The 55,229-nt window shown below is 62.9% G+C and carries 58 protein-coding genes (2 of these 58 only partly in view); 22 read left to right on the top strand and 36 right to left on the bottom strand.

Annotation, left to right across the window (positions count from 1 at the left end; genetic code table 11):
- From JQ558_RS18180 to JQ558_RS18135, 10 genes are all read left to right on the top strand, one after another.
- On the top strand, positions 1 to 598 hold the 3' portion of the coding sequence (locus JQ558_RS18180) for a prohibitin family protein (protein WP_212207968.1). 287 nt of this gene lie to the left of the window's left edge; the window shows 598 of its 885 coding nt (coding positions 288-885); the start codon falls outside the window, past its left edge; the stop codon is at positions 596 to 598.
- A 71-nt stretch (positions 599 to 669) separates the two neighbouring features.
- Entirely contained in the window at positions 670 to 1,074 is a 405-nt protein-coding gene (locus tag JQ558_RS18175) for a hypothetical protein (RefSeq protein ID WP_212272497.1), read from the top strand.
- A 120-nt stretch (positions 1,075 to 1,194) separates the two neighbouring features.
- Positions 1,195 to 2,619, top strand: a complete 1,425-nt coding sequence (locus tag JQ558_RS18170) for an adenylate/guanylate cyclase domain-containing protein (protein WP_212294451.1) — start codon at positions 1,195 to 1,197, stop codon at positions 2,617 to 2,619.
- A gap of 61 nt (positions 2,620 to 2,680) precedes the next feature.
- The gene (locus JQ558_RS18165; protein WP_212294450.1) at positions 2,681 to 3,826 is read left to right on the top strand and encodes a threonine synthase; all 1,146 of its coding nucleotides are present in this window, start codon (positions 2,681 to 2,683) and stop codon (positions 3,824 to 3,826) included.
- 84 nt (positions 3,827 to 3,910) lie between these two features.
- Positions 3,911 to 5,386 carry a DNA repair protein RadA gene (gene radA, locus JQ558_RS18160; RefSeq protein ID WP_212207964.1) on the top strand — a complete coding sequence of 492 codons (1,476 nt, stop codon included), beginning with the start codon at positions 3,911 to 3,913 and terminating at the stop codon, positions 5,384 to 5,386.
- Positions 5,387 to 5,554: 168 nt separating this feature from the next.
- Complete coding sequence (locus JQ558_RS18155; protein WP_192740670.1) at positions 5,555 to 6,184, top strand: CvpA family protein; 630 nt, start codon at positions 5,555 to 5,557, stop codon at positions 6,182 to 6,184.
- A 30-nt stretch (positions 6,185 to 6,214) separates the two neighbouring features.
- Positions 6,215 to 7,723, top strand: a complete 1,509-nt coding sequence (gene purF / locus JQ558_RS18150) for an amidophosphoribosyltransferase (RefSeq protein WP_212208037.1) — start codon at positions 6,215 to 6,217, stop codon at positions 7,721 to 7,723.
- A gap of 171 nt (positions 7,724 to 7,894) precedes the next feature.
- The gene (locus JQ558_RS18145; RefSeq protein ID WP_212294449.1) at positions 7,895 to 8,635 is read left to right on the top strand and encodes an SDR family NAD(P)-dependent oxidoreductase; all 741 of its coding nucleotides are present in this window, start codon (positions 7,895 to 7,897) and stop codon (positions 8,633 to 8,635) included.
- A gap of 261 nt (positions 8,636 to 8,896) precedes the next feature.
- A complete protein-coding gene (locus tag JQ558_RS18140; protein ID WP_409410538.1) occupies positions 8,897 to 9,973 on the top strand; it encodes a hypothetical protein in 1,077 nt (358 codons plus the stop codon).
- Positions 9,974 to 10,076: 103 nt separating this feature from the next.
- On the top strand, positions 10,077 to 11,303 hold the full coding sequence (locus JQ558_RS18135) for an ABC transporter substrate-binding protein (RefSeq protein ID WP_212207961.1): 1,227 nt from the start codon (positions 10,077 to 10,079) through the stop codon (positions 11,301 to 11,303).
- Between the two features lie 168 nt (positions 11,304 to 11,471).
- Here the strand turns inward: JQ558_RS18135 and poxB are convergent, their stop codons facing one another.
- From poxB to JQ558_RS18110, 5 genes are all read right to left on the bottom strand, one after another.
- Positions 11,472 to 13,208 (bottom strand): ubiquinone-dependent pyruvate dehydrogenase, encoded by a 1,737-nt coding sequence (gene poxB / locus JQ558_RS18130; RefSeq protein WP_212294447.1) that lies wholly within the window; start codon positions 13,206 to 13,208, stop codon positions 11,472 to 11,474.
- Between the two features lie 109 nt (positions 13,209 to 13,317).
- Positions 13,318 to 14,535 carry a TCR/Tet family MFS transporter gene (locus JQ558_RS18125; RefSeq protein ID WP_212208036.1) on the bottom strand — a complete coding sequence of 406 codons (1,218 nt, stop codon included), beginning with the start codon at positions 14,533 to 14,535 and terminating at the stop codon, positions 13,318 to 13,320.
- Between the two features lie 29 nt (positions 14,536 to 14,564).
- Positions 14,565 to 15,950 carry a ribosome biogenesis GTPase Der gene (der, locus tag JQ558_RS18120; protein ID WP_212272510.1) on the bottom strand — a complete coding sequence of 462 codons (1,386 nt, stop codon included), beginning with the start codon at positions 15,948 to 15,950 and terminating at the stop codon, positions 14,565 to 14,567.
- A gap of 146 nt (positions 15,951 to 16,096) precedes the next feature.
- The gene (locus JQ558_RS18115; protein ID WP_212272513.1) at positions 16,097 to 16,645 is read right to left on the bottom strand and encodes a hypothetical protein; all 549 of its coding nucleotides are present in this window, start codon (positions 16,643 to 16,645) and stop codon (positions 16,097 to 16,099) included.
- Positions 16,646 to 16,675: 30 nt separating this feature from the next.
- On the bottom strand, positions 16,676 to 17,329 hold the full coding sequence (locus JQ558_RS18110) for a tetratricopeptide repeat protein (RefSeq protein ID WP_212207957.1): 654 nt from the start codon (positions 17,327 to 17,329) through the stop codon (positions 16,676 to 16,678).
- A gap of 260 nt (positions 17,330 to 17,589) precedes the next feature.
- On the opposite strand from JQ558_RS18110, the gene JQ558_RS18105 reads away from it, so the two are divergent.
- Positions 17,590 to 18,453, top strand: coding sequence for a hypothetical protein (locus JQ558_RS18105; RefSeq protein WP_212272519.1), 864 nt, complete (start codon positions 17,590 to 17,592; stop codon positions 18,451 to 18,453).
- 40 nt (positions 18,454 to 18,493) lie between these two features.
- On the opposite strand, the gene JQ558_RS37285 is transcribed toward JQ558_RS18105, so the two are convergent.
- The 6 genes from JQ558_RS37285 to JQ558_RS18075 form a co-directional block, all read right to left on the bottom strand.
- The gene (locus JQ558_RS37285) at positions 18,494 to 21,127 is read right to left on the bottom strand and encodes a hypothetical protein (RefSeq protein WP_249142522.1); all 2,634 of its coding nucleotides are present in this window, start codon (positions 21,125 to 21,127) and stop codon (positions 18,494 to 18,496) included.
- 182 nt (positions 21,128 to 21,309) lie between these two features.
- Positions 21,310 to 22,905 carry a class I adenylate-forming enzyme family protein gene (locus JQ558_RS18095; RefSeq protein WP_212294446.1) on the bottom strand — a complete coding sequence of 532 codons (1,596 nt, stop codon included), beginning with the start codon at positions 22,903 to 22,905 and terminating at the stop codon, positions 21,310 to 21,312.
- Positions 22,906 to 22,915: 10 nt separating this feature from the next.
- Positions 22,916 to 23,740, bottom strand: a complete 825-nt coding sequence (gene panB / locus JQ558_RS18090) for a 3-methyl-2-oxobutanoate hydroxymethyltransferase (RefSeq protein ID WP_212294445.1) — start codon at positions 23,738 to 23,740, stop codon at positions 22,916 to 22,918.
- Between the two features lies 1 nt (position 23,741).
- Entirely contained in the window at positions 23,742 to 24,326 is a 585-nt protein-coding gene (locus tag JQ558_RS18085; RefSeq protein WP_212294444.1) for an NnrU family protein, read from the bottom strand.
- 85 nt (positions 24,327 to 24,411) lie between these two features.
- On the bottom strand, positions 24,412 to 25,014 hold the full coding sequence (locus JQ558_RS18080; RefSeq protein WP_212294443.1) for a hypothetical protein: 603 nt from the start codon (positions 25,012 to 25,014) through the stop codon (positions 24,412 to 24,414).
- Between the two features lie 293 nt (positions 25,015 to 25,307).
- The gene (locus JQ558_RS18075; protein WP_212294442.1) at positions 25,308 to 26,927 is read right to left on the bottom strand and encodes a peptide chain release factor 3; all 1,620 of its coding nucleotides are present in this window, start codon (positions 26,925 to 26,927) and stop codon (positions 25,308 to 25,310) included.
- A gap of 151 nt (positions 26,928 to 27,078) precedes the next feature.
- Here JQ558_RS18075 and sugE point away from each other — a divergent pair, with 151 nt between their 5' ends.
- Positions 27,079 to 27,393, top strand: a complete 315-nt coding sequence (sugE, locus tag JQ558_RS18070; RefSeq protein ID WP_212207950.1) for a quaternary ammonium compound efflux SMR transporter SugE — start codon at positions 27,079 to 27,081, stop codon at positions 27,391 to 27,393.
- Positions 27,394 to 27,415: 22 nt separating this feature from the next.
- Here sugE and JQ558_RS18065 read toward each other — a convergent pair whose 3' ends face one another.
- From JQ558_RS18065 to JQ558_RS18035, 7 genes are all read right to left on the bottom strand, one after another.
- Positions 27,416 to 28,420, bottom strand: a complete 1,005-nt coding sequence (locus JQ558_RS18065) for an inorganic phosphate transporter (RefSeq protein WP_212207949.1) — start codon at positions 28,418 to 28,420, stop codon at positions 27,416 to 27,418.
- Between the two features lie 14 nt (positions 28,421 to 28,434).
- Positions 28,435 to 29,079 (bottom strand): DUF47 domain-containing protein, encoded by a 645-nt coding sequence (locus tag JQ558_RS18060; RefSeq protein ID WP_212207948.1) that lies wholly within the window; start codon positions 29,077 to 29,079, stop codon positions 28,435 to 28,437.
- A gap of 151 nt (positions 29,080 to 29,230) precedes the next feature.
- The gene (locus JQ558_RS18055; RefSeq protein WP_192739603.1) at positions 29,231 to 30,199 is read right to left on the bottom strand and encodes a branched-chain amino acid ABC transporter permease; all 969 of its coding nucleotides are present in this window, start codon (positions 30,197 to 30,199) and stop codon (positions 29,231 to 29,233) included.
- 1 nt (position 30,200) lies between these two features.
- A complete protein-coding gene (locus tag JQ558_RS18050) occupies positions 30,201 to 31,064 on the bottom strand; it encodes a branched-chain amino acid ABC transporter permease (protein ID WP_192739604.1) in 864 nt (287 codons plus the stop codon).
- Positions 31,065 to 31,173: 109 nt separating this feature from the next.
- Entirely contained in the window at positions 31,174 to 32,391 is a 1,218-nt protein-coding gene (locus tag JQ558_RS18045) for an ABC transporter substrate-binding protein (protein WP_212207947.1), read from the bottom strand.
- Positions 32,392 to 32,428: 37 nt separating this feature from the next.
- The gene (locus tag JQ558_RS18040) at positions 32,429 to 33,172 is read right to left on the bottom strand and encodes an ABC transporter ATP-binding protein (RefSeq protein ID WP_212207946.1); all 744 of its coding nucleotides are present in this window, start codon (positions 33,170 to 33,172) and stop codon (positions 32,429 to 32,431) included.
- Positions 33,165 to 33,920, bottom strand: coding sequence for an ABC transporter ATP-binding protein (locus tag JQ558_RS18035; protein ID WP_212207945.1), 756 nt, complete (start codon positions 33,918 to 33,920; stop codon positions 33,165 to 33,167). Before JQ558_RS18035 ends, JQ558_RS18040 begins: the two co-directional genes overlap by 8 nt.
- A gap of 371 nt (positions 33,921 to 34,291) precedes the next feature.
- Between JQ558_RS18035 and JQ558_RS18030 the strand changes: the two genes are divergently transcribed.
- A complete protein-coding gene (locus JQ558_RS18030; protein WP_212294441.1) occupies positions 34,292 to 34,894 on the top strand; it encodes a hypothetical protein in 603 nt (200 codons plus the stop codon).
- Positions 34,895 to 34,898: 4 nt separating this feature from the next.
- Positions 34,899 to 35,522: a PAS domain-containing protein gene (locus tag JQ558_RS18025; RefSeq protein ID WP_212207943.1), complete on the top strand. Its 624-nt coding sequence runs from the start codon at positions 34,899 to 34,901 to the stop codon at positions 35,520 to 35,522.
- Between the two features lie 13 nt (positions 35,523 to 35,535).
- Here the strand turns inward: JQ558_RS18025 and JQ558_RS18020 are convergent, their stop codons facing one another.
- Positions 35,536 to 35,904, bottom strand: a complete 369-nt coding sequence (locus JQ558_RS18020) for an ArsC family reductase (protein WP_212294440.1) — start codon at positions 35,902 to 35,904, stop codon at positions 35,536 to 35,538.
- A 118-nt stretch (positions 35,905 to 36,022) separates the two neighbouring features.
- On the opposite strand from JQ558_RS18020, the gene JQ558_RS18015 reads away from it, so the two are divergent.
- The gene (locus tag JQ558_RS18015) at positions 36,023 to 36,181 is read left to right on the top strand and encodes a DUF5993 family protein (RefSeq protein WP_212294439.1); all 159 of its coding nucleotides are present in this window, start codon (positions 36,023 to 36,025) and stop codon (positions 36,179 to 36,181) included.
- A gap of 7 nt (positions 36,182 to 36,188) precedes the next feature.
- A complete protein-coding gene (locus JQ558_RS18010) occupies positions 36,189 to 36,746 on the top strand; it encodes a disulfide bond formation protein B (RefSeq protein WP_212294438.1) in 558 nt (185 codons plus the stop codon).
- A gap of 39 nt (positions 36,747 to 36,785) precedes the next feature.
- Here the strand turns inward: JQ558_RS18010 and JQ558_RS18005 are convergent, their stop codons facing one another.
- Positions 36,786 to 37,199, bottom strand: coding sequence for a VOC family protein (locus tag JQ558_RS18005; RefSeq protein ID WP_212207939.1), 414 nt, complete (start codon positions 37,197 to 37,199; stop codon positions 36,786 to 36,788).
- A 64-nt stretch (positions 37,200 to 37,263) separates the two neighbouring features.
- Here JQ558_RS18005 and JQ558_RS18000 point away from each other — a divergent pair, with 64 nt between their 5' ends.
- Complete coding sequence (locus JQ558_RS18000; protein WP_212272538.1) at positions 37,264 to 37,881, top strand: TetR/AcrR family transcriptional regulator; 618 nt, start codon at positions 37,264 to 37,266, stop codon at positions 37,879 to 37,881.
- 77 nt (positions 37,882 to 37,958) lie between these two features.
- Here the strand turns inward: JQ558_RS18000 and JQ558_RS17995 are convergent, their stop codons facing one another.
- A complete protein-coding gene (locus tag JQ558_RS17995) occupies positions 37,959 to 38,663 on the bottom strand; it encodes a glutathione S-transferase N-terminal domain-containing protein (RefSeq protein ID WP_212294437.1) in 705 nt (234 codons plus the stop codon).
- Positions 38,664 to 38,776: 113 nt separating this feature from the next.
- Here JQ558_RS17995 and JQ558_RS17990 point away from each other — a divergent pair, with 113 nt between their 5' ends.
- Both JQ558_RS17990 and JQ558_RS17985 read left to right on the top strand, forming a co-directional pair.
- Positions 38,777 to 39,613 (top strand): SDR family oxidoreductase, encoded by an 837-nt coding sequence (locus JQ558_RS17990; protein WP_249142521.1) that lies wholly within the window; start codon positions 38,777 to 38,779, stop codon positions 39,611 to 39,613.
- Between the two features lie 18 nt (positions 39,614 to 39,631).
- A complete protein-coding gene (locus JQ558_RS17985; RefSeq protein ID WP_212294435.1) occupies positions 39,632 to 40,264 on the top strand; it encodes an HAD hydrolase-like protein in 633 nt (210 codons plus the stop codon).
- Positions 40,265 to 40,272: 8 nt separating this feature from the next.
- Here JQ558_RS17985 and JQ558_RS17980 read toward each other — a convergent pair whose 3' ends face one another.
- The 5 genes from JQ558_RS17980 to JQ558_RS17960 form a co-directional block, all read right to left on the bottom strand.
- Positions 40,273 to 40,953 carry a GNAT family N-acetyltransferase gene (locus JQ558_RS17980; RefSeq protein WP_212207934.1) on the bottom strand — a complete coding sequence of 227 codons (681 nt, stop codon included), beginning with the start codon at positions 40,951 to 40,953 and terminating at the stop codon, positions 40,273 to 40,275.
- Positions 40,954 to 40,975: 22 nt separating this feature from the next.
- Positions 40,976 to 42,691, bottom strand: coding sequence for a dihydroxy-acid dehydratase (locus JQ558_RS17975; RefSeq protein WP_212294434.1), 1,716 nt, complete (start codon positions 42,689 to 42,691; stop codon positions 40,976 to 40,978).
- A gap of 6 nt (positions 42,692 to 42,697) precedes the next feature.
- Positions 42,698 to 44,032, bottom strand: a complete 1,335-nt coding sequence (locus JQ558_RS17970) for an amidohydrolase (RefSeq protein WP_212294433.1) — start codon at positions 44,030 to 44,032, stop codon at positions 42,698 to 42,700.
- Between the two features lie 69 nt (positions 44,033 to 44,101).
- Entirely contained in the window at positions 44,102 to 44,452 is a 351-nt protein-coding gene (locus tag JQ558_RS17965; protein ID WP_212207931.1) for a Lin0512 family protein, read from the bottom strand.
- Between the two features lie 138 nt (positions 44,453 to 44,590).
- Positions 44,591 to 45,775: an aminotransferase class V-fold PLP-dependent enzyme gene (locus tag JQ558_RS17960; protein ID WP_212272768.1), complete on the bottom strand. Its 1,185-nt coding sequence runs from the start codon at positions 45,773 to 45,775 to the stop codon at positions 44,591 to 44,593.
- A gap of 252 nt (positions 45,776 to 46,027) precedes the next feature.
- Here JQ558_RS17960 and JQ558_RS17955 point away from each other — a divergent pair, with 252 nt between their 5' ends.
- Complete coding sequence (locus JQ558_RS17955; protein WP_212207930.1) at positions 46,028 to 46,465, top strand: VOC family protein; 438 nt, start codon at positions 46,028 to 46,030, stop codon at positions 46,463 to 46,465.
- 69 nt (positions 46,466 to 46,534) lie between these two features.
- On the opposite strand, the gene JQ558_RS17950 is transcribed toward JQ558_RS17955, so the two are convergent.
- The 7 genes from JQ558_RS17950 to JQ558_RS17920 form a co-directional block, all read right to left on the bottom strand.
- Complete coding sequence (locus JQ558_RS17950; protein ID WP_212207929.1) at positions 46,535 to 47,767, bottom strand: MFS transporter; 1,233 nt, start codon at positions 47,765 to 47,767, stop codon at positions 46,535 to 46,537.
- A 110-nt stretch (positions 47,768 to 47,877) separates the two neighbouring features.
- Positions 47,878 to 48,303, bottom strand: a complete 426-nt coding sequence (locus JQ558_RS17945) for a GFA family protein (protein ID WP_212294432.1) — start codon at positions 48,301 to 48,303, stop codon at positions 47,878 to 47,880.
- A gap of 74 nt (positions 48,304 to 48,377) precedes the next feature.
- A complete protein-coding gene (locus JQ558_RS17940; protein WP_212207927.1) occupies positions 48,378 to 48,644 on the bottom strand; it encodes a hypothetical protein in 267 nt (88 codons plus the stop codon).
- A 77-nt stretch (positions 48,645 to 48,721) separates the two neighbouring features.
- Positions 48,722 to 49,468 (bottom strand): DUF899 family protein, encoded by a 747-nt coding sequence (locus tag JQ558_RS17935; protein ID WP_212294431.1) that lies wholly within the window; start codon positions 49,466 to 49,468, stop codon positions 48,722 to 48,724.
- Between the two features lie 54 nt (positions 49,469 to 49,522).
- Positions 49,523 to 50,053 (bottom strand): SRPBCC family protein, encoded by a 531-nt coding sequence (locus JQ558_RS17930; protein WP_212272560.1) that lies wholly within the window; start codon positions 50,051 to 50,053, stop codon positions 49,523 to 49,525.
- 12 nt (positions 50,054 to 50,065) lie between these two features.
- Positions 50,066 to 50,431, bottom strand: coding sequence for an ArsR/SmtB family transcription factor (locus JQ558_RS17925; protein ID WP_249127711.1), 366 nt, complete (start codon positions 50,429 to 50,431; stop codon positions 50,066 to 50,068).
- Positions 50,432 to 50,493: 62 nt separating this feature from the next.
- Positions 50,494 to 51,588, bottom strand: coding sequence for an adenylate/guanylate cyclase domain-containing protein (locus JQ558_RS17920; protein ID WP_212272562.1), 1,095 nt, complete (start codon positions 51,586 to 51,588; stop codon positions 50,494 to 50,496).
- A 118-nt stretch (positions 51,589 to 51,706) separates the two neighbouring features.
- On the opposite strand from JQ558_RS17920, the gene JQ558_RS17915 reads away from it, so the two are divergent.
- Entirely contained in the window at positions 51,707 to 52,165 is a 459-nt protein-coding gene (locus JQ558_RS17915; protein WP_212207923.1) for an SRPBCC family protein, read from the top strand.
- A 110-nt stretch (positions 52,166 to 52,275) separates the two neighbouring features.
- Here the strand turns inward: JQ558_RS17915 and JQ558_RS17910 are convergent, their stop codons facing one another.
- Positions 52,276 to 52,938: a hypothetical protein gene (locus JQ558_RS17910; RefSeq protein WP_212294430.1), complete on the bottom strand. Its 663-nt coding sequence runs from the start codon at positions 52,936 to 52,938 to the stop codon at positions 52,276 to 52,278.
- 16 nt (positions 52,939 to 52,954) lie between these two features.
- Between JQ558_RS17910 and JQ558_RS17905 the strand changes: the two genes are divergently transcribed.
- Positions 52,955 to 53,875 (top strand): TRAP transporter large permease, encoded by a 921-nt coding sequence (locus JQ558_RS17905; protein WP_212294429.1) that lies wholly within the window; start codon positions 52,955 to 52,957, stop codon positions 53,873 to 53,875.
- Positions 53,876 to 53,909: 34 nt separating this feature from the next.
- On the opposite strand, the gene JQ558_RS17900 is transcribed toward JQ558_RS17905, so the two are convergent.
- Both JQ558_RS17900 and JQ558_RS17895 read right to left on the bottom strand, forming a co-directional pair.
- Positions 53,910 to 55,067, bottom strand: coding sequence for a substrate-binding protein (locus JQ558_RS17900; RefSeq protein WP_212294428.1), 1,158 nt, complete (start codon positions 55,065 to 55,067; stop codon positions 53,910 to 53,912).
- A gap of 151 nt (positions 55,068 to 55,218) precedes the next feature.
- A protein-coding gene (locus JQ558_RS17895) for a hypothetical protein (RefSeq protein ID WP_212294427.1) crosses the window boundary here: on the bottom strand, positions 55,219 to 55,229 show its final stretch. 2,200 nt of this gene lie beyond the right edge of the window; 11 of the gene's 2,211 nt are visible here — the last part of the coding sequence; the start codon falls outside the window, past its right edge; its stop codon occupies positions 55,219 to 55,221.

Below are 55,229 nucleotides of genomic sequence, written 5' to 3'. Positions count from 1 at the left end.
AAAAGTAACGGATCTCTACGCCAAATTCGGCCGGCTGCAGGCAGCGGTCAATCAGGTGGTCAGCCCTGCCGTCAACCAGCAGGTCAAGATCGTGTTCGGCCGCTATACCGCGGTGAAAGCCATTCAGGAGCGCGGCGCCCTCAACAACGCGATCCGGGACGCCATTACCGCTTCGCTCAAGGATGATCCGATGATCATCGTCGAGAGCGTGCAGCTCGAGAACATCGAGTTCAGCTCGACCTATCTGCATTCGATCGAACAGCGCATGCTGGCCGAGGTCGAGGTGCAGAAGCTGCAGCAGAACGCCGAGCGCGAGAAGGTTCAGGCTCAGATCACAGTCACGCAAGCCAACGCCAAGGCCAACGCCGTCCGCGCCGAAGCGCAGGCCTCCGCCGACGCGCTGCGGCTGAACGGCGAAGCCCGCGCCACCAACATCAAGCTGACCGGCGAAGCCGAAGCCGCCGCGATCGAAGCCCGCGCCAAGGCGCTCGGCACCAACCCGAACCTCGTGACCCTGGTGCAGGCCGAGCGCTGGAACGGCGTGCTGCCGACCACCATGGTACCCGGCTCCGCGGTGCCGTTCGTCTCGGTCAAATAATCTTCGAAAACATCCGGAAGCGGTGATGCCTGGGATCGCGATCTCAGGGATCATCGTCTCAGGAAGGTCCCATGCGAAATGTCATCACCATGGCGGGCGTCGCGCTCGCTGCCGCCCTCGCCGCGCCGGCCTCGCACGCCGCAGAAAGTAATTTTGACGGGCTCTGGGCCAAGACGGCGAAGGACTGCCGCAACAAGGAAGGCCCGGACAGCAAGACGCTCATCGACATGAGCAAGCCGATCGGCGGCAAGCCCGCGCCGATGGTCGACCAATATGAAAATCACTGCCGGATCGACCGCAAGACCGTGGTCGGAGACGGCATCAATCTCTCGGTCACCTGTTTTGAATTCTGGGATTATTTCAACAAGGGCGTCGAGCCACGGAAAGCGACCGTCAAGCTCGCGCCCGGCCCGAACGGCACCATCAAGATCGACGGCAAGCCGTATCTGCGCTGCAAGGCCCCTAGCAGCCGTTGAGCCCGGGCATCGCGAACCGCATTTGAAAAATGCGCTCCGATGACATCATGCTGACGCCAACAATGCCCGGTATAATGGCATAGTGCATGATCCGATCAATTCGGCCTTGAGGGCGATGTCTTGAGCGCAATAGCTGATGTGGCTGCTATCACCGATCCCGGCAACCGGGTGGCGGGGAAAACCGACGTTCAGCAAGACACCCTGAAATTCGCGGAGGCCGCGCTTACCGACAGCAAGCGCGAGGGCTTGCTGCTCGCCGTTCGGGCTCGCTGGGTCGCGCTGGCGGTGACGGCCGCCACCCTGCCGATCATCAATCCGGAATGGGAAGTTCTCTATTACGTCCTGATGCTCGGCCTGTTTGCCCTGATCGGATGGGCGCAGCTCAAGGTCGGCAAGGCCGAGCGGTCGTGGCAGGAGCTTATTCTGATATTTTGCGACCTGCTGCTGATGACCTTCCTGACCGTCGTACCCAATCCCTGGAGCACGGTCGATTGGCCACTTGCGATGCAGTACCGGTTCGACAGCTTCATTTACTTCTTTGTTTTCCTGGCGACCGCGACGCTGGCCTATTCATGGCGCACCGTTGTGGCGATGGGGTTCTGGACTTCCGCGCTGTGGGCAATCGGCGTCGGCTGGGTCTACCTGCAGCCGCAAACCCACGCCGCGCTGTCGGAACGGGTGCGGGCCGCCGTCGGCGCCGACGTCAGGCTGTTCGATATCATCGACCCCTCCTCAATCGGCTTTGGCGCAAGGTTCCAGCAGATCACCGTGTTCCTAATCGTCGCCATGACGCTGGCGCTGGCGGCGCGCCGCTCGAATGCCCTCTTGATCAGCCACGCAGGCATCGAACGCGAACGCACCAATTTGGCGCGCTATTTCTCTCCCAATGTCGTCGAACAGCTGTCGAAAAACGACGATCCGCTCAAACAGGTGCGAACGCAGAATGTCGCGGTGCTGTTCGCCGACATCGTTGATTTCACCGCCTATGCCGACGGCCGCAGCCCGATGGAAGTGATCGGCACGCTGCGCCAGTTCCACGAGCGGATGGAACGGGACGTATTCCGGCACGCCGGCACGTTGGACAAATATCTCGGCGACGGACTGATGGCGACGTTCGGCACGCCCTTCACCAGCGAGTCCGACGCCGGCAACGCGCTGCGCTGCGCGCAGGCCATGATCGGATCGATCGCCGAGCTCAACCGCGAACGAAAAGCCCGCGACGAACCGCCGATTCGGGTGAGCATCGGATTGCATTACGGTCAGGTCGTGCTCGGCGATATCGGATTGAACCGGCTCGAATTTGCCGTCATCGGCACGGCAGTGAACGCCGCCAGCCGCCTTGAAGCGCTGACCCGCGAATACGGCTGCGCCCTGGTCGCCAGCGACGAACTGGTGCAGCGCGCGCGGGCAGAGACCGGCAGCTCGGATGCCGACTTCTTGCACCTTGTCAGAAAGCCACCCCGGACCGTTCGCGGTCTCGAGCAACCAGTCGGGATTTGGACGCGGGATTACGAAGTCGAAGCTAAGGGCACGGTTCGAGGTTGACCTCGCACCGTGTCAGGGCGCATAGGCCACAACAGAATTGAACCCGCGTATGGCTGATCCAATGCCCCGATCCAAACAAAATCCAAGTGACTCCTTCTACGTCGAACCGCTCAGCGGCGAGCGCTTTTCCCTGGATGTGCCGCGCTGGTGCGGCGACGGGCAAAAGCCGCTGCTGATCAGCCCGCAGCCCGGCATCACCAGAGACGAGATCGATCGCGGCACGCGATCGCTGTGGCGCTATCGGGCCTCGCTGCCGGTCGAGATTGCAAAACCGATTTCGCTCGGCGAAGGCTGCACCCCGCTGGTGCAAAAGGAATGGGACGGCTTCCGGCCGTTCTTCAAGCTGGAATGGTTCAACCCGACCTGCAGCTTCAAGGACCGCGGCACCACGGTCATGCTGTCCTATGTCCGGCAGCTCGGCATCGATGCGGTGCTGGAAGACTCATCTGGTAATGGCGGCGCGTCGGTTGCGGCCTATGGCGCGGCCGGCGGCATGCGGGTGAAGATACTGGCGCCGGCCTATACGTCACCGGCCAAGGTCGCGCAGGTGCGCGCCTATGGCGCCGAGGTGCAGCTTGTCGAAGGGCCGCGCGAAGAGTCGCAAGCCGAGGCGATCCGCCAGTCCAGCGAGATTTTCTACTCGAGCCACAACTGGCAGCCGTTCTTCCTGCAGGGGACCAAGTTGGTCGCCTATGAGATCTGGGAGGACTTCAACTTCACGGCGCCCGACAACATCATCATCCCGGTCGGCGCGGGCAGCAACCTGCTCGGCTGCCACATCGGCTTCTCCGAAATGCTTGCCGCCGGCCAGATCAGCAAACTGCCAAAACTGTTTGCCGCGCAACCGCTCAATTGCTCGCCGCTGGACGCCAGCTTCCAGGCCGGCGTCGACACGCCGATCGATCGCGCCGTCCACAAGACGATCGCGGAAGGCACCGCGATCGCACATCCGCTGCGGCTCAAGGAAATGATCCACGCCTTGAAAGACAGCGGCGGGGAATCGGTGGCCGTTTCCGAGGACGAGATCGTCACGGCCTTGAAGAGGCTCGCGCGGCTCGGCCTGTTCGTGGAGCCGACATCGGCCAGCGTCGCAGCGGCGTTCGCAAAGCTTACGGCGCGAGGCGTCATCAAGGAGCGCGAAAACACGGTGCTGTTGATTTCAGGCACCGGCATCAAGACGGCGTCCACGATTGCCGAGCTGTTTTGATTCCGACTTGGGCCCTCCCAGCCTTTGACTTGGCTCTGGAACCGCTATAGAACAAAATAAGAACGAGCGCCTCACCGGAACTTCATGGCCAAATCCACCCTCTCCTTTGTCTGCCAGAACTGCGGCGCGGCGTTTAATCGCTGGCAGGGCAAGTGCGAGGCCTGCGGCGAGTGGAACACGCTGTCCGAGGAAGACACGACGGGCGCGACCTCGATGCCGGTCTCGATCCGCTCCAAACGCAGGGGGAGAACTTTTGCGCTGGAATCGCTCACCGGCAAGAGCCAGGACGCGCCCCGACTCTCCTCCGGCATGGTCGAACTCGATCGCGTCACCGGCGGCGGCTTCGTCCGCGGCTCGGTGCTGCTGGTCGGCGGCGATCCCGGCATCGGCAAATCGACGCTGCTGACGCAGGCCACCAGCATGATGGCGCGTGCGGGGCATCGCGCGGTCTACATTTCAGGCGAAGAAGCCGTCGCCCAGGTGCGGCTGCGTGCCGAACGGCTCGGCCTTGCCGACGCGCCGGTGCAGCTCGCGGCCGAGACTTCCGTCGAAGACATCGTCTCGACGCTGTCCGAGGGCGCGGTGCCACGCCTGATCGTGATCGATTCGATCCAGACCATGTGGACCGATACGGTCGAATCAGCCCCCGGGACGGTCACGCAGGTCCGCGCCTCGGCGCAGGCGCTGATCAGGTTTGCCAAGAAATCCGGGGCCACGATCATCCTGGTCGGGCACGTGACCAAGGACGGCCAGATCGCCGGCCCCCGCGTGGTCGAGCACATGGTCGATGCGGTGCTGTCGTTCGAGGGCGAAGGCTCGCAGCAATTCCGCATCTTGCGCGCGGCGAAGAACCGCTTCGGCCCGACCGATGAAATCGGCGTGTTCGAGATGACCGGCCTCGGCCTGCGCGAGGTTTCCAATCCCTCCGAATTGTTCCTGTCGGAGCGCGACCTCGGCAGTCCCGGCACCGCTGTGTTCGCCGGCATCGAGGGCACCCGCCCGGTGCTGGTGGAATTGCAGGCGCTGGTGGCGCCGACCACCCTCGGCACGCCCCGGCGCGCTGTGGTCGGCTGGGACCCGAGCCGGCTCTCGATGGTGCTGGCGGTGCTGGAGGCCCATTGCGGGGTCAAACTGTCCGGCTACGACGTCTATCTGAACGTGGCCGGCGGCCTGCGGATCCAGGAGCCCGCGGCCGACGTCGCGGCCGCCGCCGCCCTCGTCTCGTCGCTGGTCAACGCGCCGCTGCCGACGGATGCGGTCTATTTCGGCGAGATTTCGCTGTCTGGCGCCGTCCGGCCGGTGGCGCAAACCTCGGCGCGGCTGAAGGAGGCGGCAAAACTCGGCTTTGGCCGCGCAATACTGCCCGAATCGGCGCGTGGCGAGGCCGGCGGCGACGCGGGTCTGGTGCTGAACAGCGTTGGCGGATTGACCAGCCTAGTCGCTGAAATTGCCGCGCGAGGCACGCCCAGAGCCAATCGAGAGGGTAACCGGGAGGCCAATCGCGAGGGCCCAGCGGAGAAAAATGCCACACCGGCGCGATTCCGTCGCGAGAACGGCTAAAGCGGCGTGACGTCACCCGCCCTCGCCGCTATACAACGCGCGCGAAAGGCGCGTGGGATGGCGTGATATCCGGCCTTGCGGGACACGCCATATGACCGTCACCTAGAACTTTCACCGACACGCCGATTCGCAGAACTTTAGGAATTTACGAGCGGACCTGACCAGCCGATGCCGATAACGATACTCGATCTCGTCCTGCTTGGTGTGATGCTGATTTCGGGGCTGCTCGCCATGGTGCGCGGCTTCATGCGCGAGATTCTGTCGATCGCGGCCTGGGGCGCGGCGGCCCTGGTCACGCTGTATGCTTTCTCGAAACTGCTGCCGACCGCCAAAACTTATTTCAATAACGACACGGTGGCGGCCGTCGTGGTGGTGGCCGGCACCTTCATCGCGACGCTGGTCGTGGTGTCGATCATTACAGTGCGAATTTCTGACATGATCCTGGATTCCCGAATCGGCGCGCTGGATCGCACGCTCGGGTTCCTGTTCGGTCTCGCCCGCGGCCTGCTGATCGTGGTCGTCGCCTTCCTGTTCTTCAGCTGGCTGGTTCCGGACAAGCAGCGGCCCGACTGGATCACCGGGGCGAAGTCCCGGATGGTGCTGCAGGGAACCGGAGATTGGTTAATGGCGCTCTTGCCGGACGACCCTGAGAACACCATCTTAAAGAGATTCAAGAAGAATAAACCCGACGACGATTCAACTGACGCCGAGCCGGCAGCCCCGGCGTCCGGTGATGGCTACAGCAAACCTGCCCGCGACGGCCTTAAAAAGCTGATCGAGAAACCTGCGAGCAAGTAACTCTTGGCCAAAAGAGAGGCGATGGACGCGATGCAAAACCCTTCCGATCCCGCCGAGCAACTTGACCGAAACTCCGGTCCGATCGATTTGCAGGACGATCTCGAAGGCGACACGCTACGCGAGGAATGCGGCGTGTTCGGCATCTTCGGCCACCCCGAGGCCGCCGCCATCACCGCGCTCGGACTACACGCCCTTCAACACCGCGGCCAGGAAGCCGCCGGCATCGTCTCCTTCGACGGCAGCCGCTTTCACAGCGAACGCCGGCTCGGTCTTGTCGGTGATACCTTCTCCCGCCGCGAGGTGATCGAGCGTCTGCCCGGCAATGCCGCCGTCGGCCATGTCCGCTATGCCACCACCGGCGCCACCATCCTGCGCAACGTGCAGCCGCTGTTCGCCGAGCTCAATGCCGGCGGTTTCGCGGTCGGCCATAACGGCAACCTCACCAACGGTCTGACGCTGCGCCGCGAACTCGTGCTCCACGGCGCCATGATGCAGTCGACCACCGACACCGAAGTGATCCTGCATCTCGTCGCACAGTCGAAGCGCACCCGCTTCATCGACCGGTTTATCGAGGCGCTGCGCACGATCGAGGGTGCCTATTCGCTGACGGCCTTGACCAACAAGAAACTGATCGGCGCGCGTGATCCGCTCGGCATCCGTCCCCTGGTACTCGGCGACCTCGACGGTCACCCGATCCTGACCTCGGAGACCTGCGCGCTCGACATGATCGGCGCCAAATATGTCCGCGACATCGAACCCGGCGAAATCGTCGTGTTCGACGACAAGGGCGCGCACAGCCACAAGCCGTTTCCGCCAAAACCGCCGCGGCCCTGCATCTTCGAATACATCTATTTCTCCCGGCCGGATTCCATCGTCGGCGGCCGTTCGGTCTATGAAGTTCGAAAAGCCTTCGGCGCACAGCTCGCGCGCGAAAGCCAAGTCGAGGTCGATGTCGTGGTGCCGGTGCCGGATTCCGGCGTGCCCGCCGCGATCGGTTACGCCCAGCATTCCGGCGTGCCGTTCGAACTCGGCATCATCAGAAACCACTATGTCGGCCGCACCTTCATTCAGCCGACCCAGAGCGTGCGCGAGCTTGGCGTGCGCATGAAGCATTCGGCCAACCGCGCCGCGATCGAGGGCAAGCGCATCATCCTGATCGACGACTCGCTGGTGCGCGGCACCACCTCGAAGAAGATCGTGCGCATGATGCGCGACGCCGGCGCCCGCGAAGTGCATTTCCGCCTCGCCTCGCCGCCGATCCTCTACCCCGACTATTACGGCATCGACCTGCCGGACCGCGGCGGACTTCTGGCCGCCACGCATTCCCTTGAGGAGATGCGCGAGATCATCGGCGCCGATTCACTGGCGTTCCTGTCGATCGACGGCATGTACCGCGCGATGGGTGAACCCGGCCGCGATCCCGCCAACCCAAAATTCTCGGACCACTGCTTTACGGGCGCCTACCCGACCCACCTCACCGACCAGACCGAAACCGAGCCGTCGCCCCGGCAATTGTCGTTGCTGGCGGAGGCGAGTTAGTAGACCCGAGTTAGTAGACCCCATTGGTTTGTCGTCCCGGCGAAGGCCGGGCCCCATAGCCACCGGCCGTCGTTTTACGGACGCCTCTAGACACAACCACCTTTCGCATCATAACCGTCACGGCGTATGGGTCCCTGCGTTCGCAGGGACGACGATGATAGAGCCACTTCCATGACATCTCCCCTCGCCTCCCGTATCGCACTCGTCACCGGCGCCTCGCGCGGCATCGGCTATGCCACCGCGCGCGCGCTTGCCAAGGCCGGCGCGCATGTCGTGGCGGTGGCGCGCACGCAAGGCGGGCTGGAAGAGCTCGACGACGAGATCCGCAAGGACGGCGGCAGCGCCACGCTGGTGCCGCTGAACCTCACCGACTCCGACGGCATCGCCCGCCTCGGCGCGGCACTGCACGAGCGTCACGGCAAGATTGACATTCTCGTCGGCAATGCCGGCGTCGCCGGCCCCTCCTCGCCGCTCGGCCATATCGAACTGAAGCCATGGAACGACGTGATGGCGGTCAACGTCACCGCGAACTTTCAATTGATCCGCTGCATGGAACCACTGCTGAGGCAGTCCGATGCCGGCCGCGCCGTGTTCGTCACATCAGGCGCCGCCAACAAGGCCAGCGCTTATGTCGGCCCGTACGCCGCCTCGAAGGCCGCCCTCGAAGCGCTGGCGCGCGCCTGGGCGCAGGAGACCGCGAGCACGTCGCTCCGCGTCAACCTTTTCAGCCCCGGCCCGATCCGCACCAAGATGCGCGCCACCGTATTCCCCGGCGAAGACCCCGCGACACTGGACACGCCGGAGCAGGCCGCGGAATTCATCGTGCCGATGTGCGCGCCGGAGTGGACCGAGACCGGCAAGCTCTATGATTACAAGACCCGCACGCTGATGGACTTTCGCGCGCCTGCTTGAGTTCTCTCCACGTCATTGCGAGCGAAGCGAAGCAATCGATTCTTACTTTGCGGGGCACCATGGATTGCTTCGCTGCGCTCGCAATGACGGTGGGTGTCATACCGTTGACTCCTCCCTTCCCCCACGATTGACTGCCCGCGCAAGCGGGAGCAACCCGCCAAGAATATCAGGGGAGGAAGCATCATGGCGATGCATCGCGCGCGCTCGATACCGGCCATCCAACATCTCAGCAAAACCATTCTCGCCGGTGTCACCGCCGCCATGCTGATGTCAGTCACCGCGATGCCGCTTCCCGCGCTCGCCGGCGACATTCCGACCTTCGCCGTCGATGCGTCCTGGCCAAAGCCGCTGCCGAACAACTGGATCCTCGGCCAGGTCGGCGGCATCGCCGTCGACTCGAAGGACCACATCTGGGTCATCCATCGTCCGCGCTCGCTGACCGACGACGAGAAAGGCGCAGCGCTGACGCCGCCGCGTTCAAAGTGCTGCGTCTCGGCGCCGCCGGTGCTGGAGTTCGACGCCGAGGGCAATCTGCTGCGCTCCTGGGGTGGTGCGGGCGAAGGCTATGAATGGGTCGGCCGCGAACACGGCATCGAAGTCGACGAAAAAGGTTTTGTCTGGGTCGGCGGCAACGCCGACAATGACAACGCGGTTCTCAAATTCACCCTCGACGGCAAGTTCGTGATTCAGATCGGCAAGATCGCGCCGAGCAAGGGTTCTAATGACACCACGCAGCTCGGCAAGCCCGCCGAGACCGCGGTCGACAAGGATGCCAACGAGATCTACATCGCCGACGGCTACGGCAACCGCCGCGTCATCGTGTTCGACGCCACATCAGGCGCCTACAAGCGGCACTGGGGCGCCTATGGCAAGCCGCCGAACGACGACAAGCAGCCGCCCTACGATCCCAAGGCGCCGCCTGCCCAGCAATTCGCCAATCCCGTGCATTGCGTGAAGCTCACCACCGACGGGATGGTTTATGTCTGCGACCGCATCAACAACCGCATCCAGGTGTTCAAGAAGGACGGAACTTTCGTGAAGGAGTGGTTCTTCGAGAAGAACACGCTCGGCAATGGCGCGGTGTGGGACATCGCCGTTTGGCCCGATCCGAAACAGACCTATTTGTTGAGCGCTGATGGCGAAAACAACGAAATTCGGGTGCTGAAGCGCGACGACGGTACCGTGGTCGGGAGTTTTGGACGCAGCGGCCGCAATGCCGGGCAGTTCCACTGGATTCACGCCATGGCGGTCGATTCCAAGGGCAACGTCTATACCGCCGAAGTCGACACCGGAAAGCGCATCCAGAAATTCAAGCTGACATCGGACGCGCTACGATAGGTGGATTGCCGGGAGCTTCCGGAACCACTACCACCATCTCAGTCATATGCCGGGTTGGACCTCCCAAAGAAGGCCGCCCGGCGACCATAGATGGAGGAAATACATGACTGCACTTCGCGCGCGGCGCCTTGCCGCGTTGATCACCGTTGCCGGCGTCAGCCTTGCCGCGCCCGCCTACGCCCAGGACAAGACCGTCAAGATCGGCGTGTTGAACGACATGTCGAGCCTTTACGCCGATATCGGCGGCCCCAATTCGGTGGTCGCGGTCAAGATGGCGATCGAGGATTCCGGGCTGCTCAAGAAAGGCTGGAAGATCGACGTCGTCAGTGGCGATCACCAGAACAAGCCCGACGTCGGCGTCAACATCGCCAGGCAGTGGATCGACAACGACAAAGTCGATGCGATCGCCGATACGCCGAACTCCGGCGTGGCTCTCGCCGTCAGCAACCTTGTCAAGGAGAAGAACATCGCGCTGCTCAATTCGGGCGCCGCGACGGCCGATCTCACCGGCAAGGCCTGCACACCGAACACGATCTCCTTCACCTATGACACCTACATGCTGGCCAACGGCACCGGCAAGGCGCTCACCAAATCCGGCGGTGACACCTGGTACTTCCTGACCGCCGATTATGCCTTCGGCCACGCGCTGGAGCGCGATACGTCCGCTGTTGTCACCGCCAATGGCGGCAAGGTGCTCGGCGGTGTCAAGCACCCGATCAACACCTCGGATTTCTCCTCGTTCCTGCTGCAGGCGCAGGCTTCCAAGGCCAAGGTCGTGGGCCTCGCCAATGCCGGCGGCGATACCACCAACGCGATCAAGCAGGCTTCCGAATTCGGCATCGTCGCGGGCGGCCAGAAGATCGCCGCGCTGCTGCTGTTCATCAACGACGTGCATTCGCTGGGATTGAAGACGGCGCAAGGCCTGACCTTCACGGAATCCTTTTACTGGGACCTGAACGACCAGACCCGCGCCTTCTCGAAGCGGTTTGCCGCATTGGCGAGCAAGAATGCGATGCCGTCGATGACGCAGGCCGGCAATTACGCCATGGTGCTGCATTATCTCAAGGCGATGGAAGCGCTCGGCGGCAATCCGCGTGACGGCGCCAAGGTGATCGCCAAGATGAAGGAACTGCCGACCGACGATCCCCTGTTCGGCAAGGGCCCGCTGCGCGCCGACGGCCGCCGTCTCATTCCGGCCTATCTGTTCGAAGTGAAGAAGCCGGAAGAGTCGAAGGGTCCGTGGGACTATTACAAGCAGATCGCCACGATCGCCCCGGAAGACGCCGCCAAGCCGCTCGAGGCAAGCGACTGTCCGCTGGTGAAGAAATAGTCAGACAACAAACTCGATCGTCGTCCCGGCGAAAGCCGGGACCCATACGCCGCAGCGGCTGTAATTGTAGCAGGTGTCGGCCACCTTGTTTTAGCCGATAGCACAAAGCGGTATGGGTCCCGGCTCAAGGCCGGGACGACGTAGACAAAAACGCTTTCATCCGCACCATCAACGCGGCAGCAGGTTGGTCTTGGCGAGGTCCAAAACCTCGTCGCCCCGTCCGCTCATCACGGCCCGCAGCACCCACAGGCTGAAGCCCTTGACCTGTTCCGCGGTGATCGTGGGCGGCATCGACAATTCCTGCCGCGCGGTGACGACGTCGAGCACCGCCGGTCCGTCATGGGCCAGTATTTCGCGGATCGCCTGCGGCAGATCGCCGGGATCCTCGACCCGCCGCGCGTGAATGCCCATGGCCCGGGCCATCGCCGCGAAGTCAGGGTTTTCCAGATCGACGCCGGTTTCGATAAAGCCGGACGCCTTCATTTCCAGCGCAACAAATCCCAGCACGCCGTTGTTGAAGATCACGATTTTCACCGGCAGCTTCATCTGCCGCAGCGTGATCAGATCACCCAACAGCATCGCGAATCCGCCATCGCCGGACATCGACACCACCTGCCGCCCCGGCTGCGACGCCTGGGCGCCGATCGCATGCGCCATCGCGTTGGCCATCGAGCCGTGGACCCAGGATCCCAGCAGACGACGGCGTCCGTTCATGACGAGATAGCGCGCCGCCCAGATCGTCGGCGTGCCGACATCGGCCGTGAACACAGCGTCGTCGGAAGCCGCCTCGCTGAGCAGGCGCGCCAGATATTGCGGGTGGATCGGCTTGTGCCCGGGCGTCCCGCGCGCCAGTTCGTCGAGGCCGGCGCGGGCTTTCTTATAGTGGGCAGCACTGTCGTCGAGATGACGGCGATCATCCTTCGCCGTCAGGCGCGGCAGCAGCGCCTCGATCGTGACGGCGACATCGCCGACAAGACCGAGATCGAGCTTGCAGCGGCGGCCGAGATTTTCGGGGCGGATGTCGACCTGCGCGATCTTCGCTCCGGTGGGTAAAAACTGCTTGTAGGGGAAATCGGTCCCCAGCATCAGCAACACATCGCAGGCGTGCATGGCGGCGTAGCCGGAAGAGAAACCGATGAAGCCGGTCATGCCGACATCGTAGGGATTGTCGAATTCGACGTGTTCCTTGCCGCCGAGTGCGTGCACCATCGGGCTCTTGAGCTTGTCCGCCAGCCGCATCAGGCTGGGATGGGCGCCCGCGCAGCCGCGGCCGCAGAACAACGTCACACGTTTGGCACCGTTCAGAAGCTCCGCCAGCGCCGCCAATTCCGTCTCATCCGGCCGAACCACGGGGGCTTTCGGCAACAGCCCGGCATTCGGTGAAATGCCACGGCTGGGCGCTGGTCGCAGCGCGATATCGCCGGGGATCACCAGCACGGCCACGCCACGCCGGCCGACCGCGGCGCGGATCGCATTTTCCAGCACGTAAGGAAGCTGCGCCGTATCGGAAACGAGTTCGCAATAATGACTGCATTCGCGGAACAAGTCCTGCGGATGGGTCTCCTGAAAGTATCCGCCGCCGATTTCCGCGGACGGAACCTGGGCGGCGATGGCCAGTACCGGCGTGCGGCTGCGATGCGCATCGAACAGGCCGTTGATGAGGTGAAGATTGCCCGGCCCGCACGATCCCGCGCATACCGCGAGCCCGCCGGTGATTTGCGCTTCAGCCGAGGCCGCGAAGGCGGCGACTTCCTCATGTCGAACGTGAACCCAGTCGATCACCTCGCGTTTGCGCAGTGCCTCGGTCAAGCCGTTCAGGCTGTCCCCGACCACGCCGAATATCCGCTTCACGCCGGCCTGGATGAGCGTTTCCGCGATGAGGTCAGCGACGGTGTCGATCGGCATGGTGGCCTCGCTCTGTTGGGGGAGCTTCGGAACTTCAGCCATCAGATGTAGCGGGCCGGCCGGGCCTGAACAATTCAGGCTACCGTGAAGTCCGTGGAACTCCGCGGCTTCAAGTGGCTGGTTTTCCAGCCATGGTCCGCCACGCCACCAACAGCGCCAGCGCCAATAGCGCAGCAGCCAGGAGGAACGGCGCGCCCGGCATTTTCACCGGCGCAGAATCGCTGATGAAATAGGCAAAGATCAGCGTGAACAGAAACGGTCCGACCATCTGGGCAACGCTGTTGACGCTGTTGGTAGCGCCCTGCAACTGGCCTTGCTGATCGGGCGCGACCAGTTGCGTGGTCAGCGACTGGACCGCGGCTCCGGCGATGCCCCACAACGCCATCACGGGAATGCCGACCCAGAACAGCGGGCCGGTCGGCGCGGCCCCATAGATCAGGAAACCCAGCGCACCGCAGCCGAGCCCGAGTAGCAGCGCGCGGCGCTCGCCGAGGCGCGCGACGATCGGTCCGACGCCCGCGCCCTGCACCACCATGGCGCAGACACCGACCAGCGCCAGCGTCAGGCCGACGGTCTTGGTGTCCCAACCGTAGCGATAGGTCGCATAGAGCACGAAGGTCGAGGGCAGCACGACATGCGCGACCTGGCCAAAGAAATTCGCCAGCGACAGACCTGCGAGAACCCGGTTGGAACGCAAGAGATGCAGCGCGCCGAGCGGGTTGGCGCTTTTCCATTGGAACGGTGCGCGCCGTTCCGGCGGCAGCGACTCCGGCAGGATCAGCCAGCCGTAAAGCGTGTTGGCAAAACTGAGGCCCGCCGCGACCCAGAACGGCAGCCGCGGATCCATATCACCGAGCAGGCCGCCGACGGCGGGGCCGAGAATAAATCCGGCACCGAACGCCGCGCCGATCTTGCCGAACACGGCAGCGCGCCGTTCCGGCGGCGTCACGTCGGCGATGTAGGCAAAAGCCGTCGAGATACTGGCCGAGGTGATGCCCGAGATGACGCGGCCGATAAACAGCCACAGCAGCGACGGCGCCAGCGCCATCAGGACGTAGTCCAGCGCTAGTCCAAAATTGGACAACAGCACCACGGGCCGGCGGCCGAACCGGTCGGACAAGGCGCCGAGGATCGGCGAGAAGATGAACTGCATCACCGCCCAGGCGGTGCCGAACAGTCCAAAGATCCGCGCGGCGGTCGCGGTATCATTGTCGACGAAGCTTTCGACCAGCTTGGGCAAGATCGGCAGGATCAGGCCGAGCGCGAACATGTCGAGCAGGATGGTAACGAAAATGAAGATGGCGGCGCCGCTGCGCACCGGCGGCATCTCGGCCACGCGTTCCGAGGCCGCCTCGTTCACGACGGCCGCTTGCGCTTGTGGGCGAACGGGTTGGCCTTCTCGCGCAGCATAATACGGATCGGCGTGCCCGGCAGATCGAAGGCCTCACGCATGCTGTTGGTGAGATAGCGCAAATAAGACGTCGGCACCGCGTCGGCGCGCGAGCAGAACAGGATGAAACTCGGCGGCCGCGCCTTGGCTTGCGTGATGTAATTCAGCTTCAGCCGGCGGCCCGACACCGAGGGCGGTGGATTGGCGTCGACCGCCTGTTCGAACCAGCGATTGAGGGCTGCCGTCGGCACGCGCTTGTTCCAGACCGCATAGGCTTGCTCGATCGCGGTCATCAGCCGGTCGATGCCCTCGCCCATCAGGCCCGACACCGCAACAACCGGCGCGCCCTTGATCTGCGGCAGCAAGTGATCGGCATCGGTGCGCAGCCCCGAAATGAGGCTGCCTTTCTTCTCCATCAAATCCCATTTATTGACGGCCAGCACGACCGCGCGCCCCTCGCGCTCGATCAGGTCCGCGATGCGCAGATCCTGTTCCTCGAACCGGTTCTGCGCGTCCATCATCATGACAACGACTTCGGCAAAGCGCACCGCGCGCAGTGCGTCCGCCACCGAAAGCTTCTCCAGTTTCTCGTCGATCCGCGCCCGCCGCCGCAAGCCGGCGGTATCGAACACCCGGAAGTCGCGCCCCTGCCAGGTCACCTCGACGGAGATGGAGTCGCGGGTGGTGCCGGCTTCGGCGCTGGTCAGCAGCCGCTCCTCGCCGAGCAGATGATTGATCAGCGTCGATTTGCCGGCGTTGGGACGGCCGACGATCGCGACGCGAATCGGACGCTTGGCGAGATCCTCGTCGGATTCGATGATGTCGTCATCGTCGAACTCCTCCCCCTCCTCGGTGGGATCGGGCATCAGCACGCGCAGCGAATCGTAGAGATCGCTGAGGCCTTCGCCATGTTCGGCGGAAATCTGCACGGGGTCGCCGAGCCCGAGCGCGTAGGCTTCCATCGCGCCGACCTCGCCGTGCCTGCCCTCGCTCTTGTTGGCGACCAGCACCACCGGCTTGTTGGCGCGGCGGGCGAAATCGGCAAAGGCGCGATCATTCGGCGTCAGCCCGGCGCGGGCGTCGATCACGAACATCAGCGCGTCGGCGAGCGCAATCGCGGTTTCGGTCTGTTCCTGCATCCGCGCGGTGAGCGAGCCCCTGGCGCCTTCATCGAGCCCGGCGGTATCGATCACGGTGAATTCGAGGTCGCCAAGGCGCCCGTTGCCCTCGCGGCGGTCGCGGGTGACTCCGGGTTCGTCGTCGACCAGCGCGAGCTTCTGCCCGACCAGCCGGTTGAACAGCGTCGACTTTCCGACATTGGGTCGGCCGATGATGGCAATCGTAAAGGGCATAAATAAATCCAAACGCCCTTCTTGAAGGACGTGTCCATCGAACGAAACGATAGAGCATGGTTTTCGTCGGAACCGCGCTCTGATTTTGTTTTGACGCGTTTGCTTTACGCGAACCGGCGTCCACTAGCCGCGAAAACGCTACGCCATTAACGCGTGAAGCTGCCGCTCGGCATCGGCGCCGGGAACGGAGCGGCCGATTGCTGGGTGGACTGCGCGGGCGCCGCCTGGGCCGGCTGGTCGGGTGGCGGCGCGGTGGTGCGCTTGCGCACGATCTTCTTCGGTTTCGGCGCCGGCGGGGCTGCATTGGTGCCGCCCTCGTCCACCGGCGCGGCATCGGGGTCTGCGGCGGCGGGCTCGGTCGCGGGCGCCGCTGCAACGGGTGCCTGCTTGCCTCTGGATTTCGCGGATCCCCTGGATTGCGACTCCTGCGGCGGCGGTGCGACCGCGGCCTGGGCATTCGGATCTTCGATCTGCTGCTGGCGCGCGCCTTTGTAGAGATCCTTCGGCACGCCCTGCTCGAGGCCGGGCACACCGTCGGGGAAAACCGGCTTGCGTTCACCGGGCAGCTTCTTTTTGGTGTCGAGGAAGTCGAGCATGTCGCTCGGATCGAAATTGCCCATGCTGCTACAGCCTGCCAGCGCGCTGGAAAACGCGATGAGGATGGTGGCTGCGATCAGACGGTGCGGACGGCGCATGCTCGGTTCTCGTTTAACTCGTTGGCCGGCTCAGCTCTTTGCGACAGGCGGAAGCAACGCCTCCAGCGCTTCGGCGCGCGAGCGCAGGCTCGGTGGCGTGCCGCCGTCATTGGCAATCACGTCCAGCCATTGCCGTGTCGCTGTCGCGTCGTTGGCGCGCCAGGCCGACAGCGCCAGCAATTCGCGCGCGGTATGGCGAAAGGTAGCAGCCGGTCCGGCTGCCGCCTCCAGGCGAGACTTCATGTCGGGATAGGAGGTGGTCTCCAGCAGCAACTGGGCGGCGCGAATCCGGGCCAGATCCTGTTCCGCTACGCCGACGCTGCGGTCGGCGGCAATCTCGTCGAACATCTTGGCAGCAGCCTGCTGGTCGCGGCTTGCGACCTCCGCGGCCGTGCGCAGGCGCGCCAGCACGCGGTATCCCGCCGGCGCCTTCGCCGCCAGCTCGGCAAACGCCGCCTCGGCCTCTGCGTGCTTGTTGGCTTCCGATAGCTCCGCCGCCTTGTCGAAGGCCGCACCGGCCTCAACCGCCTTCTTGGCTTCCAGATATTGGTAGCCACGCCAGCCACCCACGGAGGCGATGAGCAGCAGCGCTCCTGCAATGATAAAGAGAGAATATCGGTCCCACAGCTTCTTGAGCTGATCGCGACGGACCTCCTCGTCGACTTCATTAAATAATTCAGACACTTAAGGCTATCCCATCCCCGGTGAGCCGCTGGACGCGCGGCGGCGCCCTGCGCCCGATCCCCGCATGGCGGCGGCGATACCCTAACGATATGGCGGTGGCAAGGCAAAGCGAGCCGGATCAAAGCGTTAACGCTAGAGGGAGCGCCCGGAAGCGAGTTGTCCCACGCCGCGAGCGTCCGGGAATATTGACTTCGCGGTTCAAAGCTTGGCGTAATCCGTTCGATTTTTGTCGGTTATTCGTCTGATTTTGCAGGTGCTTCATGGTTTGCCGCGCCCTGGTCGTCACGCTTGCCATCGGGGCCGCCGCCCTGCCCGCCGCGACCCAAGCCTACGACATCAAGGCGAAGGCGCCGGACTCGGCATTTTCCGGCAAACAGCGTCCGGACATTTTGGGCATCTCGGCGGATTCCACCGCTGATTCCGCGCGTGCCACGCTCGAATCGTTCTTCAAGGGGCGCACCAACACCACGACCGACGTCCAGCAGCAGAAGTTCGGCAGCACCGCGATCAGCTTCACCTCGGCACTGACTTTCAGCCTTCCTCCCGGGCCCAGCCAGAACGGTGAGGTGCTGTCGAGCAGCTTCTCGTCGCCGGCGAGCGGCAATCGCATTTATTTCCTCGCCCGCAACCTCACCTTTGCGAAGGACCAGCAGCCGGCGAAAGCCGACATGGTCAAGGAGGTGATGGGCAAATACGGCGCGCCCACCATCGTCGGCGATCAGCACCTCTATTACATCTATCGCAAAGGCTCGATCGTATCGGTGGGCACGAAGTACAAGGAAGCGACCGCAATCGAGGCCATCGGCAAGCCGCTCGATCCCAAGGCCGCGCTCAAGCTCAACGGCGAAACCATCCGCGGCAGCTGCGTGGCGGTCGTCAAACGGGCGCAGGCAAAGGAGAAAGCGCTGGCTGCGATGCTCAGCGAAGCCAAGGGCGCCAATTGCGACGGCGTGCTGAGCGTGCAGCTGATACCGGGCACGGCGCCAGACCGGGTCGGGATCGCGCAGTTTTCGCTACTGGATGTCAAACGCGTCATCAGCGCGGCGGCGATCGACAACGATGCGCTTGCCGCGGAACAGAACGAACGCAATACGATGCCGAAGGGCAGCGCGCCGAAGCTCTGATTCTCGATCGCGCTCGTATCGGGCCTCGCGCGACGGCTCCTCAAACCAGCAAATGGAATTCCTGCCACGGGCTCCATTCGGTGCCGTCGCTGGCCCGCACCCAGAGATCGGCCGGAGCCGTCGCGGCATGGAACGCGGCGTCCGCCAGCTGGGCAGCGGTTACATCGATCGCCGAATTGGCAGCCTGCGCAATTCCGTTCAACGTCCAGTGCCCGCTTGTGGCATCCGCCGACGAATCCCAGAGCTGATATTTGATGATGGCGTCGCCGTCGGGATCGATCGCCGTGAAGAACGAACTGGCCGCCACGGTTTGATGCGGCGCGGCCACGACGTTGGATGCCGTAACAACAGGTGCCTGGTCGACCGGCGCGTTGACATGGAACGGCTTCCAGTCGCTCCACTTCATTCCGTCATTGACGCGAACCCAGAGATGATCGGAGCCGGATCCGCTTTGGAACGTGGTCTGGGAAAGTTGCGCGGCAGTGACATCGATTGCCACGCCCGCGGATTGGGCCACGCCGTTGACGCTCCAGTGCCCGCTGGCGGGATTTGCAGTCGAATCCCAGAATTGATAGGCGGCGATGCTGTCGTTTTCGGCGTCGATGACCGAGAACAGCGTCGAGGCCGCGATGTTCTGATTGTGAGTGGCCGAGAAATCGGACGCCACGGCAACCGGCGCCGCGTCGACCGGCGCTGTGACGTGGAATTCGGACCATTTGCTCCACTGGAAGCCGTCGTATGCGCGGACCCAGAGCTGGTCCGCTCCTGAGCCGCTCTGGAACGAAGTGCTTGCAAGTTCGGCAGCCGTCACTTCGATAGCCACATTGCTCTGCGTCGCAACGCCATTCAGTACCCAGTGGCCGCTGCTGGCGCCAGAAGTGGATTCCCAGAACTCATACCGGGTCATATGGCCGCCACCGCTGACAGCAAAAAGGCTCGCGGCATCAAGCGATTGGCCATGCGTTGCAACGGTGTCCTGGCCGCTCACAACGGGCGCGGGGCCGGCCAATGGGGCCATGACTTGTGTGACGACCATCGTGAAGGGCTGCCATACCCCCCAATCCGTGCCATCGAACGCACGCACCCACAGCTGGTCGGAAATGTTGGTGCCGGCGTGAAACGAAGTTTGCGCGAGCTGTTCCGCCGAAACATCGATAGCCACATGCGCCGCCTGCGCGACGCCGTTCACAACCCAGTGGCCGCTATTCTGAACGGATGTCGAATCCCACAATTGATAGCGGGTGATGCTGTCGCCATCGGGATCGGCTGCAGAGACCAACGCGGAGATAGCAGCCGTATCGTCACTGATCATCGCCCGGTTTGCGACCGTCACCACCGGCGCCTGGTTGACGTTCGGACTCGCGGTAAACCGTTGCCACGCCCCCCACTCGGCACCGTCATTCGCCGGCACATAAAGCGTGTCTGTGGCCGAGCCGAACACGTAGCTCATCTGCGCGAGTTGTCCGGCCGCAATGTCGATCTCGGCGTTGGTGGACATCACGACGCCATTGAGCAGCCAGTGGCCGTTGCCCTCGGTGTCCCAGAACGAATAACGCGTAATGCTGTCGCCATCCGCATCCGTGGCGCCAAACAGGTCGGTGGCCAGGACGGAATTCTGACCATGCGTTGCGGTGACGTTGGAAGCAGTTACAACGGGCTTGTGGTTGAGCGGCGCGGTGACGTGAAACGCGATCCAGTCGCTCCACTCCCGGCCATCGAAGGCCCGGGCCCAAAGATGGTCGTCGCCGGAGCCGCTTAGAAAATCGAGATTTGCCAGCTGATCGGCGGCGACTTCGATGGCGACCTTGCTCTGCGTACGGACGCCGTCCAGAACCCAGCTTCCACTCGAGGCGCCGTCCGTCGAGTCCCATACCTCGTACCAGGTGATCGCGTCGCCATCGATATCCTGCGCGGAGAACAAGGCCGAAGCAGCCAGGCTTTGACCATGAAGCGCAGAGGTATTTTGCGCGGTAACCACGGGCGTATGGTTGGGTGTGGGTCCCGGATAGTCGCCGTCGGCCGGCACGGTGATTGTAAAAGATTTCCAGTCGCTCCACGCTACTCCGTCAAATGCGCGGGCCCAGAGCAGTTCAGAGCCGGTGATGGCGGTGTGAAACGACGTATGGGCGAGCTGGTCGGCCGTCACGTCGATCGCCGTGCCCGTCCCTTGCGCAACGCCGTTCACGACCCAATGACCGCTCTTCGATCCCGGTGTCGAATCCCACAACTGGTACTTCGTGATGGCATCGCCATCCGGGTCAGCGGCGGAAAACAAGTAGGGAACGTCTAGCGACGTATCGAACATTGCCACGATGGGCTGCGTGGTCACGACCGGTGCAGGGTTAACGTATGGGCTGGCCGTAAACGCCTGCCAGCCACCCCAAGCTGCGCCGTTGTTGATGCGCACATAGAGGGTTTCGGCTGCAGAACCGAACACGTAACTCGTCTTCGACAGCTGCGCCGCGGTAATGTCTATCGCCGTGCTGCTGGCCTGGGCTACCCCGTTGATCACCCAATGTCCGTAGCCGTTGGTATCGAACAGCGTATATCGGGTGATCGGATTGCCGTCGGCGTCGACCAAACCGAACAGATCAGAAGCCGCGATCGAAATCTGACCGCGCCTTGCGACGACGTTTGAGGCGAGCGACAGGGCTGGAAGCGCAGAACCAATCATCGGAACTAAGGGCCCCACGCAATTCAGAAATGATTATGCATAACGGGATGGCAATAAACGCACTTAACAAACTATCAACATCCGAAAATTGGGAACCCCTGCAGGCCGACGCGCGGACTTATTGCAGCGTTTACAGTTAATTGCGAAAAGTCCTTCATATCAGGCTCGAGCTTGCGGCAACCTTACTGCGAAGCCGCCCAGGTCTCGCGCAACTGCCGTTTCAATACCTTGCCGTTGGCGTTGCGCGGCAGCGGATCGGCGGTCAGGTCGATGGTTTCCGGCACCTTGTAATCCGAAAGCCGCTCGGCACACCACGCACGCAAGGTCTCAACGCTGGCCTCGCCCCTGACCACGACAACGGCGTGGACGCGCTCGCCGAGCACGGGGCATGGTTTGGCGATGATCGCGCTTTCGAGCACGTCAGGGTGGCCTGACAGGACAGACTCGACCTCGGCGGAATAGATCTTCAGGCCGCCGCGGTTGATCATATCCTTCTGGCGGTCGAACACGCGCACGAAGTTTGCCTCATCGATCGAGCCGAGATCGCCGGAATGCCAGAAGCCGGCGGTAAAACTTTCAGCCGTTGCTTTTGGATTGTTCCAGTAGCCCTTGATGACCGAGCCACCGTGGATCCAGATTTCACCGATCTCGCCGCGCGGCAGTTCGTGGCCGTCGGGACCGACGACGATGATCTGCGCGCCGGGACAGGGCAAGCCGACGCTGTCGATGTACCTCGCGGTCAATTCGCCGGGCATCATCGTCGATGGCGACGTCGTCTCGGTGGCGCCGTAGCAATTTGCCAGCTTCAAGCCCGGAATCCTGGCGGCCAGCCGTTCGATCGTCGCAATCGGCATCGGCGCGCCGCCAAAGCCGCCGATCCGCCAGCTCGACAGATCGTAGCTGTCGAAATCCGGCTGCAGCAGGCAGAGATTATACATCGCCGGCACCATCACGGTGTAGGTGACGCGCACCCGTGCCGCCAGCTTCAGATATTCCGCGGCCTTGAACTCCGGCATCACGATCAGTGCGCCCGCGCAGCGAGCCATGGTCGTGATATTGGCGACCACGCCGGTGACGTGCCCGAGCGGTACCGCAGCGATCGAGCGGTCCGCCGCGGTCAGCTGCAGGCAGGACACGAAGACCATCGACGAATGGATGACGTTGCAATGCGCGAGCATTGCGCCCTTTGGCTTGCCCGTGGTGCCCGACGTGTAGAGGATCATCGCGGTGTCTTCTTCGCCGACCTCGGCAGGCGACACTGATGCCGCGTGATCCAGCAGATCGGAGAATTGCGAGGTGATGCCGTCACCGACGGCAACGCGATGCAGGAGATCGGGTACCTCGCCTGCATCCGGCACGCGCTCGGCCAGGGTCGCTTCGTGGATCAGAAGTTTTGCGCCGGAATCGGTCAGCACATAGGCGATCTCCGGCTTTTGCTGGCGGGTCGACAGCAGCACGGTCACAAGGCCGGCATGGGCAGCGGCGAACATCGTAAGCACGAACTCGACGCGATTGCCGAGCAGCACACCGATACGATCGCCGCGGCTCAATCCGAGCCGCTGAAGCCCGGCCGCAATTCGTGCCGATTGAGAGGCCACGTCGCGCCAACTCATCCGGCGATCACCGCAGATCAACGCCTCGCCATCCGGATTTCGCTCCGCAGCCTCGGCGATCATCGCCCAGACGGAGCCCGGCCGTTCACCAAACGCCGGCACCACGCGATCGCCGAAGCGTGTCTCGAGGCGCATCGCCGGAATAGGATGTTGCGACCAGTCCATTTTGGCCTCGTCAGTTCTTTGCCTTCATGTCGTAGACGTGTTCCGGGCCGGGAAACGCGCGGGAACGGACGTCCGTAGCGTAGCCTTCAATGGCGGCCTCGATCGCGGGCCCGAGATTACCATAGCGGCGCACGAATTTCGGCGTCCGTGGCGACAGGCCGAGCATGTCCTCCAGCACCAGCACCTGGCCGTCGCAGGCTGCACTGGCGCCGATGCCGATGGTCGGAATGGCGATGCTTTCGGTGATCTTGCGGGCCAGCGGTTCCGCGACCGCCTCGATCACGACCGAGAAGGCACCCGCCTCGGCAATGGTCTTGGCGTCGTTCTCGATCGGCCCCCAACTGCCTTCCTCGCGGCCCTGCGCGCGAAACGAGCCGAGCGTGTTGATCGATTGCGGCGTCAGGCCGATATGGCCCATCACGGGAACGCCGCGCTCGCTGAGAAACGCCACCGTCTCCGCCATCCGCACGCCGCCTTCGAGCTTGACGGCGCCGCAACGGGTCTCCTTCAATATCCGCACCGCGGCATGGAACGCCTGCTCTTTCGAGGCCTCATACGAGCCGAAGGGCATGTCGACCACGACCAGCGCGTGTTGCGAACCGCGCATCACCGCACGCCCCTGCAGGATCATCATATCGAGCGTCACCGGCACCGTGGTCTCGAACCCGTGCATGACGTTGCCGAGGGAATCGCCGACCAGGATGACGTCGCAATAGCGATCTACCAATGCTGCCGTATGCGCGTGATAGGACGTCAGCATCACGATCGGATCGCCGTTCTTGCGCGCGCGAATGTCTGGCGCGGTCTTGCGCCTGATGGCCGACTGGACTGACATGCTACACTCCAACCACGGGGACGCCGATCACGACCGGATGGAAGGCAAATGCCAGCGCCAGATAGGCGATGACCCCGACCGCGATCGCGATCAGGTCGTTGCCGGGACCGCCGACCGGTATCGGCGGCCCGCCGGCGTCCGAACGGCGTTTCAGCGAGATGCGGTCGAACACCGCCCACGCCAGAAACGAGCCGAACAGGATGATCGAGCCGAGATCGCCATTGGCGAGCAGATGCGCGGCCGCCCATAGCTTGATTCCGGTCAGCATCGGATGCTTCAGCGTCGTGTAGATCCGGCCACGGATGTAGGAGGCGACCACCAGAATGATCGCGGGCAGCATCAGGGCCACGGTGATGTGCTTGAACGCCGTCGGCGGGTTCCAGACGTTGATCCAGCCCGTAGCGCGATAATTGGCAAAGCCCCAGATGACCAGCGCCAGACCCGCGACCGAGGCCAGCGCATAGCCGATCTTGTAGCCGCCCTCGCCCATTGAGCCGATGACCTGTGCGCGTAATTCGCGCTGCGTGGTCAGCGTGTGGACGCCGAGAAACAGGATCAGGCCCAGGATCATCACCAGCAGTCCCACGATGTCCCTCCCTGGGCAGCTTTGGTTATGACCTCGCGTATCATTTAAAGGGCCGGGAGCGCAATGCGCACCGCCGCCATCAGCCTCATGGCTTCTCCGCTTGCTTCTTCAGATCGCGGTTGTCGACGTAGCGGATCGCGATCGGTCGCCCTGCCAGCGCGCCTCCGAGCTCGCCGGTGAATTTCAGCGGCTTGCAGGCATCGAGCGAGGCGTTGATCGCCTTCAGATAAATGGCGCGGGTATCGGCCGGAACGCCGGCGGTGGCGAAGGTCAGCCGGGGGGCGGCAATGAATTCGCCCGAGCGCTTGAAACTGAAGCGCACCGACATCTGCATGCCCTCGCGCGCGCTGTCGGCCGGCGGCGGGGTCCAGCAGGACCGCAGCGCCGCAAACAGGTCGCCGATGCTGTCGAGGTCGTGGTCCGGCTTCCGGTATTTCGCCGCCTGGTCCTTTGGCGGTACGCTTTCGATCGTCAGTTGCAGGTTCTGGCCGTAGGGATAATCGATCTCGGGAATGCACGGACCGTCGTTGAACACGCTGCAGAACGACGGCGTGCAGGGCTGGCCGTCGAGCACGCTGCAGGGCGCGTGCGAAAACGGCGTGGCGTCGATCTGACGCCGCGACTGGGCGTCAGCAGCGTTGATTCCGATGGTGATGCCGATCAGGCAGATCACGATAAGCCGGAGCATGGAAGAAGCCTCGATCGCAGTTCTGGTGAACTTGGTGCCCACTTTGGTCGGGATCAAGCCTGATAGCGTTCACATCCCTGCGCGTTCACTGCCCCGCATTCATGCCCGACAGTTCCGCGATCAGCGCCTGTTCGCCGGCGTGCGCTGCTGTAACGACGCGCGAGGTGTCGTCACCCGCGGAGGCGGGTGACCCAGTATCCCAGAGACGGTTGTTGAATAATCGAGGGGCCGCGGCGTGCTGGGTCCCCCGCTTTCGCGGAGGACGACAAGGTGGGGCGCCGCACGAGCCCGCCCTACCCCTTCTTCTTCACATCCTTGATGTGGGAAAACACGATGCCCTCGGCGCGTTCCTTGGTATAGCCCAAATAGAACTCGTTCTTGGCGAGGAACACCGGGTCACCGTCGACGTCATCGGCAACACCCGATCCATTGGCCGAGATGAACGCGTCGAGCTTCTTGCGGTCGTCGGACGAGATCCAGCGCGCCAGCTGGAATTCCGAGACTTCGAATTCGACCGGCAGCGAATATTCCGCGTCAAGCCGCGCTTTGAGCACGTCGAGCTGCAGCGGACCGACCACGCCGACCAGCGCCGGCGCGCCGTCGCGCGGGCGGAACACCTGCACGACGCCCTCCTCCGACATCTGCTGCAGCGCTTCCTTCAGCTTCTTGGCCTTCATTGCATCGGTCAGGCGCACGCGGCGGACGATTTCCGGTGCAAAGCTCGGCACGCCGACGAACGTGAGATCTTCGCCTTCGGTCAGCGTATCGCCGATCCGCAACGTGCCGTGATTGGGAATGCCGACGACGTCGCCGGCAAACGCTTCATCCGCCACCGAGCGGTCCTGCGCAAAGAAGAATTGCGGCGAGGACAGCGACATGTTTTTGCCGGTGCGCACCAGCTTGGCCTTCATGCCGCGGCTGAGCTTGCCGGAGCACAGCCGCGCGAACGCGATGCGGTCGCGGTGGTTCGGATCCATGTTGGCCTGGATCTTGAACACGAAGGCGCTCATGCGCGGCTCGGCTGCCTCGACCTTGCGCAGGTTGCTTTCCTGCGCGCGCGGCGCCGGTGCGAAGCGCCCGAGGCCCTCCAGCAAATCGCCGACGCCGAAATTGCGCAGTGCGCTGCCGAAATAGACCGGCGTGAGGTGGCCCTCGCGGAACGCCTCGAGTTCGAACGGCTTGCAGGCTTCCGAGACCAGCGCGAGTTCGTCCTTGACCTCGGCGACGTCGAGATTGGCGCTGCGGCCGGCGAGATCGGCGATGTCGATCTGCTGCGCGGCGCCGGTCTTGGCGCCGCCGCCTTCGAGCAGGCGCACGCCGCCGGTGGCGATGTCGTAGGTGCCGAGGAAGTCACGGCCGCGGCCGACCGGCCAGGTCATCGGCGTGGTGTCGAGCGCCAGCGTCTTCTCGATTTCATCGAGCAGTTCGAACGTGTCGCGGCTCTCGCGGTCCATCTTGTTGATGAAGGTGATGATCGGAATGTCGCGCAACCGGCACACCTCGAACAGCTTTCGGGTGCGCGCCTCGATGCCCTTGGCGGCGTCGATCACCATGACCGCGGAGTCGACCGCCGTCAGCGTGCGGTAGGTGTCTTCCGAAAAGTCCTCATGGCCCGGCGTATCCAGCAAGTTGAACACGAGGTTATCGAACTCGAAGGTCATCACCGAGGTCACGACCGAAATGCCGCGCTCGCGCTCGATCTTCATCCAGTCGGATCGGGTGTTGCGGCGTTCGCCCTTGGCCTTGACCTGACCGGCAAGGTTGATGGCGCCGCCGAACAGCAGCAGCTTTTCGGTCAGCGTGGTCTTGCCGGCGTCCGGGTGGGAAATGATGGCAAAGGTCCGCCGCCGCGCCACTTCATCTGCAAGCGGCGAGCGGGACGGCGATTCGGCTGAAACGGCAATGTCGGACATGAATCGAGCGTTTGGCAGGGAAAACGGGCGCAATCAAGGGCGATTTGGCAATTGCCGACGGTGGATACAACCCCCATATCACTCTGGGAAGGACGACCTTCCCATCACCACCATCCGCGGGGACGACCCTGCTCTATCTGGAGGGTTTGTCATGGCTTGGGCTGTGTTGTTCACCGCGGGTCTCCTCGAAATCGGCTGGGCAATCGGCCTCAAATACACCGAAGGCTTTACGCGGCTGGTGCCGTCGGTCCTGACGCTGGCGGCCATGGCCGCGAGTATCCTGCTGCTTGGACTGGCGTTGAAGACGCTGCCGATCGGAACCGCCTATGCGGTCTGGACCGGAATCGGCGCCGTGGGCACGGCCATCCTTGGCATCGCCCTGTTCGGTGAACCTGCGACCGCAGCCCGCCTGGCCAGCATCGGGTTGATCGTTGCCGGTATTGTCGGCCTGAAGCTGGTCACCTGACGAGAGCCCGTTCCGATGCGCTCTAGCGCAGCAGCACGACCGCCCAATAGGTCAGTGCCGCCACGATTCCCGAGGCCGGGATGGTGATGACCCAGGCGTAGAGGATCGAACTCGCCACGTTCCAGCGCACCGCCGAGACCCGGCGCGCTGCGCCGACGCCGACGATCGAGCCAGTGATGGTGTGGGTGGTGGAGACGGGAACCCCGAGATAGGTCGCCATGAATAGAGTCGCGGCCCCGCCGGTTTCGGCGCAAAAGCCCTGCATCGGAGTCAATTTGGTGATCCGCAGGCCCATGGTGCGGACGATCCGCCAGCCCCCCATCAAGGTGCCGAGCCCCATGGCCGCTTGGCAGGAGATCACCACCCAGAACGGGATTGCAAAGTCGGAGCCAAGGTGGCCCTGCGAATAGAGCAGCACCGCGATGATGCCCATGGTCTTCTGTGCATCGTTGCCGCCGTGGCCCAGCGAATAAAGCGACGCCGATACGAATTGCAGAATACGGAATGCGCGATCGACCGCGAACGGCGTCGAGCGCACCGAGAGCCACGACACGATGGCGACCAGCACCAGCGCCAGCAGGAAGCCAACCAGCGGCGAAAGCACGATCGCCAGCAGCGTCTTGGACAGGCCGCTCCAGACCGCGGCCGAAATCCCGGCCTTTGCCATCCCGGCGCCGACCAGCCCGCCGATCAGCGCGTGCGAGCTGGACGATGGAATGCCGAGCCCCCAGGTGATCAGGTTCCAGGCGATGGCGCCGACCAGCGCCGCGAAGATCACGGTGGCATCGACGATATCGGGTTCGATAATTCCCTTGCCGATCGTATTGGCGACGTGCAGCCCGAAGAAGAGGAAGGCGATGAAATTGAAGAAAGCCGCCCAGAGCACCGCATATTGCGGGCGCAGCACGCGGGTCGACACGATCGTGGCGATCGAATTGGCGGCGTCATGCAGCCCATTGAGAAAGTCGAACAGCAACGCGACCGCGATCAGGAAGATCAGAATCGGAAGACCAAGCGAGGCGTCCACTGCGCGTCCCTGCCCTATACCTGTTCGATCACGATTGAATTGATCTCGTTGGCGACGTCATCGAAACGATCGGACACTTTTTCAAGATGCTTGTAGATCTCGGCGCCCACGATGAAATCCATGGTGTTGGCGTCGCGATGCTTGAGAAACAGTTCTTTCAACCCGATGTCGTGGAGGTCGTCGATGCGACCCTCCAGCTTGCCGATCTCCTCGGTGATCGCGGTCAGCATCGCGACGTTGTCGCCGATCGACTGCATCAGCGGCAATGCGCGCCCGACGAGATTGGCGCACTCGACAATCAGCGTCCCGATCTCGCGCATCGGCGGCTCGAAAGTTCGGACCTCGAACAACACCACTGCCTTGGCGGTCTGCTGCATCTGATCGATGGCATCGTCCATCGAGGTGATCAGGTTTTTGATATCGCCGCGGTCGAACGGGGTGATGAAGGTGCGCCGGACCGCGGTCAGGACCTCGCGGGTGATGTTGTCGGCGTCGTTTTCGAACTGACTGACGCGCTGGCAAAACACCGGCGTCTCGTCGCCGCCGCGCAGCATGTCCTGCAGCGCCAGCGCCCCCTGCACGACGGTCTGGGAGTGACGGGCAAAGAGGTCGAAAAACCGCTCTTCCTTGGGCAGGAAATAGCGAAACCAGCGCAACATCGGTCTTATCCATCGTTCTGGAACGGCTGCCCGGGGCGGCCTGTCACAAAACTGTCATAGACCATTCACAGGCAAAGCGCGCGACGACGGACCCCGGAATAGTGGTCATCCACCGCTTTGTAGGCCGTTAAAATGCGCCCAAACGGGTAATTTACAGCGACCGGCGGAAGAAATGCGCGATCTCGCCGATCACGCCGCGGCGGAAAGTCAGCACGCAGGCGACGAAGATGACGCCTTGGATCACCGTCACCCACTGGCCGAAACCGGCCAGATATTGCTGCATGGCAATGATCACGAATGCGCCGACCACGGGACCGAACACGGTTCCGAGACCGCCGACCAGCGTCATCAGCACGATTTCGCCCGACATCGTCCAGTGCACGTCGGTGAGCGAGGCGTTCTGCGCCACGAACACCTTTAGGGAGCCAGCGAAACCGGCGATCGTTCCGGACAGGATGAAGGCCAGCAGTTTGTAGTGATCGGTCTTGTAGCCCAGCGAGATCGCGCGCGGTTCGTTTTCGCGGATCGCCTTCAAAACCTCGCCGAACGGCGAGTTGATGGTGCGATAGATCAAGAGGAAACCGCCAAGGAACCCGACGAGGATGACGTAATACAGCACCGTCGGCTTGGCGAGATTGAAGATGCCGAACAGATAGCCCTGCGGGATGCCCTGGATGCCGTCCTCACCATGGGTGAACGGCGTCTGCAGGTAGATGAAATACAGCAGCTGCGACAGCGCCAGCGTGATCATCGAGAAGTAGATGCCCTGACGGCGAATGGCGACGACGCCGGTAATGACGCCGAGCCCGGCGGCACCGAGGGTGCCGACCAGAATTCCAAGCTCCGGCGACAGCCCCCAGACCTTCAGCGCATGCGCGGTGAAGTAACCGGCCGTGCCCAGAAACATCGCGTGGCCGAACGACAAAAGCCCGCCATAGCCGATCAGGAGGTTGAACGCGCAGGCCAGCAGCGCAAAGCACAGCGCCTGCATCACGAAGAACGGATAGATCCCGGTCAGCGGCACGATCGCCAGCAGCGCTGCCATCAGCACGAATACGATCATCTCGTCGCGCACGGCACGCGGTGACACCGGCAGTGTATCGTCAGTCAATGCGCTCATATCAGGCCGCCCGTCCGGTCAGACCCGTTGGCTTCACCAGCAACACCAGCACCATCAGGACGAAAACCACGGTGTTTGAAGCTTCGGGATAGAAATATTTGGTCAGTCCTTCGATCACGCCGAGCGAAAAGCCGGTGATGATCGATCCCATGATGGAGCCCATGCCGCCGATCACCACCACCGCGAACACGACGATGATCAGGTCGGCGCCCATCAGCGGCCGGACCTGGTTGATCGGGGCGGACAGGACGCCGGCCAGCGCCGCAAGACCGACGCCGAGCCCGTAGGTCAGCGTGATCATCCTGGGCACGTTGATGCCGAACGCGCGCACCAGCGTCGGATTTTCGGTCGCGGCGCGCAGATTGGCGCCAAGCCGCGTCTTTTCGATCAGGTACCAGGTAGCAAGGCAAACGATGAGCGAGAACACGACTACCCAGCCGCGGTAGATCGGCAGGAACATGAAGCCGAGGTTCATCCCGCCCTTCAGTTCATCGGGGATCGCATAGGGAAGGCCCGAGGAGCCGAAATAATTCTGGAACACGCCCTGCACGATCAGCGCGATGCCGAACGTCAGCAACAGTCCGTAGAGATGGTCGAGGCCTGAAAGCCACTGCAGCATGGTCCGTTCCAGGATCATGCCGAAGATGCCGACCACGATCGGCGCGATGATCAGCGCCGGCCAGTATCCGATGCCCGCCAGGTTGAGCAGGAAATAGGCGCAGAACGCCCCCATCATATAGAGCGCGCCATGGGCGAAATTGATGATGTTGAGCATGCCGAAGATGACGGCCAGCCCGAGACTGAGCAGCGCGTAGAACGAGCCGTTGATCAATCCCACCAAAAGCTGCGCGTAGAGAGCTTGCATCGGTTTCGCACTCGATTTCGTGGTGACGTTATTTCGCGTCGTGACGCGAAGGTGTCGCGTGGTGACGCGAACGGAAGCCCGCCGGCACGGTGCCGGCGGGCGATCTTCGTTACTTCTTTACCAGCGGACAGGCGCTTTCCGAAAGCGGCCGGAAGGCCTGGTCGCCAGGGGTGGTCCCGATCAGCTTGTAATAGTCCCACGGTCCCTTGGATTCGGACGGCTTCTTGACCTCGAACAGATAGGCCGGATGAAGCTTGCGACCGTCGGCGCGGATCGTCCCCTTGCCGAACAGCGGGTCCTCGGTCGGCGCCGCCTTCATTTTCTCAACGACCTTGATGCCGTCATGCGGATTGCCGCCCATCGCGTCGAGCGTCTTGAAGTAGTGGATCAGACCGGAATAGACGCCGGCCTGCACCATGGACGGCATCGCCTTGTTCTTCATGCGCTCGGAGAAGCGCTTGGAAAACGCGCGGGTGTCGTCGTTCAGATCCCAATAGAAGGTTTCCGTGAAGCTCAGGCCCTGCGCCACCTTCAGGCCGAGCGAGTGAACGTCGGTGATGAACAGCAGGAGACCAGCCAGCTTCTGGCCGCCAGAGACGATGCCGAATTCCGACGCCTGCTTGATGGTGTTGGTGGTGTCGCCGCCGGCATTGGCCATGCCGACGATCTTGGCTTTGGAAGCCTGCGCCTGCAGCAGGAACGAGGAGAAGTCCGACGAATTCAGCGGATGTCTGACGGTGCCGATAACCTTGCCGCCCGATTTAGTCACGACCGCAGCGGTGTCGCGTTCCAGCGCGTGGCCGAACGCGTAATCCGCGGTCAGGAAGTACCAGGTGTCGCCACCGGCCTTCACCAGCGCCTGCCCGGTGCTGTTCGCCAGCATGTAGGTGTCGTAAACCCAGTGAATCGTGTTCGGCGAGCACTGGGCGTTGGTGAGATCCGACGTCGCCGCGCCGGTATTGATCATAACGGCGTTCTTTTCCTTCACCAGATTGTTGACCGCCAGCGCAACGCCGGAGTTCAGCACGTCCATGAAGATGTCGACCTTCTCGACGTCGATCCATTGGCGCGCGATGGTCGTGGCGATGTCGGGCTTGTTCTGGTGGTCGGCCGAAATCACATCGATCTTCCAGCCCTTGGCGGCAAGCCCGGAATCCTCGATCGCCATCTGGGCGGCGAGCGTGGAGCCGGCGCCGCCGAGGTCGGAATAAAGACCGGAATTGTCGGTGAGGACACCGATCTTGATGTTCTTGTCCTGCGCCAACGCGCCGCTCGCGGCGAGTGTCAGCGCGGTGCCGAAAAGCAGTGCCGAAATTTTCTGTTTCATATTTTCTCCCTGAATTTTGTTTGCCGAACTATACCGATCAGACGCCAAGATAAGTGTGGAGCTTGTCCATATTGGCCTGCAGTTCCGAATTCGCGAACCCGTCGATGACCTTGCCGTGCTCGACGATGTAATAGCGATCCGCGACCGTCGCGGCGAAGCGGAAATTCTGCTCGACCAGCAGGATGGTAAAACCTTCCGACTTCAGCCGCGCGATGGTGTGCCCGATTTGCTGGATGATGACCGGTGCCAGACCTTCGGTCGGCTCGTCCAGCATCAAGAACCGCGCACCGGTACGCAGGATTCTGGCGATCGCGAGCATCTGCTGCTCGCCGCCCGAAAGCTTGGTGCCCTGGCTGTTGAGCCGTTCCTTCAGATTCGGAAACAGCTCGAAGATCTGATCGAGCGAAAGGCCGCCCGGGCGCACGATCGGCGGCAGCAGCAGGTTTTCGCGCACGTCGAGGCTTGCGAAAATGCCGCGCTCCTCCGGGCAGAAGGCGACGCCCATCCGCGCGATCTTGTCGGACGAGGTGCGCGTGATGTCTTCATTGTTGAAGCGGATAGAACCGGTGCGCTTGCCGATGATCCCCATCACCGATTTCAACGTGGTGGTTTTGCCGGCGCCGTTGCGTCCGAGCAGCGTCACCACCTCGCCGGCGTTCACGTTGAAATTGATGCCGTGAAGGATGTGTGATTCGCCATACCAGGCCTCCAGGTTCTGAACCGAGAGAACCGGAGCGCCGGTCGTCTTTGCAGGGGCTTCCGCCATCTTTACCTCAGCCATGACCGGCCCCCAGATAGGCTTCCTTGACGCGCTCGTCCTTGGACAGATCGGCATAATTGCCTTCCGCCAGCACCTGACCGCGCGTCAATACCGTGATGATATCGGAAAGGTTCGCCACCACGGAGAGATTGTGTTCGACCATCAGGATCGTGTGTTTCGCCGAGATGCTCTTGATCAGCGCCGCGATCTTGTCGATGTCCTCGTGGCCCATGCCGGCCATCGGTTCGTCGAGCAACATCATCTCCGGATCGAGCGCCAGCGTCGTTGCGATTTCGAGCGCGCGCTTGCGCCCATAGGGCATCTCGACCGCCGGTGTCGTGGCGAATTCGCTCAGGCCGACGTCGTTCAACAGCTCATGGGCACGATTGTTGAAGCGATCGAGCACGCTCTTGGAGCGCCAGAAATCGAATGAAGAGCCGTGCTGGCGCTGCAACGCGACCCGAACATTCTCCAGCGCCGTGAGGTGCGGAAACACCGCCGAAATCTGGAACGAACGCACCAGCCCGAGGCGTGCCACGTCGGCCGGCGCCATCGCAGTGATGTCCTTCCCCTTGTACAGAATCTGGCCCGCCGAGGGCTTCAGAAACTTGGTCAAGAGGTTGAAGCACGTCGTCTTGCCGGCGCCGTTCGGCCCGATCAACGCATGAATACTGCCGCGACGCACCTTGAGAGCAACGTCGCGAACGGCGAAGAAACCCGCGAATTCCTTGGTCAATCCGTGGGTTTCGAGAATGAACTCATCGGCCAAACAAACTTCCCCCATCAGCCCGCTGCGAAATCCCCTCGCGCGCGGCCAATTTTTCCCTTGTCGGGCAGGCTCTCCCGGACGCCTTGGAAACCGTCCCGGACCTGCCGCCTCCGGGCGGAATATGCCGTCAACGGCACGGATTAGGCAAGGCGGAAAGCTTGGCTAGGCCAAAGCATTAGTGCCGGTTCCAAATCCGCCCTTAGTCGAATTGCATAGCCTGCGCGAATGGCAGGGTGCCGGAGCGTCTTCCCGCCATACCCGCGCACCGGAAAGCCGCCGTTAACGGTGTTTTGCTGCAATCGGGCCTTTTCATAGAATATTACCGCCCGGAGCAGATCATCTCGCGATTTAGTCAGGCAGGGATCGCGGCCGTGGATTTCGCAAGCGCCGACCCATCAATCGTCAAATCGATCAGGCAGCGCGATTTGCTGAACACCTGGCTGCGGCTTTTTGCCCGCGAGCATTCGCTGCCGCCTGTGGATCAGTATCGGCCGGAACGGCTGGAGGATGAACTTCCCGACCTCGTCTTCTTGGACGTCGATACCAGTACGCCGCTGCCCCGCCTCACGATCCAGAGCGACGGCACGCGGATGTCGAGCGCCTATGGCCATACCGGCAAGGGCCGCTATCTGGACGAGTATCTTGGCGCAAGGCTCGCACCGATCGTGATGCCGGTCTATTACGAATGCATCGCCCGCCGCCTGCCCGCCTACACCATCGCCAATATCGATGACGTCTACGGACGTATCGTCGCCTATGAGCGGCTGCTGCTGCCGTTCTCCGACGGCGGCAACGTCACCCACATCATCGCATCGCTCAAGACCATCAGCGAGGATGGCGGTTTCGAGATCAGGAATCTGATGCGCGGAAGCGACAAGCTGCCGGTGCCCAAGCTTCGTACCATCATCGACCGCGACCTTTTCCATCGCGCGCCCGGCCGCATTCCGTCCGGCGACGTGCTCGAATTCGGCTAGGGCAATGGAATTCGAAAGTGCCGATCCATCGGTCGTGAGGTCGATCAAGCAGCGCGAGCTCCTGAACGCGTGGCTGCGCGCCGCAACCAGGCACCGGCCGCTTCCCCTTATCGATGATTTCCAACCCAACCGCGTCGGCAACGAACTGGCCGACATGATGACCCTTGACGTGGTCGGCCACGGCGACGACGCTCGCTTCCTGATCACCCAGGCGGGCACCACACTAAGCGCCACCTACGGCAGCGATCGCTTCGAGCCGGCTAAGCCGGCCAATCGCTATCTGGACAACGCGATCGGGCCGGAACGATATGCCCGCGTGGTTGCCCTTTATCGCGCCTGCCTGAAGCACAAGCGGCCGGCCTATTCGATTTCAACGGTCCAGGACGCCGACAACAAGGACGTGTCCTATGAGCGGCTGCTGCTGCCGTTCGGTCGTGGCGATGGGGTCGAACACATCGTCGGCTCCTACAAGAGCATCAGTATCGAGGGCGGCTTCAAGATCAAGAATCTGATGGGTCTCAAGCCGAAGGCCGTGCCCGTGATCCTGGTCCGGGCGATCATCGATCGCGATTTCGTGCCGAGCACCGCAAGCCGGCAGCTGTCCGACGACGTCATCGAACTGGGCTAGGCTTCTAACTCGACTAGGCCTTGCGCTTGTCCTTCGACGCCACTTCCTTGGCGTAAATATCCGGCTTGAACCCGACCAGCAATTTGCCGCCGAGATCGAGCACGGGCCGCTTGATCATCGACGGCTGCGCCAGCATCAGCGCCAGCGCCTTGCGCTCGTTCAACCCTTCTTTGTCACTATCCGGCAGCTTGCGGAAGGTCGTGCCGGCGCGGTTGAGCAGGGTTTCCCAACCAAGTTCATCGGACCATTGCTTGAGCTTGTCCTTGGCGATGCCCGCAGACTTGTAGTCGTGAAAATCGTAAGCGACGCCGTGGCTGTCGAGCCAGGTGCGGGCCTTCTTCATGGTGTCGCAGTTCTTGATGCCGTAGATGGTGATGGGCATTTCAACACATTCCAGATTTGGCGCCATTCGCTGCTGGCGAGGCGTCCGCAGGTTTCTATACAATGCAGATCAGCGAATCCATCATAGACTGACGTGTCACCCGCAGGTGAGGCCCCGCATGGAATTCACCCTTTTGTTTCTGGCAGCAAGCATCGTCATGCTGGTTGCCTGGCACGGTTCACGCGCCCTTGCGCTCGGCCTGTACGCGGCCGCCATGATCGCCTGCGTCGCGACCTATCTGCACCATGCGACCGATACGCTGAAACTGTCGTTCTGAGCCGCCCATGACCCAGACCCGCGCCATCACCCTGAATGCGCTCAGCCTCTACGCCGTCGCGCTGGTGCTGGCGGCGGCATTTGCGGCGCAGCTCCTGCTGCATGAATTGCCCTGCCCGCTGTGCCTGCTGCAACGCATCCTGTTCGCGATGCTGGCGATCGGCCCGATCCTGAACATCCGCTTCGGGCCCCGCCCAAGCCACTATGCGCTGTCGCTATTGGCAGCGGTTGCCGGCGCGGTCGCCTCGACGCGGCAGGTGCTGCTGCACATCATGCCGGGAGACCCGGGCTACGGTTCGGCCTTGCTCGGCTATCACTATTACACGTGGGCCCTGATCGGCTTCATCGCCGCCATCGTCCTGCTCGCGGCGGTGCTGCTGTTCGACCGGCAGTTCGAAGATGATGGCGGTGCATTGCCGCCGACCGGCGGCCTGTTCGCGCAGGCCGCCGTATGGCTCGTGATCGCGCTGACGGCGGCGAACGTGGCGACGACGCTCTTGGAATGCGGCTTTGGGGCATGCGCCGATAACCCGGTTGTATATGAATTGCTCAAACGGGGAGTGTAGCGGTTTGCCGAACTTGAAGCAGAATCGCCGCCATCAGGATCAGTTCTTGGCGTAAGACTCCAGGTACTCAGCTGATGGTGGAATCGGCGTGATCACATCGATCAATACGCCGTTGGGATCTTCAGTGATGAAGTGCCGCTGACCGAAGGGCTCATCGCGGAGCGGAAGCAGGATAGGCAGCCCAGCTGCACGAAGCCTGCCATATACCTCGTCGACGTCTTGAACTTCAAAATTGATCAGAACACCGCGCGCAGAGCCGCGCGCTTTCGCGGGGATCGTGTCGTGATCGCCTGCCAGGATCGCGAGGGCAACGTTCTCTTGCACTTTCGATTGCAGATGGACGTACCAGTCCGCCTCGAACGCCGGCTCGAAATCAAAGTGGGTTCGATAAAATGCCGAGGTCGCGGCGACATTGTCGACCATCAGTACCGGATAATAGCTCGTGATCTGCATCCTTGTTCTCCGCTGCTAAAAAACATACAATCTGCATGCAAACAGAAACATACAGGCTGCATGTATGCAAGTGATAAAAGGACGCAGGAGCAACGTCGACCGCAGCGCGACCACTCGTGGGAGAGTGCTTGAAGCGGCCAAAACACTTTTTATCGCAAAGGGATATGCGGCCACCGGAACGCCCGAGATTGCCACGCAAGCGGGAGTGACCCGGGGGGCGCTCTACCATCATTTCGAGGACAAAAGGGCACTCTATCTCGCCCTGGTCGAGGCTGAGTCCGCCGCTGTTGCCGCCGAGATCGAGGACGCTGCTTCGCCTGCAGACGCTCCGATGCACATGCTCCATACAGGCGCTTCAGCGTACTTGCGCGCGATGCAGAAGGAAGGACGAACTCGTCTGATCCTAATCGAGGCGCCCGCCGTTCTGGGTTTCGAAACCGTGGATGCCATCGATGCCAAACATGGCCGCCGAACTTTGTTGAATGGTCTGGAAGCGGCGATGCGCCCCTCGCCTGAAATCTCGCTCGTCGCCGTGGCCAATATCCTATCTGCGGCCTTCGACCGGGCGGCTATCGCCATCGCTGCAGGCGGTAACTTTTCCGACTACGACATGGCGCTGAAGCAACTGATGGATGGCCTTGTCGCCGAGAGATTGACTTTGACCGGCCATCGGCCCGCGTGAAAGGCATTTCACTCGAAGGCTGTTGAGCGATGTTAACCGCCCGCTTTTGGAAAGCGCGTTGCGAAACATCCAGTTGCTTACGGCCGCTTCGGAATATTCAGGCCGCGCTCCACGGCAGGCCGCGCGAGGCCGCGCTCCAGCCATGCCGGCACGTGTTTAAAACTATCGAACGCGACGAGTTCACGCGCACCATAGAAACCGATCAGGTTGCGCACCCAGCCGAGCATCGAAAGATCGGCAATGGTATATTCATCGTCCATCACCCACTGCCGGCCGCCCAGATGGGTCTCGAGCACGTCGAGCAGGCGCTTGGACTCCGCGACATAGCGCTCGAGCGGCCGCTTGTCGGGAAACTCCTTGCCGGCGAATTTGTGGAAGAAGCCGACCTGGCCGAACATCGGCCCGATCCCGCCCATCTGAAAATGCACCCACTGAATGGTCTGCCAGCGTCGCGCGGCATCCACCGGCAGCAGCTTGCCGGTCTTCTCGGCGAGGTATTGCAGGATCGCGCCGGACTCGAACAGGCCGAGCGGCTTGCCGCCGGGTCCATCGGGATCGAGGATCGCGGGTATCTTGCCATTCGGATTCAGCGACAGGAATTCCGGCGTCTTCTGGTCGTCCTTGCCAAAGTCGACGAGATGCACTTCGTAAGGCAGCCCGATCTCTTCTAGCATGATCGAGATCTTGACGCCGTTCGGTGTCGGGAGCGAATAGAGCTGAAGGCGGTCGGGATGTTTTGCTGGCCAACGTTTTGTAATTGGGAAGGCGGAAAGATCGGACATTGAAACTCGTTCTTTTCGTGGTTGTTGTTGCGGCGGTAATGTACGAACGTTGCCACGCATAACAAGGGGCGGCATCGCCAATGACGGATCATGCAACACCTGAGAAACTCGGCATGACCGACGCGGAGCTCGCGGTTCACCCGACCGTGTTCGCGGCCGATGCGCTGAAAAACCAGGTCGTGCTGGTGTCCGGCGGCGCCGGCGGCATCGGGCGGGCGATTGCCTGGCTGTTTGCGCGGCTCGGCGCGCATGTCGCCGTGGTCGGGCGCGATCAGGGCAAGCTCGATGTGCTTGTCGCCGAAATGGCCGGACGCGGCCTGAAAGCATCGGCCCACACCGCCGACATCAGGGAGCCCGACGGGGTCAACGCCCTGTTCGACGCGGTATGGTCCGCCCATGGCCGGCTCGATATTCTCGTCAACAGCGCCGGCGGGCAGTTTCCGCAAGCCGCGATCGATTTTTCGGTGAAGGGCTGGAGCACAGTCATCAACACCAATCTGAACGGCACCTGGTATATGATGCAGGCAGCCGCGCAACGCTGGCGAGACCGCAAGCATCCCGGCAGCATCGTCAACATCGTGGTCGTCACCACGCATGGGCTCTACGGCATCGCGCATTCCGTCGCAGCGCGAGCTGGCGTGATCGGGCTGTCGCGCGCTGTTGCGGTCGAATGGGCGCCGCTGAACATCCGCGTCAATTGCGTGGCGCCCGGCGCGATCGAAACCGAGGGCTGGAACGTCTACACGCCGGAGGCCCGCGCCGCCTATCCGCGTTCGAACCCGATGATGCGCGCGGGATCGCCATGTGACATCGCGGAAGCCAGCGTCTACCTCGCCGCCCCATCCGGCAAATTCGTCACCGGGGAAACGCTGACGGTCGACGGCGGCGGTCAGCTCTGGGGTGAGACCTGGACCACGGGCAAGCCGGATTATTTCGGCGGCGACAAGTGACGCGCTAGTCGATCCCGCATGCCCCGCTATCGCCTCGCCATTTTCGATTTCGACGGCACGCTCGCCGACTCGCTTCCCTGGTTTCGAACCGTTTTTCAGGACCTGATCGCGAAGTTCGACCTCGCGCCCGTCAGCGCCGAGGAACTGGAGGGATTGCGCGGACGGTCGGGTCGCGAAATCATCGCCCGCCTCAACTTGCCGATGTGGAAGCTGCCGGCCATCTCGCGCGACATGCGGCGGCGCAAGCTTGCCGCCGCAAACCAGATCTCGCTATTCGATGGCGTCCCGCAATTGCTGGCCGACCTGCGGAGCGACAGCATCCACGCCGCAATCGTCAGCTCCGACAGCGAAGCATCGGTACGCCAGGTCCTCGGTCCTTCCGCGGCGCTGATCGCGCGCTTCGACTGCGGCGCCTCGCTCTTCGGCAAGCACCACAAGTTCAAGCGCGTCGCGCGGCAGCTCGGAACAAGTCCTTCCGAAGTCCTCTGCATTGGCGACGAACTCCGCGATATCGAAGCCGCCAGGGCCGCAGGGATGGATTCCGGTGCGGTCGCCTGGGGCTACGCCCAGCCCGCCGCGCTGCAGGCGGCCGGGCCGACGCACTTCTTCCATACGTTCGAGGAGATCAAGCAAGAGTTCGCGATCGCCTGATTGAACCGTCACGCCTTTTTCTGCAGCACCGTCACATGCAGGCGACGACGGATCTCCATTCCCTGCCTTTGATAAAGCGCGATCGCTGAGGTGTTGCTGCTAAACACATGCAGGAACGGAATCTCGCCTCGATCAACGATTCCGCGGGCGACCGCGCCGAGCAGTGCCTGCGCGTAGCCGCGGCCGCGATGATCCGGGTGCACGCAGACCGCCGTCATCTCGGTGTAATTGCCGGGCTTCATGCGCTCGCCGGTCATCGCGACGAGCCGGCCATCGATCCTGATGCCGAGAAACGTTCCGAGTTCATGGGTGCGCGTGCTGAAAGGACCGGGTTTTGTCAGTTCGACCAGTGCGATCATCTCGGGCACATCGGCCACGCCGAGCGTGACGATCTCAACGCCGGGCGCCGAACTGTCCTTGGGCGTTCCTGTCATCTGCTCCCCGGTCTCAGCGAGCAGCGTTTTGAATTGATCCGGCGCGGTGACTGCGCCTGATGTAAACAGCACGGCGATCTCGGATCCGGACATCAGCGCGCCAAGGGCGGCAAAGCTTTCGGGCGACATGTCGACCATGTCCGCGAACGGCGCGATCGCAAGCGGAAAGCGCCGCGCCACGGCGCCGCCCTCCGCCAGCGCCTGCTGCCGGGTCGTCAGAGCGCTCCAGATGGGCTGATCGAGCGGATGAGTCATGGTTTTGCCGACGCACGTCCGCTCAAAGCACGCAGCCGTAATGCGCCGACGACACCAGCCGGATATATTTGTCGTGCACCGAGCCGCGCCGCACCCGCGCCGCGTCAGGCGCGCGCCAGTCTGCCATGCGCCGGGCGATCTCCTCGGGCGACACGTCGAGGGTGACGGTGCGCGCACCGGGATCGATCACGATGATATCGCCGTCGCGGACCGCCGCGATCGGACCGCCACGCGCCGCTTCCGGCGAGACATGGCCGATCAGGATGCCGTGCGAGACGCCGGAGAAGCGCCCGTCGGTGATGAGCGCGACATCCTCACCGAGGCCCTGCCCCTGCAACTGGATCGTCAGCATCACCATTTCGGGCATGCCAGGCCCGCCGACCGGACCGACATTGCGCACCACGATCACATTGCCGGCCACGATCTCCCCGGCGCGGATCGCAGCCATCGTGGCGGCCTCGGATTCAAACACCCGCGCCGTGCCGCGGAATTGCCCGTTGTCGAGCGTCTTGCCGGAGAGTTTGAGCAGGCAGCTTTCCGGCGCGAGATTGCCCTTCAGCACGCTGATGTGGTTGTTCGGTGGCGCGACGGGACTGGCCACCGGCGAAACGATCTTCTGCGGGCCGATCTGATCCAGCGTCGGCACATCAGCGAGGTTTTCGGCCAGCGTCTTGCCGGTGACCGTCATCACGTCGCCGTGCAGCAGGCCGTTGCGCAGCAACTCCTTCATCACGACGGGCACGCCGCCGATCGCATGCAGGCTTCCCATCGCAAAGGGTCCATGCGGCTGCAGGTCGGCCAGCAGCGGCACCCGTTCGCCGACCGCCTGGATGCGCTCGATGCCGACCGGCACCTGCGCCTCGCGCGCGACCGCGAGCAAGTGCAGATACATGTTGGTCGAACCGCCCATCGCATAGACGGTGGTGATCGCGTTCTCGAACGCGCGCTCGGTCATGATGTCGCGCGGCCGGATGCCGGCCTCGATCAGCCGGTACAGCGCGTCGACCGAGGCACGGGCCTGTGCACGGACGTCGGCGTGGATATCGCTGCCGGCATGGTAGTCGGCCGGATGCGAAGCGCCGCGCGGCAGCATCATGCCGATCGCTTCCGCAATCGTGCTCATCGTGTTGGCGGTGAACATCGCGCCGCAGGTGCCGCTGCCGGGCATCACGTTGCGCTCGATCTCGGTCAACTCTTCCGACGAGATGCGGCCGGAATCGTTGGCCGCGCGCGCCTCGGCGTAATCCATGATGGTCAGATTGTTGCCCTTGGCGCACCAGGCACCGAACGACACCCGGCCCGGCGAACTGGTGCCGGGATAGAGCACCAGCCCGAAGGCATTGGTCCGCGCCAGCGGCATCAAGGCGGCAGCGCCGGTCTTGTCGCATCCGGAGATCACGATCATGGCGTCGCCATGGTGCGCATAGTGCCCGATCTCGAAGCAATCAGCGACGACGTCGCGCGACGCCAGGCTGTAGCCCGCCGTCGGCGTGCCCTGCGTCAGCGCGTCCGACACCGCCGGCGCCCCCACGATCAGGCCCTGCCCGCCGCGTTCGGCGAGAATTTCGACGAGCAGATCGGTGATGGCGCGCACACGATTGTTGCAGCGATGCGCGTTGGTGTAGGCGCTGGCGATCGTCACGACCGCGCTGGTCTTCGCGGCGCGGTCCGGTTCGAAGCCGGCGGCACGCAATTCGACGCGGGCTTTCTTCCAGTAGGTGCTGCTGTCTTCAACCATTATTGTTTATTTGCCTCTTGCATGCTGATCGAACGCGCTGAGCACCGCGAGCGTCAGCGCCGTGATGCCGGTTTGAATAGTCGGCTTCGGTACCGGCGCGAACAGCGGTGAATGATTGCCGGGCAGTGGCGTCCCGGCCTTGTTTGCCGCCATCCACCGTTCCGGCTCGTAGACGCCGATATTGAACATCATCGACGGCACGCCGGCTCCCGCGAATTCGGAAAAATCCTCGCTGGTCGTGTTCGCCGGCGTCTGCCTCAGCTTTTCGCCGAACGCCGCCTTCAGCACCTTCTCGGCGGTCGCGACCACGGCGGGATCGTTGATCACGGCCTTGGTGCCTTCCGCGATCCTGATCTCCGGTTCCGGCGCATCCGACATCGCCGCGGCGGCCTTCGCCACCCGTTCGATACCCGCCACCAACTTGTTGCGCACCGCAGGTTTGAACGTGCGAATCGTCCCCAGCAGTGTTGCCTCGTCCGGGATGATATTGCCGACCGTGCCGCTATGGATCGACCCAATGGTTACAATTGCGAATTCAGTCGGATCCTTTTCACGGCTGATCACGCTCTGCACATCGACGATGAAACGCGCGGCCATCATCACGGGATCGATGGTCAGCTGCGGCATCGCACCGTGGCCGCCGCGGCCGCGGAACTTGATAAAGAGGCCATCGACGTTGGATGAGCCGACGCCGACGCGATAGCTGAGATTGCCGTAGGGAAAGCCGCCGGCATGCAAGGCAAAGGCGAAATCGGGCTTCTGAAATCGCGTGAACAGGCCGTCATCCAGCATGGCCTTCGCGCCCTGCACGATTTCCTCGGCGGGCTGCGCGATGAACATCAAGGTGCCCTTCCACTGGTCCTTCAGGCCTACCAGTGTCTTCGCCGTGCCGACCCAGTTCGCCATGTGAATGTCATGGCCGCAGCTATGCGCGATGAACGTCTCGCGGCCGTTCCAGGTGGTCTTTTCACGGCTCGCATAGTCGAGGCCGGTCTTCTCCTCCATCGGCAGCGCATCGAGCTCGGTGCGCACCAGAATGGTGGGGCCGTCACCATTCTTATAGATCGCGACCAGCCCGGTCCTGCCGACCTTCTCGGTGACCTCAAAACCAAGCGCGCGCATCTCGGCGGCGAGTCTTGCCGCGGTCTTTACCTCCTGAAACGCGAGTTCAGGATGGGCATGGAGATCCTTGTAGAGCGCATCAAGCTTTGGATAGTCCGCCTCGAACGATTTTTCGATCGCGGCCTTGAGCGCGGGAACGTTCAACTCGGCATGCGCGGGCCAGAGCGTGAATGCACAGAGCCCCGATGACAAAAGCAAGGATTTGACCAAGTGCTTCATGGCGGCGGCGCTCCCTTGTTTCCCCGGTGTTGCTCTTATCGGCAGCCTGGACGACGGCTCGTTGAGTGTCTACCCGGTTTTGCCGTCGTCAAAGCTCACGATCACGGCAGCGTTGGCGATCAGGATAGGATCATTGCCCAGATCGGACGGGATCTCGAGCCCGCCCGCAATCGCCGTCACGGTCTTGGTGCCATATGGCAATTCCTTGGCGACCGCCGCGGTATCCACCGCCTCGGGGTTCGGCACGGCGATGGTGACATCGACAAACATATCGTTGGCGGTCTTGCCCAGCATCCGGAAGAAGCCGAGGCTGGAGTGGCGGATTGCGTCCGAGACCGCGCGCTTGGCGGCCTTGGTGGCGTCGCGGCCATGAACATCAACGCCCATGCCCATTTCGGTAATACAGCGCACGCGTGCCATCAGGTTTTTGCTTTCGTTGGAGTGCGGGGGATCAGTCTCAGCGCAGAGTTTCGCGCCATGGCGGTCCGAAGGCAAGTGGGCGACTGAAAGCGACGAAGCAAACCGCTCCTTCTTGAAGCGGCGAGATGCGCAAACCGATCACTGGCGATCCCTGAGCTTCCGAACAGTCGTCGTCAGACGATCGATTTCGTCCTCCGTATTATAATAGTGAGGCGAGGCGCGCACGATCGAAGGCAATGCACGCCGCTTCGCGTCGAGAAGCGTGCTTGCAGGATCCGACGTGCTGACATTGATTCCCGCCCCGGCCAGATGCGTCTTCACGGCATCGGCCTCAAAGCCCGGGACGGAGAATGTGACGATCGCCGCCGGGTGTGGTCCAAGGTCATGGATCGTCACATCAGGAATCTGGCCAAGCCCGTTGCGCAGCAGGCCAGCCAACGTCCGGCAACGCGCGGCAATCGGCTCGATTCCAATCGCCTGCGCGTAGTCCACCGCGACGCCGAGCCCCAATCTTGCGGCGTAGTTGTTCTCCCAGGTCTCGAAGCGACGGGCGTCGGCCCTAAGCTGGTAGCGATCGGGCGCCAGCCACGGCGCGCCGAAATGGTCGATCATCGGGGGCTCGAGCTTGCCCAGCAGTTCGCGGCGCACATACAGGAATCCCGTCCCGCGCGGACCGCGCAAGAACTTGCGTCCCGTCGCCGAAAGCATGTCGCAGCCGAGCGCCGCGACGTCGACCGGTATCTGTCCGACGGCCTGACACGCATCGAGCAGATAGGGAATTCCGTGCGCCCGTGCGATGCGGCCGACGGCGGCCGCGGGATTCACCAGGCCGCCATTCGTTGGCACCCAGGTGATCGCGATCAGACGTACGCGATCGTCGAGCATCCGCTCCAGCGCTTCCGCATCCAGCACGCCATTTGCGTCATCAGGGATGATCTCGATCACCGCCCCGGTGCGCTTGGCGACCTGCAGAAACGCAACATAGTTCGCCGCGTATTCGGCCCGCGCTGTCAGGATGCGATCGCCGTCGCGCAACGGCAGGGCGTAAAACGCCATTTGCCACGCCACAGTGGCATTTTCGGTCAGCGCGATCTCATCCCTGGCGGCGCCGATCAGACCGGCAACACTGTCGTAAACGCCGTCAAGGCGTGCTGCAGCCTCGGCGGCGGCCTCGTAGCCCCCGATCTCGGCCTCCCGCCTAAGATAGTCTGTCATCGCCTGCAGCACCGGCAAGGGCATCAGGCCGGCGCCGGCATTGTTGAGGTGGACACGGCTGATGACACCGGGCGTCTCAGCGCGAAGGCGTTCAAGATCAATGGACATGGGCAATCCGGTTTCAGACGAACCGAGGAAGCCTACCAGACCAGCCCTGCCCCCGGAGGGGTGGATTGGGCCGTGCGAAAAAAGAAACAGACCGTGTCGGAATCCTGTCCCCTCGTTCGTCCACCCCATGAGCCCACGCCGACGACGGCCCAGTAATCCTCACTGATCTGCCTGTCGACCCTGCCCGGACCATCCTCTCCCTCCAAAGCCACCGAGCCTGCCGATTCACCTCAACCGACAAGGACATCCGTCATGACTTCCATCACGCCGTTCCTCTGGTTCGACAACAACGTCCCCGCGGCCGTCGCCTTCTACAAATCGGTGTTTCCCAATGCCAAGGTCGAAATCGTCAATGACTTCATGGCGAGTTTCGAACTCGAGGGGCAGAAGTTCAACGCCCTCAATGGCGGCCCCAAGTACAGATTCAACGAGGCGGTCTCCTTCTTCATCAGCGTCGAGACCCAGGAAGAGGTGGACTATTTCTGGAGCAGACTGACCGCCGACGGCGGCGAGGAATCGCAATGCGGATGGCTGAAGGACAAATTCGGCCTGTCCTGGCAGGTTGTGCCCACGGCGCTGGGCCGTTACCTCGGCGATCCCGATCGCACGAAGGCCGATCGCGCCATGCAGGCCATGATGAAGATGCGAAAGATCGTCATTGCCGACCTCGACAAGGCATTTGCCGGCTGATCCCCTCAGCAAGGTGATCAATCTAACAACGAACCCGGGCGTGCCAACACGCGCCCGGGTTTTGTCTGGTTATGCCGAGGCCGGCACCGTCGCCGCTTGAGCGTTCGCATTCGTCTTGGGGAACGGCTTGAAGGTCATCGCGATCAGGAACGCGCCCAGTCCCATGGCCCAGGAGCCGACGTAAAGCCACGTGTAACTGCCAAGGGTATCGTAGATCAGGCCGCCGGCCACCGGCCCCGTGGCCATGCCGAGGCTGCCGGCCATCGCCGTGCCGCCGATCACGGTGCCCATCATCTTCAACGGGAAATTCTCGCGCGCGATCGCGGCGTATAGGGGCATTGTGCCGGCATAGATGAAGCCGAACACCGCCGCCACCGCATAGAAGCCGGCAAGGTCGCGGACGAACACATAGGCCAGCGCGCCGAAGGCCTGCACCAGCAATCCCGCCACAAGAACGCGCTTGGCGCCCAGTTTGTCGCCGAGGATGCCGAACGCGATGCGGCCGCCGAGCCCCGTGAGCCCTTCGAGGCTGTAGATCGAAACCGCCGCGATCAGCGGGATACCGCAGCTGACGGCATAGCTGACCGTATGGATGATCGGTCCGGAATGGGTGGCGCAGCAGAAGAAATTCGTCAGCAGCAGGATCGCGAACTGGGGCGACCGCACCGCTTCGCTCACCGACATCTCGGTTTGCTGCTCGCCGTTTGCCGGGACACTGGCGCTGGCCGCCGCGAGCGCCGGCGGGCGTCGCACCAGGAGCGACACTGGAATCATGATGACGGCAACAATCGCAGCCACGATCTGCAGTGTCGTTCGCCAGTCATGGAACGAGACCAGCCAGGCCACCAGCGGCGCCATGGTCATGGGCGCGATCCCCATGCCGGCCGACACCAAGGACACCGCGAGGCTGCGATGGGTATCGAACCAGCCGGTGACGCAGGCCATCATCGGCGCAAAGATCGCAGCAATCGCGCCGCCGACCAGAACGCCGAATGCGAACTGGAACACCAGAAGCGAAGTCGCTAGGCTTGCGAGCAACAAGCTTGCCGCCAGCACCAATGATCCGGTCAGCACCACCGGCAACGGCCCGAACCGGTCCGACAGGTTGCCCCAGAGCATGCTGCAGCACGCCATCGCCAGGAAACCGACCGTCATCGCGCTCGATACGCCGGCGACCGACCAGCCGGTATCCCGCGTGATCGATTGCAACAGCACCGGCAGTGAAAACATCGCCCCGATCGCGACACAGCCCAGCGTGCCGCCGGCCGCGACAATCACCCATCGATAGCGGGAATGGTCCATTGCAAATCTCCGTTTTGGCGCTTCTTTGTTCAAGACGTACGAGAAGCGCCAAAGGCGACATGATCAGGATAATTTTTTAAGGGCACGCCTTTTAAAGACCCGTGGCCAGTTCAGGAACTGGCAGCAGGTGGCATCTTGTCGAATTTCGGCAAGGCCGGATCGAGATCATCCCAGGCATGGCTGCGTATCCCGTAGGTCACGGCCTGCGGCTTGAACCGGGCGGGATCGTCGAGGCTCGCCGCGTGCACGGTAATGACATCCGGCATCGCCGTGTAGGTCAGATGGACCGGTGACCCGCAGGCCGGGCAGAAGCTGTGCGTCTTCACATTGCCGCTATCGGCAACGACGTCGCAACGCGCCGCCTTGCCTTCGAGTTTTACGTTCTTCCTGTCCATGAAGGTCAGATAGGAGCCGTGCCCGGTGCCGCTCCTGTGCTGGCAGTCCAGGCACTGGCAGTGGTTCATGAAGACAGGTTCGCTGGAAATTTCATAACGGATCGCGGCGCAGGCGCAGCCACCGGTAAAAACTTTGCTCATGTTGTTCCTTTTCGTGGAGGTGATGCGAGGTAATCTGGATTTCGAAAGCAGGATCAGCACCGGTCAACACCATTTCACCGATGAGAAATCAGCTTCAGCCATGGCGCCAGATGAAAGGCGCTCATCAGCAAATACATCGGAACCATTCCGCTCAGCGGTGACGCCGGCGAACACAACGCCTCCACCGCTCCGCCGCCAAGAACGGACGTGAGCAACGCCATGATCGCGAAGGTCGGCGCGGCCGCGAGGTATAGAAATTCGGCGGCGCCGGTCGCGGCCGCATTGCCGTTGTTGCGAGGAATCGCACCGGTGCTGCGTGCGACGGCATGCGTCTCACTCATGTCCTTCTCCTGCGTTACTGCTAGCTGGCTGCTCCCGCTCGCGCAGCACTGCGCGAGCGGTGGCTGACGTCGCCGGATTAGCCGCTTTGCTTGCGCATGGCGGCCTCGCCGGCGTCCGACACCTCGACCCACTTTTTATCGGGCGCGGCGTTCGGGACGTAGCTGTCGTGCCAGTTCCACCATTTGTAGGTTGGCGTCTGCGGCGTACCTTCCGGAGAATCCTCCCAGATCTCCTGGCGGCCAAGCGGCGTGATGTCGAGGTAGTTCCAGGTGCCGCCCATCTGCTCGTCGCCGCGGTTGTTGATGAAGTAGGTCCGGAAAACCTTGTTGCCGTCGCGGATGAACACGTTGGTGCCGTGCCATTCGTCGACGCCGAAGTCTTTGTCGAAGCTGTCGGTGACGGTGTACCAGGGCATATCCCATTCCATCCGCTTTTTCAGCCGCGCGATGTCCACCTGCGGCGCGCGCGAAACGAAAACGAGCGTGGTATCGCGCGCGTTCAAATGAGCGAGGTGGGCGACCTGATCGGCCACCATGGAGCAGCCGCGGCACGCATGCTCGGGCCAACCATGCACGCCAAGCTCGTAGAACGCGCGGTAGACGATCAACTGGCGGCGGCCGTCGAACAGGTCGACCAGGCTCGCTCTGCCACCCGGTCCTTCAAACGCGTACGTCTTCTCCACGGCCATCCACGGCATCCGCCTGCGCTCGGCCGCCAGCGCGTCACGGGCACGGGTATTGGCTTTTTCCTTCACGAGCATCTGCTGGCGCGCAGCTTCCCACTCCATTGCCGAAACGACATGCGTCTTCATTGCCTGAATCATGGCTAGCCTCCTGTTTGGTGCGATGCTTGTTGCGGTCGGCGTCGTGCTGCGGCGTCAGGCCGGCAGCCGCCGGTCGTATTCCTTTTGCAGTTTGCTCCAGCCTTCCCAGAACGGCGCCGGCTCATTGCCGGATGCGCGTGCGACAAGGACGTCGAGATGCATATGCCAGCCGGCGCTGACCTTGAGCATGGTCGAACGATCGGGCAGACGGCGATGGATCACCGTGAGCAGCACGCCCTGCCCTTTTGGCTCCAGTTCAAACGTCACGTCGCCGCTGTTGTTCCAGGCGATGGAAAGCTTGCGCATCGGATCGAGTTCGGTGATCCGGCTTTGCATGCGGTGTTCTTCGGGAAAATCGGCCGGCCGCGGACTTGGCGGATCGTTGAGCTCGCCGTTGCGCCAAACGAATTCGACGGGCGCGCCAACCTTCATCTCCATCACGCCTGCCGCCAGCCATTTGCGGCGCAGGTCGCTGTCGGTGAGATAGGCCCAGATGCGCTCGATCGGACCGGGCAACAGCCGCTGGATCTTCAGCGTGGTGGGTTCGATCAGCGTGCCGTAGGCATCGGGTGTCTTCGCATCCATCGTTCTACTCCTTCACGTCTTGCTTTTCTTTGCCGCCGCTTCGTCTTCGGCGCGCAGCAGGGATTCCAGCGCGTCGAGTTTTTCAGTCCAGAAGCGCTCATAACGCCGCAGCCACTCATTGGCTTCTGCTAGCCGCGCCGCTTCCAGGCGGCACAGATGGGTGCGGCCCTGGATCGTGCGCTTCACCAGCCCTGCGTCCTCCAGCACCCGCACGTGTTTCGACGCACCCGCAAAGCTCATGCTGAACGGGGTCGCCAGTTCCCCAATCGTGAGTTCGCGTTCCGCGAGCTGGCCAAGCATGGCCCGCCGGGTGGGATCCGCGAGGGCATGAAAGACGGCATCGAGATGGGTCTCTTGTTCAACCATGTAGTTTAACATAGTCGTGCAGTCCGGATTGTCAACCGATCGGTTTAACTTCTTTGTGATCGAGTTCCGAAGGTCTAGCCGCCCGGCACGGTGTAGACGTCGCAGGGAGCGGCGATGCCGCGCAGCGGATGCGTTCCGAGCGGGATTAGTTTTGCGGAGAGCTCGCGAGCGACCGCGCCGGAAATCAAAACCGTCCGGCCGAGCGGCCGGCACAGCCCCTCGAGCCGGCTGACCAGATTGACGGCGGGACCGATTGCGGTGAAATCCAGCCGGTCCGCCGCGCCGATATTGCCCCACAGAATTTCACCGAGATGCAGCGCGGCGCCGAAGCTGAGAGATGGCAGCCCCTGCTCTCGCCGCGTCTCATCGAGATGTGCCATTCCGGCCTGGGCTGATGTGACCGCGCGCAGCGCGGCGGTGCAGGCATCGCCGGGATTGTCGCCGATAACCGGAAAGATCGCCAGCATGCCGTCGCCGATGAATTTCAGCACTTCGCCGCCGAAGGCGTGAACGGCACCGGCCATGCAATCGAACCAGGCATCGAGCGCGGTGATGACGGAAGCCGGCGGCGAAGTCTCGGACAGCGCGGTGAAACTGCGTAGATCCGCATAGAGCAACGCGGCACGGATGGTTTCGCCGACATCACGCCGCAATGGTCCTGCCAGAACGCGCGCCGCACTGCGCCGGCCGAGATAGGCCTCGAGCGTTGCGGTCAGCGTCGCGCGCGCTGAAAGGGCGGCGAGTGGTGCGGCGGCAAAACGGGCGGCCTCGCGCAACCGGGCGATCTCCGCTTCCGTGAACTGACGCGGCCCGATCCATGAGAGCACAGGTCCATCCGGTCCCGGGCCCACGACGTCTTCGTGCACCATTCCGCCCGCGAGCCCGGCCAGCCAGTGGCGGCCGGCATCACCAGCGGAATCCTTCTGTCCTGCATTTGCGAATCCCGCCGGCGCGAAACCTACAGCCTCGATCACCTCGCCGTTGTCGGCCCGCCATAGCCAGGTACGACGGGCAATGATCGGATGCGGGACCGCGAGCGTCAGGGCGCCACCGGCGAGCGGCAATTTATCAGCGATCAAATGCGCACCGAGTTCGGCAAGGAACCGGTCCGCACCCGGTGCAGCGCCCGCCGCATCCACCAGCCATGTCAGCGTCGAATTGAGTTGCATGGGCCGATCATGTGGCAGCGGCGCGTCATTGTCATCAACCGCCCTTGGTAAATCCGCGCGCGGGCATATGTTCGCATCGGTCGCACCTTCTTCATGCCAACGAGCAACGAGGTTTTCGATGACTGAAGCGTTCGTCGTCCAGCGCGAGACCCACATTGCGGCGCCCCGCGCCAGCGTGTTCGCCTTCCTCACCGATCCCGACAAGATCGTGCAATGGATGGGCACCGAGGCGACGACTGAGATGCATCCGGGCGGGCTCTATCTCCTGAAAGGCGTCGGCAGCGCTACGGCGCGCGGCGCATTTCGCGAAGTCGTGCCGGTGCACCGCCTCGCCTACAGTTTCGGCTGGGAAACCAACGACGAGGTGCCGCCGGGATCAAGCCTGATCGAAATCGATCTGATCGAACAGGATGGCGGCACGCTGCTGCGCATGACCCATAGCGGTCTTCCCAATGAAGCCACCTGCGCCAGCCATGACAAGGGTTGGGCGCATTACCTCGGCCGGCTGACATCAGTCGCCGCCGGCCGCGATCCCGGTCCTGATTGGGGACCGAACGGCACGCGCAAGCCGGCGTGACGGCTCACCCCGCGTCATCCTCGTCAAGCGACTGGCTTGGGAAGATCAAGCGCCGAGCGCAGGCGGCTGACACCCGCCGGTAGAGCGCCGCGTCGCGTGCCGGCGCCAAGTCAATCCAATAACTTCATGAAGTTGCGCTTGCGATCGAAACGCGCTTTGAGCCCCAGGACATAATCCGCCTGCTCTTTTTTGCTGCGCATGGTCGCCATGCGCGCGATCAATTTTGCTGCCTCCGCGTAAGCTGCATTGCCACCAGTATTGACAAGCAAAACAACGCGTTCGGCATGAACTTCAAGTGCCTCACGCGGATGCGTCGCCTCGCTCGCCCTGGCAAGTTCGTCCTTCAAGGCCGGCGACGAGCCGTGTTTCCGCGCCACCGCCCAGGCTGCATCGAACATCTTCTCCTGCATCCATATTCGGATGAGAAGATCGGACGGCTGAAACCAATGGAATCGCGCGCCTGAGGCCTGCTTGGCCTCCAGGAAGCTGACAGCGCGAGCGCGGGTTTCCTCGCCGCCGAATTTGCGCAGCCGCCAGTAGAGATGGAGCGACGGCGTCTTTTCGAAAGCACGCCACAGGTGCGCCTCGGCATTTGCGCTTCGACCTGCCTTCGAAAGGGCGTCCGCTGCGAAGAGTACGAGCCGCTCGTCCGGCCGCTCATCCTCGAACACCCAGAGTCCCTCCTCAGCACGGCGAACGGCCTCTTCCTCTCGCCCGTGCAAGCGGCAGAATTCGGCGACTTGCAGATAGTCCCACTGGGACGCACTCGGCAAGGTGCTGATCCCGGCGATGAAGAAACAGGGCTATGGCGGCGGTTTCGCCGCGGCGCTGATGGCGTCGGCCTGCGTCAACGGGCCGATCATCCCGCCCTCGATCCCGCTGGTCATCTACGGGCTGTCCGCGGGAAAAGGCGTCTCCATCATTGCGCTGTTCCTCGGCGGCATCGTGCCGGGCATCCTGCTTGCGCTGTCGCTGATGGTCGCGGCCTACTGGATCTCGGTGAAGCGTAACTACCCCGTCTCGGAAGCCGTGCCGATCCGGCAGATTCCCCGGCTGTTCCTGCCGGCAAGCTGGGCGCTCATGATGCCGGTGATCATCCTGATCGGCGTCACCGGCGGCATCGTCACGGTCACCGAAAGCGCCACCATCGCCGTGGTCTACGCCGCGTTCATCGACTTCTTCATCTACCGGGAGCTCAGCCTCAGGACGATCTGGCCGATTCTGATCCAGACCGCCCTCGACACCGCGCTCGTGATGTTCGTCATCGCGCTGTCATCGGGCTTCGGCTGGCTGCTCGCGGTGTCGGGCACGCCGCGCGCGCTCGCGAGCTGGATCGGCTCCCTCTCCTCGGATCCGACGATCATCCTGATGATGATCAACGTCTTCCTGCTCATCATCGGCATCTTCATGGAGCCGCTGCCGGCGATGTTCATCCTGATCCCGGTGCTGGTGCCGGTGGTCCAGGCCGTCGGCATCGACCTCGTCCATTTCGGGCTGGTGATGGTGTTCAACCTCTGCCTCGGGCTGATCACGCCACCCGTCGGCATCCTGCTCTATATCTGCGCCAACTTCGCCGGCGTGAAACTGGAAGAAGAGAGCCGTGAACTCGGCCCCTTCCTGGGCGCCGGGGTCGCGGTGCTGATCATCATCTCGCTGTTTCCCGCGACGGTATTGTGGCTACCGAGACTGCTTGTGGGCTACGGCCAGTAGAGGCAACGGAGGTGCCCGATGGAGCGCCTCCGCATCAGCGATCCGCCAGTTTGCATCCCGGCTGCGGCGCGATCTGGCCCAGCGCACGGACCGTGACGAGTTCGCTCCCCTGCGTCTTGGCGATAAACATGTTCATCGTCGCGTAGTGGTTCTGGTCGATCGTCACTGGCCCGGTCGGCGATGGAAAGACGAGCCCCGCCATCGCGTCGATGATGGCCTCCTTGTCGACCTTGCCGGCCTTCTTGATCGCGCCCCTGAGCGCGATCAGCGTGTTGTAGTGCGTCATGACGTAGTTCGACACCAGAACGTCCGCGCCGCCCTCGGCGCGAACCTTGGCGACAAACGCTTTGAGGGCGGGGTCATCGCTGGTCGCGACCGACGGCACCGCCGTGTGCATGTTCTGGCCCTTGCCGCGAAAGATGCCGAGGTCGATTTCGGACAAGCCGAGGAACGCGACCGTCGTCTCCTTGAACAATCCCTTGTCGTCGGCCTGCCGGATGAAATCGATGCCGTCGCCTTTGAGCGCAAACAGCAGCACCCTCGGCTTGGCCGCCGCGACCTGCGCGATCAGCGGGGTGAAATCCGTCTCGGTGCCCAGCGTATATTGCGTGCCGACGATTTTGCCGCCGAGCTTTTCAATGAGCGGCTTTGCGATGTCGAACATCTGATGCGGCCAGACCCGGTCTGCGCCCAGCAGGAAATAAGTATTGCCGAAGCTCTGGTTCATATAGGGCAGCAATTGGCCCATGTCCTGGTTGGGTACGGTCGAGAACGAGAAGACATAACGGCTGCATTTGCCGCCCTCATAATTGGTGGCGTAGAGCAGCGGCGTTTTCGAGCTCTCGGCAATTGGTACGACCGCATTCAGGTTTGCCGAGGTGATCGGGCCGACCACCGCGACAACGCCATCGCTCTCGATCAGTTTGCGCATCGCGGCCTCGGCGGAGGCCGGCCGTGTTTTGTCGTCGGCGTACATCACCTCAACGGGTCTGCCGAGAATGCCGCCCGCCGCGTTGATTTCCTTGGCCGCGAGGTCGAGCCCGAGCTTGGCCTGCTGGCCGTAAAGCTCGACGCCGCCGGAAAACGGCAGCACCGCGCCGACACGGATCGGCTCGGCGGCATCGACGCTGCTGAGGCCTGCGCCACAGACCAGCAGCGCGAGCGCCATTCGTTTGATCGACCGCAACGCCATACGCGTCCCCTCCGCAACCAAGAATCAGTTGGGGACGAGCCTACAAGGGATCCGTTAGGCGCGCAGCCGCGCCGACTTACGCCGCCGCGAGCCACCGGGTCGTAAACTCGTTCGCTTTGAGGCGACCAACCAGCGCCGAGAGTTCCTCGACTCACCCGATGT

Origin of the sequence: Bradyrhizobium sp. AUGA SZCCT0160, assembly GCF_018130105.1 — a bacterium.
Classification (GTDB): Bacteria; Pseudomonadota; Alphaproteobacteria; order Rhizobiales; family Xanthobacteraceae; genus Bradyrhizobium.
Note: the sequence above shows the minus strand (reverse complement) of the source record. Positions and strands in the feature narration are given on the sequence as shown.

Excerpts from the sequence above, each read along its gene's own strand:
- JQ558_RS18175 (WP_212272497.1), top strand. The coding sequence starts at position 670 with ATGCGAAATGTCATCACCATGGCGGGCGTCGCGCTCGCTGCCGCCCTC.
- JQ558_RS18165 (WP_212294450.1), top strand. The coding sequence starts at position 2,681 with ATGCCCCGATCCAAACAAAATCCAAGTGACTCCTTCTACGTCGAACCG.
- radA (WP_212207964.1), top strand. The coding sequence starts at position 3,911 with ATGGCCAAATCCACCCTCTCCTTTGTCTGCCAGAACTGCGGCGCGGCG.
- JQ558_RS18155 (WP_192740670.1), top strand. The coding sequence starts at position 5,555 with ATGCCGATAACGATACTCGATCTCGTCCTGCTTGGTGTGATGCTGATT.
- purF (WP_212208037.1), top strand. The coding sequence starts at position 6,215 with ATGCAAAACCCTTCCGATCCCGCCGAGCAACTTGACCGAAACTCCGGT.
- JQ558_RS18145 (WP_212294449.1), top strand. The coding sequence starts at position 7,895 with ATGACATCTCCCCTCGCCTCCCGTATCGCACTCGTCACCGGCGCCTCG.
- JQ558_RS18140 (WP_409410538.1), top strand. The coding sequence starts at position 8,897 with ATGCTGATGTCAGTCACCGCGATGCCGCTTCCCGCGCTCGCCGGCGAC.
- JQ558_RS18135 (WP_212207961.1), top strand. The coding sequence starts at position 10,077 with ATGACTGCACTTCGCGCGCGGCGCCTTGCCGCGTTGATCACCGTTGCC.
- poxB (WP_212294447.1), bottom strand. The coding sequence starts at position 13,208 with ATGCCGATCGACACCGTCGCTGACCTCATCGCGGAAACGCTCATCCAG.
- JQ558_RS18125 (WP_212208036.1), bottom strand. The coding sequence starts at position 14,535 with ATGCCGCCGGTGCGCAGCGGCGCCGCCATCTTCATTTTCGTTACCATC.
- der (WP_212272510.1), bottom strand. The coding sequence starts at position 15,950 with ATGCCCTTTACGATTGCCATCATCGGCCGACCCAATGTCGGAAAGTCG.
- JQ558_RS18115 (WP_212272513.1), bottom strand. The coding sequence starts at position 16,645 with ATGCGCCGTCCGCACCGTCTGATCGCAGCCACCATCCTCATCGCGTTT.
- JQ558_RS18105 (WP_212272519.1), top strand. The coding sequence starts at position 17,590 with ATGGTTTGCCGCGCCCTGGTCGTCACGCTTGCCATCGGGGCCGCCGCC.
- JQ558_RS37285 (WP_249142522.1), bottom strand. The coding sequence starts at position 21,127 with ATGATTGGTTCTGCGCTTCCAGCCCTGTCGCTCGCCTCAAACGTCGTC.
- JQ558_RS18095 (WP_212294446.1), bottom strand. The coding sequence starts at position 22,905 with ATGGACTGGTCGCAACATCCTATTCCGGCGATGCGCCTCGAGACACGC.
- panB (WP_212294445.1), bottom strand. The coding sequence starts at position 23,740 with ATGTCAGTCCAGTCGGCCATCAGGCGCAAGACCGCGCCAGACATTCGC.
- JQ558_RS18080 (WP_212294443.1), bottom strand. The coding sequence starts at position 25,014 with ATGCTCCGGCTTATCGTGATCTGCCTGATCGGCATCACCATCGGAATC.
- JQ558_RS18075 (WP_212294442.1), bottom strand. The coding sequence starts at position 26,927 with ATGTCCGACATTGCCGTTTCAGCCGAATCGCCGTCCCGCTCGCCGCTT.
- sugE (WP_212207950.1), top strand. The coding sequence starts at position 27,079 with ATGGCTTGGGCTGTGTTGTTCACCGCGGGTCTCCTCGAAATCGGCTGG.
- JQ558_RS18060 (WP_212207948.1), bottom strand. The coding sequence starts at position 29,079 with ATGTTGCGCTGGTTTCGCTATTTCCTGCCCAAGGAAGAGCGGTTTTTC.
- JQ558_RS18055 (WP_192739603.1), bottom strand. The coding sequence starts at position 30,199 with ATGAGCGCATTGACTGACGATACACTGCCGGTGTCACCGCGTGCCGTG.
- JQ558_RS18050 (WP_192739604.1), bottom strand. The coding sequence starts at position 31,064 with ATGCAAGCTCTCTACGCGCAGCTTTTGGTGGGATTGATCAACGGCTCG.
- JQ558_RS18045 (WP_212207947.1), bottom strand. The coding sequence starts at position 32,391 with ATGAAACAGAAAATTTCGGCACTGCTTTTCGGCACCGCGCTGACACTC.
- JQ558_RS18040 (WP_212207946.1), bottom strand. The coding sequence starts at position 33,172 with ATGGCTGAGGTAAAGATGGCGGAAGCCCCTGCAAAGACGACCGGCGCT.
- JQ558_RS18025 (WP_212207943.1), top strand. The coding sequence starts at position 34,899 with ATGGAATTCGAAAGTGCCGATCCATCGGTCGTGAGGTCGATCAAGCAG.
- JQ558_RS18020 (WP_212294440.1), bottom strand. The coding sequence starts at position 35,904 with ATGCCCATCACCATCTACGGCATCAAGAACTGCGACACCATGAAGAAG.
- JQ558_RS18015 (WP_212294439.1), top strand. The coding sequence starts at position 36,023 with ATGGAATTCACCCTTTTGTTTCTGGCAGCAAGCATCGTCATGCTGGTT.
- JQ558_RS18010 (WP_212294438.1), top strand. The coding sequence starts at position 36,189 with ATGACCCAGACCCGCGCCATCACCCTGAATGCGCTCAGCCTCTACGCC.
- JQ558_RS18005 (WP_212207939.1), bottom strand. The coding sequence starts at position 37,199 with ATGCAGATCACGAGCTATTATCCGGTACTGATGGTCGACAATGTCGCC.
- JQ558_RS18000 (WP_212272538.1), top strand. The coding sequence starts at position 37,264 with ATGCAAGTGATAAAAGGACGCAGGAGCAACGTCGACCGCAGCGCGACC.
- JQ558_RS17995 (WP_212294437.1), bottom strand. The coding sequence starts at position 38,663 with ATGTCCGATCTTTCCGCCTTCCCAATTACAAAACGTTGGCCAGCAAAA.
- JQ558_RS17990 (WP_249142521.1), top strand. The coding sequence starts at position 38,777 with ATGACCGACGCGGAGCTCGCGGTTCACCCGACCGTGTTCGCGGCCGAT.
- JQ558_RS17985 (WP_212294435.1), top strand. The coding sequence starts at position 39,632 with ATGCCCCGCTATCGCCTCGCCATTTTCGATTTCGACGGCACGCTCGCC.
- JQ558_RS17980 (WP_212207934.1), bottom strand. The coding sequence starts at position 40,953 with ATGACTCATCCGCTCGATCAGCCCATCTGGAGCGCTCTGACGACCCGG.
- JQ558_RS17975 (WP_212294434.1), bottom strand. The coding sequence starts at position 42,691 with ATGGTTGAAGACAGCAGCACCTACTGGAAGAAAGCCCGCGTCGAATTG.
- JQ558_RS17970 (WP_212294433.1), bottom strand. The coding sequence starts at position 44,032 with ATGAAGCACTTGGTCAAATCCTTGCTTTTGTCATCGGGGCTCTGTGCA.
- JQ558_RS17965 (WP_212207931.1), bottom strand. The coding sequence starts at position 44,452 with ATGGCACGCGTGCGCTGTATTACCGAAATGGGCATGGGCGTTGATGTT.
- JQ558_RS17960 (WP_212272768.1), bottom strand. The coding sequence starts at position 45,775 with ATGTCCATTGATCTTGAACGCCTTCGCGCTGAGACGCCCGGTGTCATC.
- JQ558_RS17955 (WP_212207930.1), top strand. The coding sequence starts at position 46,028 with ATGACTTCCATCACGCCGTTCCTCTGGTTCGACAACAACGTCCCCGCG.
- JQ558_RS17950 (WP_212207929.1), bottom strand. The coding sequence starts at position 47,767 with ATGGACCATTCCCGCTATCGATGGGTGATTGTCGCGGCCGGCGGCACG.
- JQ558_RS17945 (WP_212294432.1), bottom strand. The coding sequence starts at position 48,303 with ATGAGCAAAGTTTTTACCGGTGGCTGCGCCTGCGCCGCGATCCGTTAT.
- JQ558_RS17940 (WP_212207927.1), bottom strand. The coding sequence starts at position 48,644 with ATGAGTGAGACGCATGCCGTCGCACGCAGCACCGGTGCGATTCCTCGC.
- JQ558_RS17935 (WP_212294431.1), bottom strand. The coding sequence starts at position 49,468 with ATGATTCAGGCAATGAAGACGCATGTCGTTTCGGCAATGGAGTGGGAA.
- JQ558_RS17930 (WP_212272560.1), bottom strand. The coding sequence starts at position 50,053 with ATGGATGCGAAGACACCCGATGCCTACGGCACGCTGATCGAACCCACC.
- JQ558_RS17925 (WP_249127711.1), bottom strand. The coding sequence starts at position 50,431 with ATGTTAAACTACATGGTTGAACAAGAGACCCATCTCGATGCCGTCTTT.
- JQ558_RS17920 (WP_212272562.1), bottom strand. The coding sequence starts at position 51,588 with ATGCAACTCAATTCGACGCTGACATGGCTGGTGGATGCGGCGGGCGCT.
- JQ558_RS17915 (WP_212207923.1), top strand. The coding sequence starts at position 51,707 with ATGACTGAAGCGTTCGTCGTCCAGCGCGAGACCCACATTGCGGCGCCC.
- JQ558_RS17905 (WP_212294429.1), top strand. The coding sequence starts at position 52,955 with ATGAAGAAACAGGGCTATGGCGGCGGTTTCGCCGCGGCGCTGATGGCG.
- JQ558_RS17900 (WP_212294428.1), bottom strand. The coding sequence starts at position 55,067 with ATGGCGTTGCGGTCGATCAAACGAATGGCGCTCGCGCTGCTGGTCTGT.